This is a genomic window from Alphaproteobacteria bacterium (assembly GCA_041396705.1).
In the GTDB taxonomy this organism is placed as follows: Bacteria; Pseudomonadota; Alphaproteobacteria; order CALKHQ01; family CALKHQ01; genus CALKHQ01.
On sequence record JAWKYB010000007.1, the window covers coordinates 166,147 to 222,686 of the forward strand.

Annotated in this window: 52 protein-coding genes and 1 tRNA gene (1 of these 53 running past the window's edge); 30 read left to right on the forward strand and 23 right to left on the reverse strand. The window is 70.3% G+C overall.

The window, feature by feature from the left end; genetic code table 11:
* Positions 1-16: 16 nt before the first annotated feature.
* A complete protein-coding gene (locus R3F55_11915) occupies positions 17-307 on the forward strand; it encodes a hypothetical protein (protein MEZ5668118.1) in 291 nt (96 codons plus the stop codon).
* On the opposite strand, the gene moeB is transcribed toward R3F55_11915, so the two are convergent.
* The 7 genes from moeB to R3F55_11950 all read right to left on the reverse strand — a co-directional run bounded on the left by moeB (position 288) and on the right by R3F55_11950 (position 6,879).
* The gene (moeB, locus tag R3F55_11920; protein MEZ5668119.1) at positions 288-1,082 is read right to left on the reverse strand and encodes a molybdopterin-synthase adenylyltransferase MoeB; all 795 of its coding nucleotides are present in this window, start codon (positions 1,080-1,082) and stop codon (positions 288-290) included. The two genes, R3F55_11915 and moeB, sit on opposite strands and share 20 nt — an antisense overlap.
* A 19-nt stretch (positions 1,083-1,101) precedes the next feature.
* Positions 1,102-2,085: a cysteine synthase A gene (cysK, locus tag R3F55_11925; protein MEZ5668120.1), complete on the reverse strand. Its 984-nt coding sequence runs from the start codon at positions 2,083-2,085 to the stop codon at positions 1,102-1,104.
* Between the two features lie 111 nt (positions 2,086-2,196).
* Positions 2,197-2,649, reverse strand: a complete 453-nt coding sequence (locus R3F55_11930; GenBank protein ID MEZ5668121.1) for an Rrf2 family transcriptional regulator — start codon at positions 2,647-2,649, stop codon at positions 2,197-2,199.
* Between the two features lie 39 nt (positions 2,650-2,688).
* Positions 2,689-3,147 carry a dUTP diphosphatase gene (gene dut / locus R3F55_11935; protein MEZ5668122.1) on the reverse strand — a complete coding sequence of 153 codons (459 nt, stop codon included), beginning with the start codon at positions 3,145-3,147 and terminating at the stop codon, positions 2,689-2,691.
* On the reverse strand, positions 3,144-4,391 hold the full coding sequence (gene coaBC, locus R3F55_11940) for a bifunctional phosphopantothenoylcysteine decarboxylase/phosphopantothenate--cysteine ligase CoaBC (GenBank protein ID MEZ5668123.1): 1,248 nt from the start codon (positions 4,389-4,391) through the stop codon (positions 3,144-3,146). The genes dut and coaBC overlap by 4 nt, the downstream gene beginning before the upstream one ends.
* A 249-nt stretch (positions 4,392-4,640) precedes the next feature.
* A complete protein-coding gene (locus R3F55_11945) occupies positions 4,641-6,074 on the reverse strand; it encodes an AarF/UbiB family protein (GenBank protein MEZ5668124.1) in 1,434 nt (477 codons plus the stop codon).
* A gap of 28 nt (positions 6,075-6,102) precedes the next feature.
* On the reverse strand, positions 6,103-6,879 hold the full coding sequence (locus R3F55_11950) for a class I SAM-dependent methyltransferase (protein ID MEZ5668125.1): 777 nt from the start codon (positions 6,877-6,879) through the stop codon (positions 6,103-6,105).
* A 94-nt stretch (positions 6,880-6,973) separates the two neighbouring features.
* Here R3F55_11950 and mutM point away from each other — a divergent pair, with 94 nt between their 5' ends.
* The 7 genes from mutM (at position 6,974) to gyrB (ending at position 16,407) form a co-directional block, all read left to right on the forward strand.
* Entirely contained in the window at positions 6,974-7,813 is an 840-nt protein-coding gene (gene mutM / locus R3F55_11955; protein MEZ5668126.1) for a bifunctional DNA-formamidopyrimidine glycosylase/DNA-(apurinic or apyrimidinic site) lyase, read from the forward strand.
* Between the two features lie 127 nt (positions 7,814-7,940).
* Positions 7,941-8,717 carry an enoyl-CoA hydratase gene (locus R3F55_11960; protein ID MEZ5668127.1) on the forward strand — a complete coding sequence of 259 codons (777 nt, stop codon included), beginning with the start codon at positions 7,941-7,943 and terminating at the stop codon, positions 8,715-8,717.
* A gap of 107 nt (positions 8,718-8,824) precedes the next feature.
* Positions 8,825-9,091 carry a 30S ribosomal protein S20 gene (rpsT, locus tag R3F55_11965; GenBank protein ID MEZ5668128.1) on the forward strand — a complete coding sequence of 89 codons (267 nt, stop codon included), beginning with the start codon at positions 8,825-8,827 and terminating at the stop codon, positions 9,089-9,091.
* 566 nt (positions 9,092-9,657) lie between these two features.
* Entirely contained in the window at positions 9,658-11,100 is a 1,443-nt protein-coding gene (dnaA, locus tag R3F55_11970) for a chromosomal replication initiator protein DnaA (protein MEZ5668129.1), read from the forward strand.
* A gap of 398 nt (positions 11,101-11,498) precedes the next feature.
* Positions 11,499-12,620 (forward strand): DNA polymerase III subunit beta, encoded by a 1,122-nt coding sequence (gene dnaN, locus R3F55_11975; protein MEZ5668130.1) that lies wholly within the window; start codon positions 11,499-11,501, stop codon positions 12,618-12,620.
* A 59-nt stretch (positions 12,621-12,679) separates the two neighbouring features.
* Positions 12,680-13,885, forward strand: coding sequence for a DNA replication/repair protein RecF (recF, locus tag R3F55_11980; GenBank protein MEZ5668131.1), 1,206 nt, complete (start codon positions 12,680-12,682; stop codon positions 13,883-13,885).
* 38 nt (positions 13,886-13,923) lie between these two features.
* Positions 13,924-16,407 (forward strand): DNA topoisomerase (ATP-hydrolyzing) subunit B, encoded by a 2,484-nt coding sequence (gene gyrB, locus R3F55_11985; GenBank protein ID MEZ5668132.1) that lies wholly within the window; start codon positions 13,924-13,926, stop codon positions 16,405-16,407.
* Between the two features lie 49 nt (positions 16,408-16,456).
* Here the strand turns inward: gyrB and R3F55_11990 are convergent, their stop codons facing one another.
* The 3 genes from R3F55_11990 to R3F55_12000 form a co-directional block, all read right to left on the reverse strand.
* A complete protein-coding gene (locus tag R3F55_11990; GenBank protein MEZ5668133.1) occupies positions 16,457-16,864 on the reverse strand; it encodes an MAPEG family protein in 408 nt (135 codons plus the stop codon).
* Between the two features lie 145 nt (positions 16,865-17,009).
* On the reverse strand, positions 17,010-17,957 hold the full coding sequence (locus tag R3F55_11995) for a class I SAM-dependent methyltransferase (protein ID MEZ5668134.1): 948 nt from the start codon (positions 17,955-17,957) through the stop codon (positions 17,010-17,012).
* Positions 17,954-18,805 (reverse strand): glycosyltransferase family 2 protein, encoded by an 852-nt coding sequence (locus R3F55_12000; protein ID MEZ5668135.1) that lies wholly within the window; start codon positions 18,803-18,805, stop codon positions 17,954-17,956. The genes R3F55_11995 and R3F55_12000 overlap by 4 nt, the downstream gene beginning before the upstream one ends.
* Positions 18,806-18,993: 188 nt before the next feature.
* On the opposite strand from R3F55_12000, the gene R3F55_12005 reads away from it, so the two are divergent.
* Positions 18,994-20,430 carry a deoxyribodipyrimidine photo-lyase gene (locus R3F55_12005; GenBank protein ID MEZ5668136.1) on the forward strand — a complete coding sequence of 479 codons (1,437 nt, stop codon included), beginning with the start codon at positions 18,994-18,996 and terminating at the stop codon, positions 20,428-20,430.
* Positions 20,431-20,439: 9 nt separating this feature from the next.
* Here the strand turns inward: R3F55_12005 and R3F55_12010 are convergent, their stop codons facing one another.
* Positions 20,440-21,480, reverse strand: coding sequence for a diguanylate cyclase (locus R3F55_12010; GenBank protein MEZ5668137.1), 1,041 nt, complete (start codon positions 21,478-21,480; stop codon positions 20,440-20,442).
* A 244-nt stretch (positions 21,481-21,724) separates the two neighbouring features.
* A tRNA-Gly gene (locus R3F55_12015) sits at positions 21,725-21,799 on the reverse strand.
* A gap of 516 nt (positions 21,800-22,315) precedes the next feature.
* On the opposite strand from R3F55_12015, the gene R3F55_12020 reads away from it, so the two are divergent.
* The 6 genes from R3F55_12020 to R3F55_12045 all read left to right on the forward strand — a co-directional run bounded on the left by R3F55_12020 (position 22,316) and on the right by R3F55_12045 (position 28,403).
* Complete coding sequence (locus R3F55_12020; protein ID MEZ5668138.1) at positions 22,316-23,137, forward strand: OmpA family protein; 822 nt, start codon at positions 22,316-22,318, stop codon at positions 23,135-23,137.
* Between the two features lie 216 nt (positions 23,138-23,353).
* Positions 23,354-23,773 (forward strand): Co2+/Mg2+ efflux protein ApaG, encoded by a 420-nt coding sequence (gene apaG, locus R3F55_12025; GenBank protein ID MEZ5668139.1) that lies wholly within the window; start codon positions 23,354-23,356, stop codon positions 23,771-23,773.
* A 151-nt stretch (positions 23,774-23,924) separates the two neighbouring features.
* Positions 23,925-25,373, forward strand: a complete 1,449-nt coding sequence (locus tag R3F55_12030) for a TrkH family potassium uptake protein (protein ID MEZ5668140.1) — start codon at positions 23,925-23,927, stop codon at positions 25,371-25,373.
* 9 nt (positions 25,374-25,382) lie between these two features.
* Positions 25,383-26,564, forward strand: coding sequence for an acetylornithine deacetylase (argE, locus tag R3F55_12035; GenBank protein ID MEZ5668141.1), 1,182 nt, complete (start codon positions 25,383-25,385; stop codon positions 26,562-26,564).
* A gap of 101 nt (positions 26,565-26,665) precedes the next feature.
* Positions 26,666-27,274: a hypothetical protein gene (locus R3F55_12040; protein ID MEZ5668142.1), complete on the forward strand. Its 609-nt coding sequence runs from the start codon at positions 26,666-26,668 to the stop codon at positions 27,272-27,274.
* Positions 27,275-27,341: 67 nt separating this feature from the next.
* A complete protein-coding gene (locus R3F55_12045; GenBank protein MEZ5668143.1) occupies positions 27,342-28,403 on the forward strand; it encodes an Ldh family oxidoreductase in 1,062 nt (353 codons plus the stop codon).
* Positions 28,404-28,425: 22 nt separating this feature from the next.
* Here R3F55_12045 and R3F55_12050 read toward each other — a convergent pair whose 3' ends face one another.
* The gene (locus R3F55_12050) at positions 28,426-29,175 is read right to left on the reverse strand and encodes a DUF484 family protein (GenBank protein MEZ5668144.1); all 750 of its coding nucleotides are present in this window, start codon (positions 29,173-29,175) and stop codon (positions 28,426-28,428) included.
* A gap of 70 nt (positions 29,176-29,245) precedes the next feature.
* The gene (fsa, locus tag R3F55_12055; GenBank protein MEZ5668145.1) at positions 29,246-29,929 is read right to left on the reverse strand and encodes a fructose-6-phosphate aldolase; all 684 of its coding nucleotides are present in this window, start codon (positions 29,927-29,929) and stop codon (positions 29,246-29,248) included.
* A 48-nt stretch (positions 29,930-29,977) separates the two neighbouring features.
* Here fsa and R3F55_12060 point away from each other — a divergent pair, with 48 nt between their 5' ends.
* From R3F55_12060 to R3F55_12085, 6 genes are all read left to right on the forward strand, one after another.
* A complete protein-coding gene (locus tag R3F55_12060) occupies positions 29,978-32,236 on the forward strand; it encodes a primosomal protein N' (protein MEZ5668146.1) in 2,259 nt (752 codons plus the stop codon).
* 239 nt (positions 32,237-32,475) lie between these two features.
* Positions 32,476-33,033 (forward strand): F0F1 ATP synthase subunit delta, encoded by a 558-nt coding sequence (locus R3F55_12065; GenBank protein ID MEZ5668147.1) that lies wholly within the window; start codon positions 32,476-32,478, stop codon positions 33,031-33,033.
* 2 nt (positions 33,034-33,035) lie between these two features.
* Positions 33,036-34,568: a F0F1 ATP synthase subunit alpha gene (gene atpA / locus R3F55_12070; protein MEZ5668148.1), complete on the forward strand. Its 1,533-nt coding sequence runs from the start codon at positions 33,036-33,038 to the stop codon at positions 34,566-34,568.
* Positions 34,569-34,608: 40 nt separating this feature from the next.
* The gene (locus R3F55_12075) at positions 34,609-35,505 is read left to right on the forward strand and encodes a F0F1 ATP synthase subunit gamma (protein ID MEZ5668149.1); all 897 of its coding nucleotides are present in this window, start codon (positions 34,609-34,611) and stop codon (positions 35,503-35,505) included.
* Positions 35,506-35,557: 52 nt separating this feature from the next.
* Positions 35,558-36,997 (forward strand): F0F1 ATP synthase subunit beta, encoded by a 1,440-nt coding sequence (atpD, locus tag R3F55_12080; protein MEZ5668150.1) that lies wholly within the window; start codon positions 35,558-35,560, stop codon positions 36,995-36,997.
* Positions 36,998-37,038: 41 nt separating this feature from the next.
* Complete coding sequence (locus R3F55_12085) at positions 37,039-37,443, forward strand: F0F1 ATP synthase subunit epsilon (GenBank protein MEZ5668151.1); 405 nt, start codon at positions 37,039-37,041, stop codon at positions 37,441-37,443.
* A gap of 36 nt (positions 37,444-37,479) precedes the next feature.
* Here R3F55_12085 and R3F55_12090 read toward each other — a convergent pair whose 3' ends face one another.
* The 9 genes from R3F55_12090 to R3F55_12130 all read right to left on the reverse strand — a co-directional run bounded on the left by R3F55_12090 (position 37,480) and on the right by R3F55_12130 (position 49,817).
* Positions 37,480-38,820, reverse strand: coding sequence for a metallopeptidase TldD-related protein (locus R3F55_12090; protein MEZ5668152.1), 1,341 nt, complete (start codon positions 38,818-38,820; stop codon positions 37,480-37,482).
* Positions 38,821-38,953: 133 nt separating this feature from the next.
* Positions 38,954-40,660 (reverse strand): 2-isopropylmalate synthase, encoded by a 1,707-nt coding sequence (leuA, locus tag R3F55_12095; protein ID MEZ5668153.1) that lies wholly within the window; start codon positions 40,658-40,660, stop codon positions 38,954-38,956.
* Between the two features lie 384 nt (positions 40,661-41,044).
* Positions 41,045-42,442, reverse strand: coding sequence for a cysteine--tRNA ligase (gene cysS / locus R3F55_12100; protein MEZ5668154.1), 1,398 nt, complete (start codon positions 42,440-42,442; stop codon positions 41,045-41,047).
* Between the two features lie 9 nt (positions 42,443-42,451).
* Positions 42,452-42,979 (reverse strand): GNAT family N-acetyltransferase, encoded by a 528-nt coding sequence (locus tag R3F55_12105; GenBank protein MEZ5668155.1) that lies wholly within the window; start codon positions 42,977-42,979, stop codon positions 42,452-42,454.
* A 93-nt stretch (positions 42,980-43,072) separates the two neighbouring features.
* Positions 43,073-43,912 (reverse strand): cytochrome c, encoded by an 840-nt coding sequence (locus R3F55_12110; GenBank protein MEZ5668156.1) that lies wholly within the window; start codon positions 43,910-43,912, stop codon positions 43,073-43,075.
* Between the two features lie 135 nt (positions 43,913-44,047).
* On the reverse strand, positions 44,048-45,694 hold the full coding sequence (locus R3F55_12115) for an ABC transporter ATP-binding protein (GenBank protein MEZ5668157.1): 1,647 nt from the start codon (positions 45,692-45,694) through the stop codon (positions 44,048-44,050).
* Positions 45,694-46,743, reverse strand: a complete 1,050-nt coding sequence (locus tag R3F55_12120) for an ABC transporter permease (GenBank protein MEZ5668158.1) — start codon at positions 46,741-46,743, stop codon at positions 45,694-45,696. The genes R3F55_12115 and R3F55_12120 overlap by 1 nt, the downstream gene beginning before the upstream one ends.
* A gap of 82 nt (positions 46,744-46,825) precedes the next feature.
* Entirely contained in the window at positions 46,826-47,938 is a 1,113-nt protein-coding gene (yejB, locus tag R3F55_12125; GenBank protein ID MEZ5668159.1) for a microcin C ABC transporter permease YejB, read from the reverse strand.
* A gap of 22 nt (positions 47,939-47,960) precedes the next feature.
* Entirely contained in the window at positions 47,961-49,817 is a 1,857-nt protein-coding gene (locus tag R3F55_12130) for an extracellular solute-binding protein (protein ID MEZ5668160.1), read from the reverse strand.
* A 384-nt stretch (positions 49,818-50,201) separates the two neighbouring features.
* On the opposite strand from R3F55_12130, the gene R3F55_12135 reads away from it, so the two are divergent.
* The 9 genes from R3F55_12135 to tolB all read left to right on the forward strand — a co-directional run.
* Positions 50,202-50,954, forward strand: a complete 753-nt coding sequence (locus R3F55_12135; GenBank protein MEZ5668161.1) for a YebC/PmpR family DNA-binding transcriptional regulator — start codon at positions 50,202-50,204, stop codon at positions 50,952-50,954.
* 20 nt (positions 50,955-50,974) lie between these two features.
* Entirely contained in the window at positions 50,975-51,481 is a 507-nt protein-coding gene (ruvC, locus tag R3F55_12140; GenBank protein ID MEZ5668162.1) for a crossover junction endodeoxyribonuclease RuvC, read from the forward strand.
* Entirely contained in the window at positions 51,478-52,089 is a 612-nt protein-coding gene (gene ruvA, locus R3F55_12145) for a Holliday junction branch migration protein RuvA (protein MEZ5668163.1), read from the forward strand. Before ruvC ends, ruvA begins: the two co-directional genes overlap by 4 nt.
* On the forward strand, positions 52,089-53,180 hold the full coding sequence (ruvB, locus tag R3F55_12150) for a Holliday junction branch migration DNA helicase RuvB (GenBank protein MEZ5668164.1): 1,092 nt from the start codon (positions 52,089-52,091) through the stop codon (positions 53,178-53,180). Before ruvA ends, ruvB begins: the two co-directional genes overlap by 1 nt.
* Positions 53,170-53,598: a tol-pal system-associated acyl-CoA thioesterase gene (gene ybgC, locus R3F55_12155; protein MEZ5668165.1), complete on the forward strand. Its 429-nt coding sequence runs from the start codon at positions 53,170-53,172 to the stop codon at positions 53,596-53,598. The genes ruvB and ybgC overlap by 11 nt, the downstream gene beginning before the upstream one ends.
* Before the next feature lie 81 nt (positions 53,599-53,679).
* Positions 53,680-54,402 carry a protein TolQ gene (gene tolQ / locus R3F55_12160; protein ID MEZ5668166.1) on the forward strand — a complete coding sequence of 241 codons (723 nt, stop codon included), beginning with the start codon at positions 53,680-53,682 and terminating at the stop codon, positions 54,400-54,402.
* Between the two features lie 22 nt (positions 54,403-54,424).
* The gene (locus tag R3F55_12165; GenBank protein ID MEZ5668167.1) at positions 54,425-54,850 is read left to right on the forward strand and encodes an ExbD/TolR family protein; all 426 of its coding nucleotides are present in this window, start codon (positions 54,425-54,427) and stop codon (positions 54,848-54,850) included.
* Between the two features lie 28 nt (positions 54,851-54,878).
* Positions 54,879-56,240, forward strand: a complete 1,362-nt coding sequence (locus tag R3F55_12170; GenBank protein ID MEZ5668168.1) for a hypothetical protein — start codon at positions 54,879-54,881, stop codon at positions 56,238-56,240.
* Positions 56,241-56,298: 58 nt separating this feature from the next.
* Positions 56,299-56,540, forward strand: partial view of a Tol-Pal system beta propeller repeat protein TolB gene (gene tolB, locus R3F55_12175; GenBank protein MEZ5668169.1) — the 5' end (the start) only. Its footprint extends 1,108 nt past the window's final position; 242 of the gene's 1,350 nt are visible here — the first part of the coding sequence; the start codon lies at positions 56,299-56,301; its stop codon lies beyond the right edge, outside the window.

Sequence of the window (56,540 nt, forward strand, 5' to 3'; positions counted from 1 at the left end):
ATGGGCGACGGAGCCGTTGCCGGCGGACGACTTCGCCCACCCGTTCGTCAGGGTCGCGCCGCAAGGCCAGGTGATTCTCAATCCGCACCCGGATTTCGACGCACCGTCACCGTCGCGGCTGGCGCTGGAGGCGCTTGAACCGGCGGCCGGCGCCGATCCGACGCTGGGCCTCGACGGCACGGCGGTGGCCGGGGCGAAGGACTGCCCGGTCGGCGGCGGCTGGCAGGTGGTGGTGATCCGCGGCGGGCGCAGCCCCGACGTGGTGCGCGGCCCGACCGTCGCGGCGGTCACGCCGCCGGGCTGCTGACCGGTCCCGCTCCCGCGCCGGCGCACAGGCTGCACTGCGGGTCGCGGCCGGCGCGCATGGTCGTGAATGTCGGGCCGAGCGCGTCGTAGAGCAGTAGCCGGCCCGACAGATCGTCGCCCAGGCCGAGCAGCAGCTTCAGCGTCTCGACCGCCATGATGGTGCCGGCGACGCCGGCGACCGCGCCGAGGATGCCGGCCTGGTCGCAGCGCGGCACCAGGTCCGCCGGCGGCGGCGCCGGGAACAGGCAGCGATAGCACGGATGCGGCGGGCCGAGATGGGCCTGGAACAGGCCGACCTGGGCCTCGAACCGCAGCAACGCACCGGACACCAGCGGAATGCCAAGCCGGAAACAGGCGTCGTTGGCGGCATAGCGCGTCGCGAAATTGTCGCTGCCGTCCAGCACGACGTCGTGGCCCGCGAGCAGGTCGGCGGCGTTGTCCGCGGTCAGCCGGCGGCGGTCCTGGGCGACCGCGATGTCGGGGTTCACCGCCGCCAGGGTGGCGGCCGCGCTCTCGGTCTTCGGCCGGCCGACCATCGCCGTGGCGTGGATCACCTGCCGCTGCAGGTTCGACAATTCGACCGCATCGTCGTCGATCAGCGTCAGCCGGCCGATGCCGGCCGCAGCAAGATAGAGCGCCGCCGGCGCGCCGAGCCCGCCGGCGCCGATCAGGGCGACGCGCGCGCCGAGCAGGCGCGCCTGTCCCGCTTCGCCGACCTCGTCGAGAATCAGGTGGCGGGCGTAGCGCTCGAACTGGGCGTCGGTCAGCTCGACCATGCGCCGGACCGGCCGCGGCTCAGAAGCCGAGCCCCTCGAACAGGGCGGTGGAGAGATAGCGCTCGGCGAACGACGGGATCACCACTACGATCTGCTTGCCTGCCATGTCCGGCCGCTTGGCGACTTCCAGCCCGGCGACCAGCGCCGCGCCCGACGAGATGCCGACCGGCAGGCCTTCCAGCCTGGCGATGCGCCGGGCCATGGCAAAGGCGGATTCATTGGCGACCTGGACGATCTCGTCATAGACCGAGGTGTTGAGGATCTTCGGCACGAAGCCGGCGCCGATGCCCTGGATCTTGTGCGGTCCCGGCGCCCCGCCGGACAGCACCGGGCTGTCCTCCGGCTCCACCGCGACCACGCGCACCGAGGGCTTGCGGGCCTTCAGCACCTCGCCGACGCCGGTGATGGTGCCGCCGGTGCCGATGCCGCTGACCACGACGTCGACCTTGCCATCGGTGTCGGCCCAGATCTCCTCGGCGGTGGTGTGGCGGTGCACCTCCGGGTTGGCCGGGTTCTCGAACTGCTGCGGGATGACGGCGTCGGCCGTCGCGGCCAGCATCTCGTTCGCCTTGTCGATGGCGCCGCGCATGCCCTTGGCGCCCTCGGTCAGCACCAGCTCGGCGCCGAGCAGCGCCAGCATCTTGCGCCGCTCGATCGACATCGTCTCGGGCATTACCAGGATCAGTTTGTAGCCGCGCGCGGCGGCGACGAAGGCCAGAGCGATGCCGGTGTTGCCGCTGGTCGGCTCGATCAGGGTGGTCCTGCCCGGCGCGATCCGGCCCGCCTTCTCCATGGCGTCGATCATCGCCAGGCCGATGCGGTCCTTGACCGAGGCCAGCGGGTTGAAGAACTCCAGCTTGGCGAGCAGGTCGGACTTCAGCGATTCGGCCGCGGCCAGCCGCGGCAGGCGCACCAGCGGCGTGCCGCCGATCGTTGCCAGGAAACTGTCGTAGATCCGGCCGCGCGGCGCGGCGAAATGGCTGGCAATATCGGCTGGTGCCATCGTCGTCTCCTCCTGCGAATATGCGCGACACACCATAGCAAATGTTTGCCGGGGGTCGAGCAGGCAAGCAGGCGGTCGCCGACGGCGCGGCCGGGCCGCGCCGTCGGCGGCTCAGATGGCGTAGTCGGCGACCTGCGCGTTGCTGGCGACGCCGCTGGTGCGGGCCTGGGCGCAGAGGTCCTCGATCGTGATCTCGTCGAGCTCGCCCAGCAGCGCGTCCTGCATCTTTTCCCAAAGCGGGATGATGACGTTCTGCGACATCGGCGAATGCTCGCCCTGGCCGAACCCGACATCGCCGTCGTCGATGTCGGCGAGGACGCGCGTGATCTCGCCGAGCGTGATGCGGCGACGCTCGCGCGCGAGGCGATAGCCGCCGCGCGGACCGCGCACGCCGACCAGGATCTTGGCACGGACCAGGCGCTGCAGCACCTGTTCCAGATAGCGGCGCGGGATGCCCTGCCGCTCGGTCAGTTCGGCGCTCTGGACCGGATTGGGGCCGGCGCGCAGGGCGATGTCGACCACGGCTTCATAGGCACAGAGCAGCTTGCGGGGAGTCTTCAACATGGCTGGGTTAACCGGTTCACCAAATGGTACACAAAAAGGTCATATACGGTCGCCAGTGGATCCGAATCCGCCGGTGCTGCGACCGCTGGCGGGCAGCGCTTCGACGCGCTGCCACTGCAGCCGGCTGACCGGGGCCACCACCATCTGAGCGATGCGCATGCCCCGGGAGACGACGAACGGCTCGGTTCCCGCATTGAACAGGATCACCGCGACCTCGCCGCGATAGTCGGCGTCGATCGTGCCGGGGCTGTTCAACACGGTGATGCCGTGCTTGAGGGCCAGGCCCGAGCGGGGCCTGACCTGGGCCTCGTGGTCGGCGGGCAGCGCGATGGTCAGCCCGGTGGGCACCAGCGCGCGCGCGCCGGGCGCCAGAGTGACCGGCTCGGCGACCGCCGCCGTCAGGTCGACGCCAGCGCTGCCGTCGGTCGCATAGGCGGGCAACGGCAGGTCGCGGGCATGGTCGAGCTGGACCACCGCGATGGCCGCGGGCGCGCTCATGCGCCGCTCCCCGCCGCGAAGTGCCTGGCGATCCGATGGGCCAGCGCGGCCGCAACGGCGGCCTTGTCCATCTCCGGCCACACCTCCGGCGTGCCGCCGTCGATGACGGTGACCCGGTTGCGGCGTCCGCCGAAGGTGCCGCTCGCCGGCGACACGTCGTTGGCCAGAATCCAGTCGCACCCCTTCGAGGCCCATTTACGGTTGGCGTTTGTGCTTAGGTCTACGGTCTCGGCCGCGAATCCGATCACCAGGTCGGGACGTTTTTTTTTCAAGCGGCTGATCTCGGCCAGAATATCGGGATTCGTCGTTAGCTGGATCGTCGGTGTCGTGCCGTCGTTCTTCTTTATCTTTTGTTCAGCTATTGCATCCGGCCGCCAGTCGGCGACGGCGGCCGCCATCACGGCGACATCGCAGGGCAGGGCCCTGCGGCTGGCATCGCGCATCTCCACCGCGGTCTCGACGGCCACGGTGTGCACGCCGAGCGGCGGCGACAGCGCGGTCGGGCCGCTGACCAGCGTGACCTCGGCACCCAGCCCCGCCAGCGCGGCGGCGATTGCGTGGCCCTGCCGTCCGGACGAGCGGTTGGCGAGATAGCGCACCGGATCGAGCGGCTCATGGGTCGGACCGCTGGTCACCAGCGCCCGGCGCCCGCGCAGCGTGTCGCGCGCGACCGACCACGGGTCGCCGGTCTTCGCCGGGAACAGGTGCAGGAACATGGCTACCGCATCGGCGATGTCGCTCGGCTCGGCCATCCGGCCGGGACCGAACTCGCCGCACGCCATCTCGCCGTCGACCGGCCCGGCGAAGCGCACCCCGCGCCCCTTCAGCGCGGCCACGTTGGCCTGGGTGGCGGGATGCTGCCACATCCGCACGTTCATGGCCGGCGCCGCCATCACCGGGGCGTCGGTGGCCAGCAGCAGGGTGGAGGCGAGGTCGTCGGCCAGGCCGGCGGCCATCTTGGCGAGCAGGTCGGCGGTGGCCGGCACCACCAGGATCAGGTCGGCCGCGCGGGAGAGCTCGATATGGCCCATCTCCGCCTCGTCGCCGAGGTCGAACAGGGGCAGGAACGCCTTCTCGCCGCTCAGCGCCGAAGCCGACAGCGGCGTCACGAACTCGCAGGCCGCCTGCGTCAGCACGACGCGGACCCCGATGTCCGCCCGGCGCAGCAGCCTGATCGTCTCCAGCGCCTTGTAGGCGGCGACACCTCCGCCAATAATCACTAGCACGCGGCGATCCGCAGCCATGCCCGCTCCGTCAGCGTCGCGCCCGGCCATCGATGGACGCCGCGTGTCGAAATACCACAGTATGCACCAATAATAGGTGAATCATGGCAAACGCGCCATGTGAAACGCTGTGGAATTCGCGCTTATTGCATGGAAATCAGCGCAACGACAACCGCAATGACACTAAGCGCGGTGGCCGCGCCGAGCAGGAAGGGAACCAGCCAGCGCATCCGCTGTCCGGCCGAGGCGGACGCCAGCGCCCGCACGGTCTCAGGGTGGAGCCGCAGGCCGCTGGCGGCGGTGTCGTCGACCAGCGAGGCGGCGCTGCCGATCAGCCGCGGCACCGCGCGGGCCGCATCCAGCGCATCGCGCAGGGCCTCGGCGGCCCGCGCCTCGGGCCCGAAAGCGTCGCGCATCCAGCCCTCGATCAGCGGTCTGGCCATCTCCCAGATGTTGACCTGGCGGTTCAGCGCCAGACCCATGCCCTCGGCCATCAGCATGGTCTTCTGCAGCAGCAGCAGCTGCGGCTGCACCTCCATGCGGAAGGTGCGGGCGACCTGGAACAGCTGGCCGAGCACGCGGGCGAGCGAGATCTCGGGTCGGCTTGCCGAAGATCGGCGCGCCGATCGAGCGGCAGGCCTGGGCGAACAGCTCGACGTCGGCGTCGGGCGGCACGTAGCCGGCCCGCCATTGCACCTCCGCGACGCCGTAGTAGTCGGCCCGCAGGAAGGCGACCAGCAGCTCGGCGAGGTAGACCCGGTCCTTGCGGGCCAGCCGGCCCATGATGCCGAAGTCGATCGGCACGACGGTGCCGTCGGCGGTGACGAAGGCGTTGCCGCCGTGCATGTCGGCATGGAAGAAGCCGTCGCGGAACACCTGGAAGAAGAAGCTCTCGGCGGATTTCTGCAGCACCGCGCTGGGGTCGTGGCCGGCGGCGATCAGCGCCTCGCGATCGTCGATGCGCACGCCCATCACCCGCTCCATGGTCAGCACCCGGCGCGCGGTCCGGTCCCAGTCGACCCGCGGCGTGCGATAGCCAGGGTCGTCCTTGAAGTTCATGCCCAGCTCATCGGCGGCGGCGGCCTCCATCCGCAGGTCCATCTCGATCTTGACCGTGGCCTCGAAGGTGCGCGCGACCTCCAGCGGTTTCAGCCGCCGCAGTCGCGGCTGGGTCCGTTCCACCAGCTCGGCGATCCAGAACATCAGGTCGAGGTCCCGCGCGATCTCGCGCTCCACCGTCGGCCGCAGCACCTTGACCGCGACCGGCTCGCCGTCAGTGGTCTCGGCGAAGTGGACCTGGGCGATCGATGCGGCGGCGACCGGTACGTCGTCGAAGCGGCGGAACACCTCGTCCACCGGCCGGCCGAGCTCGCGGGCGACGATGGCCCGCGCGACCGTGCCCGGAAAGGCGGGCAGCCGGTCCTGCAGCTGGATCAGGTCGGCGGCGATGTCCTCGCCGATCAGGTCGGAGCGCACCGACAGCGCCTGGCCCAGCTTGATGAACGAGGGTCCCAGCGTCTGGCAGGCCAGCGCCAGCCGCTCGCCGGGCCGGCCGCGGACGCTGCGGCTGGCGAACAGCTTGCGGGCGACCCAGACCAGGCCGGGCGCGATGCCCAGCTGCTCCAGCGGGAACAGCGCGTCGTGCCGGGCCAGCGTGCCGGCGATGCGCAGAAGGCGGAAGACGTTGCGGGTCGTCCGGAACATCAGCGGCCGTCGCGCAAGCCCTGCCGGCTCACAGCCGCCATGCGCTGTGGATCGCCGCGATCCCGCCCGACAGGTTGCGGCAGCGGCCGCGGCCGAGCCCCGCCTCGGCCATCAGCCCGAGCAGCGTCTCCTGGTCGGGGAAGCGGCGGATGCTCTCGGCGAGGTAGCGGTAGGACTCGGTGTCGCGCGCGACCAGCGCGCCCAGCCGCGGCAGCACGCCGAAGGAATAGGCGTCATAGGCGCGGCGCAGCGGGGCCAGCCGCACATGGCTGAATTCCAGGCAGAAGAAGCGCCCGCCGGGACGGAGCACGCGCCGCGCCTCGGCCAGCGCCGCGGCGATGTCGGTCACGTTGCGCAGGCCGAACGCGATCGTATAGAGGTCGACCGAGCGGTCGGCCAAAGGCAGGGCCTCGGCGGCGCCGCAGACCCAGGCCAGGCGACCGTCCAGGTTGACCAGCCCGCGGTCGAGCGCACGGTCGCGGCCGACCGACAGCATGCTGGCGTTGATGTCGCAGACGACGACGTCGGCGCCGCCGCGGGCGACGCGGAAGGCGATGTCGCCGGTGCCGCCGGCGACGTCCAGGCACAGCTGGCCGGGCCGCGGCGCGACCTGGGCGACGAAGGCGTTCTTCCACAGCCGATGCACGCCGCCGCTCATCAGGTCGTTCATCAGGTCGTAGCGCGGCGCCACCGAATCGAACACCGCCCGCACCAGCCGCGTCTTCTCGGCCGGCGCCACGTCGCGATAGCCGAAGGGGCGGGTCGCGCCGGCATCGCCGGTCGTATCGGCCTGGCTGTCGTCCATCGGTTCCCTTAGCCTCGATGTGGCGCCCCGGGGCGGGGGCGGCAGGGCGCGGCGACCATAGCGTACCGTCCTGCGGGCTGCTACAACCGCGGCCATGCCGGAGCTGCCCGAGGTGGAAACCGTGTGCCGCGGCCTGCGGGCCGCGATCGGCGGCCGGCGGCTGGAGGACGTGACCGTGCGCCGGCGCGACCTGCGCTTCCCGTTGCCGGCGCGCTTCGCCGCCCGGCTGCGCGGCCGCCGGATCGCGGCGATCGACCGGCGCGCCAAATACATGCTGTGGCACATGGACGACGGCGCGGTCGTCGTCGGCCATCTCGGCATGTCGGGCCGGATGGTGGTGTCGACGCCGCCGCATCCGGCCGCGGCGACCCACGACCACCTGATCTTCCGCGCCGAGGGCGGGGTGGAGGTGCGGTTCAACGACCCGCGCCGATTCGGCTATTTCTCGCTGTCCGACGGCGACGGGCTGGCGCAGCACCCGCACCTGGCCGCGTTGGGGCCGGAGCCGCTCGGCAACGGATTCAGCGCCGGCCACCTGGCCGAGCGGCTGGCCGGCCGCGCCACCGCGATCAAGGCGGCGTTGCTCGACCAGCGCAATGTTGCCGGCCTCGGCAACATCTATGTCTGCGAGGCGCTGTACCGGGCCGGCATCTCGCCGTTGCGCCCGGCCGGGTCGCTCGGCGGCGGCGAGCTGGTGCGGCTGGTCGACGCGATCCGCATGGTGCTCGACGAGGCGATCGCCGCCGGCGGGTCGTCGCTGCGCGACTATGTCCAGACCAGCGGCGAGCTCGGCTATTTCCAGCACCGCTTCGCCGTCTACGACCGCGAGGGCGCGGCGTGCCCCGCCTGCGCGGCGGCGCGCAAGCGCTGCGCGGTGCAGCGCGTCGTGCAGCAGGGCCGGTCGACTTTCTTCTGTTCGACCCGGCAGAGATGATGTAGTCACGCCACCGCTCGCGCGGACCCGCCGGCCGGCAGGGGCCGGCGCGCGGAGCGACCGGGATGGCGGCCCCTGCCGCCGCGCCCGCCGACAGGTACCCACAGCACCGACCGGGAGAGCCGCCATGGCCTATGAGTTCATCGAACTGGAACTGCGCGACCGCGTCGGCATCATCCGGCTGAACCGGCCCAAGGCCCTGAATGCGCTGTGCGCCGGCCTGGTGCGCGAGCTGGGCAGCGCCCTGGATGCGCTGGAGGCGAACCCGGACATCGGCGCCGTCGTGCTGACCGGCAGCGAGAAGGCATTCTGCGCCGGCGCCGACATCAAGGAGATGGCCGAGAAGACCTTCGTCGAGGCCTATTGCGAGGATTTCGTCACCGCCGACTGGGAGCGCATCGTGACCTGCCGCAAGCCGGTCATCGCCGCGGTGGCCGGCTATGCGCTGGGCGGGGGCTGCGAGATCGCGATGATGTGCGATTTCATCCTTGCCGCAGACAACGCCAAGTTCGGCCAGCCGGAGATCACCATCGGCATCTTGCCGGGTGCCGGCGGCTCGCAGCGGCTGACGCGTTTCGTCGGCAAGTCGAAGGCGATGGAAATGATCCTGACCGGCCGGATGATGGACGCCGAGGAGGCCGAGCGGGCCGGCCTGGTCAGCCGGATCCTGCCGCTGGACCAGCTGGTCGACGAAGCGGTGAAGACCGCGACGCGGATCGCCGAGATGTCGCTGCCGTCGGCGATGATGGCGAAGGAAGCTGTCAACCGGGCCTATGAGACGACCCTGGCCGAGGGCGTGCGGTTCGAGCGGCGGCTGTTCCATGCTGCGTTCTCGACCGAGGACCAGAAGGAAGGCATGGCCGCCTTTGTCGAGAAGCGCCAGCCCCACTTCAAGCACCGCTGATTGCCGGCCGCGCCATGCGGCCGTGGCATTGATGGCTTGACTCGCGCCGGGGTCGGCGCTAGGAACCGCCCTCTTCAAGACGGAAGCCCTTCGATCAGGACCTGGGAATGGCGCACCACAAATCCGCGCGCAAACGCATTCGCCGCGCCGAGCGGCGCACGACCATCAACCGCAATCGCGTCAGCCGTATTCGCACCTTCATCCGCAAGGTCGAGGCCGCGATCGCGTCCGGCGACGCCGCCGCCGCGCGCGCCGCGTTCGACATCGTCGAGCCGGAGGTGCAGCGCGGGGTGATCAAAGGCGTCTTGCACCGCAATACCGCCGCGCGTAGGATTTCGGGACTGGCCCGCCGCATCAACGCGATGGGCGCCTGAGTTGCGGCCGCCCGCCCCGGGCGTGCCGCGATCGACCGAAAACCGGATGTGACGAGCGCAGGTTAGCGGACGACTTTGTGACAGTCACCGAAGCCTAGCGACAATGTTCAATGACGCCGTCTAAGTGATTGGCGTCATTGTTGTTGATGCGAATGCTCGCATCCCCCATTTCCCGCACTGCAATCATTTTGCAACGCAGCCGTCTTTTTTTCGCGACCCCGAGCAGGCGGCTATTGCGAGCGCGATTGGCATGGGCTACATTGGTCGTGCTCAGCCGAGGCACAAAAAAAGAAGCAGTTCGAGGGGGTGCGATTAAGACAATGTTCTTTGTTCGGATCGTCCCAACAGAAATCGCCTCAGGTACAGGTCCCGAATATTCGGATTTTTTCGGCATTTGACTTAACGGATGCCGAAAGGCGGTCGCGCCGGCGCGCGGCCGTTGACGCTATTGCTTTGCCCGGGTGGGGGCACGGCAATCAATAACCCGGCCGGTCGCAGGCGGCAGGATGCTCGCGACGGGCTTGGCGGCAACCCCCAGCGCCGCCAGAAGAAGGTTGGTAACGGCGATGGCAGATGGCGGCTTGTCCCTTGAAATGGTGTGGGCGCGCGTTCGCGGCCGGATGCGCACCGAATGCGGCGAGAGCGAGTTCCGCAGCTGGCTGAAGCCGCTGGAGCTGATCGAAACCCATCCCCGCGGCATGGTGCTGGCCGTACCGTCGCGGTTCATGCGCGACTGGGTGGCGACGCATTTCCTGGATCGGATCGGGCAGCACTGCCGCGACGAGGCCGGCTACCCGGTCAGCGTCGAGGTAGTGGCGCGGCCGACGCCGCGCCCGTCGGTGAAGACGGAGGACGCGGGCGAAGCCGCGGAGCATGACGCCATTTCCGGCGCCGCGACCGATGCCGCGCCGAATGGGACCGCGAACGGGGCCGTCGCTGCCGTCCGGCGCCCGGCCGCGCGCGAGGCCGTCAACGGCGAGCCGATGGGCGCGTCGCTCGATCCGGGTTGCCGCTTCGAGACCTTCGTGGTCGGCAAGCCGAACGAATTCGCCTATGCCGCCGCCCGGCGGGTCGCCGAGGCCGAGCAGGTGCCGTTCAACCCGCTGTTCCTGTATGGCGGCGTCGGCCTGGGCAAGACCCACCTGATGCACGCGATCGCTTGGGAGATGCGCGCGCGCTTCCCGCAGCGCAAGGTGCTGTACATGTCGGCGGAGTACTTCATGTACCGCTTCATCGCCGCGCTGCGCCATCGCGACACCGTCGAGTTCAAGCAGCAGCTGCGCACTGCAGACGTGCTGATGATCGACGACGTCCAGTTCATCAGCGGCAAGGATTCCACCCAGGAGGAGTTCTTCCACACCTTCAACGCGCTCGCCGACGAGAACCGGCAGATCGTGCTGTCGGCCGACAAGTCGCCGGCCGACCTCGACGGCATGGAGGTGCGGCTGAAGTCGCGGCTGGGCTGGGGCGTGGTGGCCGACATCCACCCCACCGACTACGAGCTCAGGCTCGGCATCCTGCAGGCCCGGGCCGAGCGGCTGAACTTCTCGGTGTCGGAGAAGGTGCTGGAATTCATCGCCCACCGCATCACCGGCAACGTGCGCGAGCTCGAGGGCGCGCTCAACCGGCTGGACGCCCATGCCTCGCTGATCGGGCGCGAGATCACGCTGGACGTGGTGCCGGAGCTGCTGCGCGACCTGCTGCGGGCCAACGACCGCAAGGTCTCGATCGAGGAGATCCAGCGCAAGGTGGCCGAGCACTACAACGTCAAATATGCCGACATGATGTCGGCCCGCCGTGCGCGGCAGGTGGCGCGGCCGCGGCAGGTGGCGATGTACCTGGCCAAGCAGCTGACCCAGCGCTCGCTGCCGGAAATCGGCCGGAAATTCGGCGGACGCGACCATACCACGGTCATGCACGCCGTTCGCCGGGTCGAGGAGCTATGCCTGGTCGATGCCTCGTTCGCCGACGATGTGGAGCGGCTGCGCCGCATCCTCGAAGGCAGCTGAACGGCCCGTCGCCGCACCCATCCGCGCCCAACCTCCGCGTCTGGCCGCCGTCGCGCCGGCGGCCGCGGAATCCCGGCCATTTCGTTTGGGATTCCAGCGGCTTATGATATAGATATTCGACTGTGCGGCACAAGCGCGGCGCGGCCCTGCGGTTCGCGCCGCGCTTGTGCTACGCATCGCCCATGTCTGGGGGCGCGGGGCCGGCGTCCGTCCGCCCAGTCGCGCATGCGAGCGATCCCTCAGGACACCGCGCCGCAACGCGGCGATCGTCGGGCCGCCCGGCCCGCGTCGCCGGCCCGGCGCGCACGGTGGGCTGGTGCCGTCACGGTGACGCAATTAAGGTGGGGACGGCCCGTCCACGCCACCGCGGGATGGAAGAGAGGCGAAGCGGAATCACAATGAAGCTGGTTATCGAACGCGCCGCGCTGTTGAGATCGCTGGCCCACATCCAGAGCGTGGTGGAACGCCGCAACACCATCCCGATCCTGTCGAACGTGCTGATCGAGGCGCGCGACGACCTGTTGAAGATGACCGCGACCGACATGGACCTGTCCATCGTCGAGTCCGTCCCGGCCAGCATCGGCGCAGCCGGCGCCACCACGGTGCCGGCCCACACGTTCTACGAGATCGTGCGCAAGCTGCCCGACGGCGCGCAGGTGGAGCTCGACCAGTCCGGCGACGCCAACCGGATCACGCTGGCCGCCGGCCGCTCGCGATTCACGCTCGCCTGCCTGCCGACCGAGGATTTTCCGATGCTGTCCAGCGGCGACCTGCCGCACGGCTTTGCGGTCGGCGCCGCCGACCTGCGCGGGCTGATCGACCGGACCCGCTTCGCGATCTCGACCGAGGAGACGCGTTACTACCTGAACGGCATCTATCTCCACGCCGCCAAGTCCGGCGATCTCGACGTGCTGCGGGCGGTGGCGACCGACGGCCACCGGCTGGCCCGGGTGGAGATGCCGCTGCCGTCGGGCGCGGCCGGCATGCCCGGCGTGATCATCCCGCGCAAGACGGTCAACGAGTTGCGCAAGCTGATCGACGACGTGGCCGACGAGATCCGCGTCGCGCTGTCGGAGACGCGCATCCGCTTCACCGTGGACTCGCTGGAGGTGACCTCGAAGCTGATCGACGGCACCTTCCCCGACTACCAGCGCGTGATCCCGGCCAACAACGACAAGACGATGGAGGTCGACTGCACCGCCTTCGCGCAGGCGGTCGACCGGGTCTCGACCATCTCGTCGGAGAAGTCGCGCGGCGTGAAGCTCAGCATGTCCAATTCCGCGTTGGTGCTGTCGGCGTCGAGCCCGGACAACGGCACGGCGACCGAGGAGCTGGAGGTCACCTTCGGCCGCAACGACGTGCTGGAGATCGGCTTCAATTCGCGCTACCTGCTCGATATCGCCCAGCAGATCGAGGGCTCCGAGGCCCGGTTCACGATGGCCGACGCCGCCTCGCCCACGATCGTGCAGGACTCGGCGGATGCGAGCGCGCTCTACGTGCTGATGCCGATGCGCGTCTGACCGGGCGCCGTAGGCACGCGCGGCGACGCGAGCAGCAGGATCGGCTGACCAGGGTGAGCATGGCGCAAGCGGCACCGGCCGGACACGACAGCCAGCAGCGCATGCCGGCCGCGGTTGCGGCCACTGCATGCCGGCCCGCCGTGCTGCGGCTCGACCTGTCGGCCTTCCGCAACCATGCCGACACCCATATCCGCGTCGATGCTGCGCCGGTGGTGCTGAGCGGGCCGAACGGTGCCGGCAAGACCAACGTGATCGAGGCGCTGTCGTTCCTGGCACCGGGCCGCGGCCTGCGCCGCTGCCGGCTGTCGGAGGCGGACGGGCGCGACGGCGGCCGGGCCTGGGCGGTTTCCGCCGAGCTGGACGGCAGCCAGGGCCGGGTGCGGATCGGGACCGGCCGCGATCCGGAGCGGGAGGGTGCCGGCGAGGGCCAGGGCGAGCGCCGGCTGATCCGCCTCGACGGCGTGCCGGCGCGCAGCCAGCAGGCGCTGGCCGACCATTTGGCCGTGGTCTGGCTGACGCCCGAGCACGACCGCCTGTTCGCCGACGCAGCGTCGACCCGTCGCCGGTTTCTCGACCGGCTGGTCGGGGCCTACGACCCGGAGCATGTCGGGCGCGTCTCCGCCTACGAGCACGCGCTGCGCGAACGGGCCCGCCTGCTGGCGGCGCCGCGGCCCGATCCGCGCTGGCTCGACGTGCTGGAGGAGCGGCTTGCCGCCGCCGGCATTGCCATCTGCCATGCCCGGCACCACCTGATCGCGCGCCTGTCCGCGGTGCTGGCGGACGCCGCCGGTCCGTTCCTGGCGCCGCGGCTGGCGCTGAGCGGCACCCTGGAAGCCTGGCTCGAGGACGCGCCGGCGCTGGTCGTCGAGGATCGGCTGCGCGGTGCGCTCGCGGCGGGGCGGCCCGAGGACGCGGCCCATGGCGGTGCCGGCGTCGGCCCGCACCGCAGCGACCTCGTCGCCCATCATCCGCGCTCGGGCGAGGAGGCGAAGGCCTGCTCCACCGGCGAGCAGAAGGCGATGGTGATCGCGACCGTGCTGGCCCATGCCCGGCTGATCGCCGCCGACCACGGCCTGCCGCCGCTGTTGCTGCTGGACGAGGTCGCCGCGCACCTGGATGCTCGGCGGCGCGCCGCGCTGTTCGACGAGCTGACCGGGCTGGGTGCCCAGGCCTGGCTGACCGGCGCCGACCGCGACCTTTTCACCGCCCTGGCCGGGCGGGCCACATTTCTTTCCGTTCGCGACGGACGGGTGAGCGCCGCCTGACCGGGCGGCAGCGGACGAATCAGACGGGACGACAGGCGATGACGCAGCAGGAACCCGCGCCGCAGCAGGCGCCGGACCAGGACGAGTCGGCAGGCTACGGCGCCGATTCCATCAAGGTGCTGCGCGGGCTGGACGCCGTGCGCAAGCGGCCGGGCATGTACATCGGCGACACCGACGACGGCTCCGGTCTGCACCACATGGTCTACGAGGTGGTCGACAACGCCATCGACGAATCGCTCGCCGGCTACTGCGACGTCACCGAGGTGACGCTGAACGCCGACGGGTCGGTCACCGTGCGCGACAACGGCCGCGGCATTCCCACCGAGATCCACAAGGAGGAGGGGATTTCGGCGGCCGAGGTGATCATGACCCAGCTGCACGCCGGCGGGAAGTTCGACCAGAACTCCTACAAGGTCTCCGGCGGTCTGCACGGGGTCGGCGTCTCCGTCGTCAACGCGCTGGCCGAGTGGCTGCACCTGCGCATCTGGCGCGGCGGCAGGGCCCACGAGATGCGCTTCCGCCACGGCGACCCGGAGGGCCCGCTGCAGGAGGTCGGCGAGGCGCCGATCGACGAGCGGCGCGGCAAGCGGCGCACCGGCACCGAGATCACGTTCATGCCGTCGCGGCTGACGTTCACCAACACGGATTTCGACTTCGAGACGCTGGAGCACCGGCTGCGCGAGCTGGCGTTCCTCAATTCCGGCGTCCGCCTGGTGCTGACCGACGCGCGCGAGGCGCAGGCGCGCACCGTCGAGCTGCTGTACGAAGGCGGGCTCGCCGCCTATGTGCGCTACCTCGACCGCAACCGCGTCGCGCTGCACGACACGCCGATCCTGATCGCCGCGGAGCGCGACGGGGTCACGGTCGAGGCGGCGATGGAGTGGAACGACGGCTATCACGAGACCGTGCTCTGCTTCACCAACAACATCCCGCAGCGCGACGGCGGCACCCACCTGGCCGGGTTCCGCGCCGCGCTGACGCGCCAGATCAACGGCTACGCCACCGCCTCCGGCGTACTGAAGAAGGAGAAGGTGACGCTGACCGGCGACGACGCGCGCGAGGGCCTGACCTGCGTGCTGTCGGTCAAGGTGCCCGACCCGAAGTTTTCGTCGCAGACCAAGGACAAGCTGGTCTCGTCCGAGGTGCGGCCGGTGGTCGAGTCCGTGGTCAACGACAAGCTGAACCAGTGGTTCGAGGAACACCCGGCCGACGCCCGCAAGATCGTGACCAAGGTGGCGGAGGCCGCGGCGGCGCGCGAGGCCGCGCGCAAGGCGCGCGAGCTGACCCGGCGCAAGACCGCGCTCGACGTTGCCTCGCTGCCCGGCAAGCTGGCCGACTGCCAGGAACGCGACCCGGCCAAGTCCGAGCTGTTCCTGGTCGAGGGCGATTCCGCCGGCGGTTCGGCCAAGCAGGGCCGCGACCGCGCCTTCCAGGCGATCCTGCCGCTGCGCGGCAAGATCCTGAACGTGGAGCGGGCCCGGCTCGACAAGATGCTGTCGTCGGCGGAGATCGGCACGCTGATCACCGCGCTCGGCACCTCGATCCGCGACGACTTCGACCTGGCGAAGCTGCGCTACCACAAGATCGTCATCATGACCGACGCGGACGTCGACGGCAGCCACATCCGCACGCTGCTGCTGACGTTCTTCTATCGCCAGATGCCGGACCTGATCCGCGCCGGCCACATCTTCATCGCCCAGCCGCCGCTTTACCGCGCCCAGCGCGGCGAGCGCGGCAGCGCGCGCTATCTGAAGAACGACCGCGAGCTGGAGCGCTTCCTGGTCGACAACGTGCTGGCCGGGGCGGTGTTGACCGGCGCCGACGGCGCGCAACGGGCCGGCGAGGACCTGCGCGCGCTGGTCGAGCAGGCCCGGCGCGCCCATGGCTGGATCCGCGGGCTGGCCGGCCGTACCGGATATCCCGCGGTGGTCGAGCAGGCGGCGATCGGCGGGCTGTTCCATCCCGAGACCGTCGACGACGCCGACCGGGCGGCCGAAGCGGCCGTGCAGGTCGCCGGGCGGCTCGACCGGCTGGAGGCGGCCGAACACGACCGCGGCTGGCAGGGGCGGTTCGACCTGCGCGAGGGCTATGTCTTCACGCGGCGGTTCCGCGGCGAGGACCAGCGCTGCGCGCTGCCGCCGGAACTGTTCGGCAGCGGCGAGGCCCGCCGCCTGAACGAGATCGCGGCCGAGCTGCAGGCGCTGTTCGGCGCGCGGCCGGCGGTGCTGGCGATCAAGGAGGACGAGACCGCCGTCAGCGGCCCGACCGCGCTGTTCGAGACGGTAATGGCGGCGGGACGCAAGGGGCTGAAGATCCAGCGCTTCAAGGGCCTGGGCGAGATGAACGCCGACCAGCTGTGGGAAACCACGCTGGATCCGGAGGCGCGCACCCTGCTGCGGGTCGAGGTGAAGCACGCCGACGACGCCGACGCGGTGTTCACCACGCTGATGGGCGACCTGGTCGAGCCGCGCCGCGACTTCATCCGCGACAATGCACTGAAGGTCGCGAACCTGGACGTGTGAGGCCGTTCCTCTTCCACGCCGGGCGCGGAAGAGGAACGGCGCCGGCGGCTCAGCCGGCCGCGGCGGGTGCGCCGATGACGGCGACGAAGATCAGCAGCAGGCCGACCCACGACACCACGAAGGCGAGCGTGCGCAGCACCGGGATGCCGGCGACGAACACGATCGCGTGGGCGACCCGGGCCCAGAAGAACAGCAGCGCGCCGAGGCCGACCATGTCGTCGGTCACGCCGGCCAGCTTTGCGACCAGCACCAGCGCCGCAAACACGGCCAGGTTCTCGACCATGTTCATGTGGGCGCGATAGCTGCGCTGCGCCCAGTCCGGCAGCGCCGGCGGATCCTTCGGATAGCCCATGGCGGGCATCAGCCCCCATGCGAACACGCGCGCCAGCACATAGGGCACCCACAGGATCGCGCAGAGGCCGGCGCTCAGCGCCAGGTAGGTCAGTTCGGCATCCATCTCGCACCTCCTCACTGCGGGCCGGCCGTCGGACGCGGGGACGTGCGTGCGATGCGGCAAGCCTCGCCTGTGAACATCTCAGTGCGGCATCGCCATCCGGGAAGGGCGAGAATGTCGCAGGGGCGCGCCGACCGGGCCGCAGCCGTCAGCCGCGGCGGGCGCGCAGCACCAGGCAATCGCCGCGGCCGAGGGCGTTGGCGAGCATCGGCAGGGGAAACAGCAAGCCGCGGGCAAGCCCCATCAGTCCGATCACCAGCAGCGGGTTGCGGAAGGCGCGCGTCGGCCGCGGCGGCCGCGCGAACAGTGCGGCGATGACCGACTGCGCGACCCACAGGGCCGGCGTCTCGGTCCGTACCGTTTCGACCACGAAACCGTTTCGCTCCAGCACGGCGCTCAGGTCCCGGCCGCGCAGATGGGTGATGTGGAACGGCACGTGCCAGTTGATCCAGCGCCGGCCGAACAGCGCGCGAAACCAGCTGCGGGCGTTCGGGCAGCTCAGCCACAGCGCGCCGCCCGGCCGCAGCAGCCGGCGGCAGTGGCCGAGCGCCGCGTCGAGGTCGAGCACGTGCTCGATCACCTGGCTCATCACCAGGACGTCGAACCCCTGCGGGTCGACCAGGTCGGCGATGTCGCCCTCGTGCACCGTGAAGCCCAGCCGGCGCGCCGCGGCCGCAGCGACCGCGTTGACCTCCAGCCCCTCGGCGGCAAAGCCGTTGCGGCGGTAGAGCAGCAGCTTGCGGCCCTCGTTGCAGCCGACGTCGAGCAGCCTGGTGCGGTCCGGCGCCGGCGGTTTCGCCGCTTCGAAGGCGATGTCGCCGTCGATCGCCAGGAACAGCCGGTACAGGCCGGAGGTCAGGAAGCGGCGCCGCAGCCGGCTGTAGGCGCCTTCGTCCGATCCGCCGAAATTGTAGTACTGTGCGTAAAGCGCACCGAGCTGCGGCCCGGTCGGGCGCGGCGCGGTGTGGTCCAGGCCGCAGGCGCCGCAGCGCACGATGTCCCACGCGCCGGGCACGCCGAAGCGGGCATCAGGGACGCCGTCGAGCACGCGCGCGGCCGCGGTGTGGCCGCAGCGCAGGCAGCGGAAATCGCTCACCGGTCCAGCCAATGCCGGTACCTGGCCCACATCGCCGAGGTCGGATCGCGCAGCTCGAGCAGCTTGACGCTGATCTGGTATTCGTGGAAGGCGCGGATCAGGCAGTAGCGGAAGCCGATGCGGCCGTCGAGGAAGCCCGCCTTGGCGACATACATGTACAGGAAGACGCAGACCGAGCGCATCGGCAGGTGCCGGTAGGCGAAGTTCTTCAGCGCGCGCCGGCGCGGCGGCCCCTTCTTCCAGAAGTTCGGCTTGATGGTGTCGGCCGCCTTGCCGGTCAGCATGCGGTGGATCTCCACCGCCTCCAGGCTGGTGTAGACGTTGTGGCGGTCGAAGTACCGCTCGATGCCCTTGTAGTCGTGGTGGACGAAGTGGTTGGCAAGGGTGCCGGTGGCGCCGTCGACCTGCATGTGCTCGTGCACGATGCGGTCCTCGTAGCGGGCGCGGCCGCGCCGGAACAGGCGCAGCTGGTAGTCGGGATACATGCCGGCGTGGCGGATCCACTTGCCGGCGAACAGGTTCTGGCGCGCGATATAGTAACCCGCCGGGCCGTTCGGATCGTCGGCTTCGACGATGGCGCGGATCTCCGCGGCCAGTTCCGGGGTCACCCGCTCGTCGGCATCGACCAGCAGGATCCAGCCATGGGCGAAGTCGATGTGGTCCAGAGCCCAGTTCTTGTGGGTCGAGAACACGTCGAAGCGGCGCTGCACCACCCGCGCGCCCTTGGCGGCGGCGATCGCCAGCGTGGCATCGTCGCTGTAGGAATCGAACACGATCCGCTCGGCGGCGAAGGCCAGGCACTCCAGGCAGTCCGCCAGGTTGCGCTCTTCGTTGCGGGTCGGCACCATCGCAGACAGCGGCGCCTGCGCCGCCTGTCGCGCGCGATCGCCAACGCGCTCTTGCGATTCACCGTCCATGACCGGCGAGTCTATCGCACGGCCCCGGCTAAGGCAGTGCTAATTCCGGCCCGCTGATCCACCCGCCGCGGCCGGCCGTAGCATCCACAGCGACCCCTCCTTCCCGGGGCTACCGATCCATGACCGAGAAGCCCGTCCTCCTCTGGTTCCGCCAGGACCTCCGCCTGGCCGACAATCCGGCGCTGGCCGCCGCGGCGGCCGCGGGTGCGCCGGTCGCGGCGCTGTTCGTGCTGGACGACGACACGCCCGGCCGCTGGCGCTGGGGTGGCGCGAGCCGCTGGTGGCTGCACCGCGGCCTGGCGGCGCTGCAGCGGGCGCTGGGCGATCGCGGCGTGCCGCTGATCCTGCGCCGTGGCCGGGCGGACGCGGTGGTGCCGCAGGTGGCAGCGGCACTGCATGCCGGCGCCGTCCACTGGAACCGCTGCTACGAACCGTTCGCGATTGCCCGCGACACGACGGTGAAGGCGACGCTGCGCGCGGCCGGCATCGCCGCCGATAGCCATAATGCCGGCCTGCTGGCGGAACCGTGGACGGTGACGACCGGGGCGGGCGCCCCCTATGCCGTGTTCACGCCGGTCTGGCGCGCGCTGCGCGCCGGCGCCACGGTGCCGGTGCCGACCGCGGCGCCGAAATGCGTCCGCGGCCTGGCCGATGCGCCGGCGGGCGACACGCTCGCCGACTGGCGCCTGCTGCCGACCTCGCCGGACTGGGCAGGCGGCTTCGCGGTCTGGCGGCCGGGCGAGGCCGGGGCCCGGGCGCAGCTGGACGCGTTTCTCGATGGCCTCGACAACTACGGCGGCGGGCGCGACCGGCCGGATCGGGCCGACACGTCGCGGCTGTCGCCGCATCTGCACTGGGGCGAGATCGGTCCGCGGCAGGTCTGGCATGCGGCGCTGGCCCGCGCCGAGGCAGAACGCGCCCCCGATGCGGCGGAACCGTTCCTGCGCGAGCTGGGCTGGCGGGAGTTCGCCCACCACCTGCTGTACCATCGCCCGGAGATGACGGAGCGGCCGCTGCGGTCCGAATTCGTCCGGTTCCCGTGGCAGGACGATGCCGCGCAGCGCGCGGCCTGGCAGCGCGGGCGGACCGGCTATCCGCTGGTCGATGCCGGCCTGCGCCAGCTGTGGGCCACCGGCTGGATGCATAATCGCGTGCGCATGGTCGCCGCGTCGTTCCTGGTCAAGCACCTGCTGCAGCCCTGGCAGCATGGCGCGGCCTGGTTCTGGGACACGCTGGTCGACGCCGACCTTGCCAACAACAGCCTGGGCTGGCAGTGGGTGGCCGGCTGCGGCGCCGACGCCGCGCCGTTCTTCCGCATCTTCAACCCGGTGGCGCAAGGCGAGCGGTTCGACCCGGACGGCGCCTATGTGCGGCGGTGGCTGCCCGAACTGGCGCGGCTGCCCGCGCCACTGATCCATCGGCCCTGGACTGCGTCCGCGCTGGAGCTGGGCGACGCCGGCATCCGGCTGGGCGCGGACTATCCGCGGCCGATGGTCGACCATGGCGCTGCGCGCGCGGCGGCGCTGGCGGCATTTGCCGAAATCAAGCGGGCCTGACGGGCCGGGTCAGTCGCGCGTCGCGGGGACCGGCACACCGTCCGCCCCGCCGCCTTCGCCCTCGCCCTCGCCTTCGAACGCGCCGGCCTTGATCACGCGGTTGCGGCCGGCGCTCTTGGCGCGATAGAGCGCGCGGTCGGCGCGGCGCAGGATCGCCTCGGCATTGTCCAGATCGGGGTAGGCCTGGGTGACGCCGATGCTGACGGTGATCGACAGATCGCCGGCAACGGTCTTGATCGGATGGACCGCGAGCTCGGCGCGCACGCGCTCGGAGACCACCGCTCCGACCTGCTCGTCCGACTCGGGCATCAGGATGGCGAACTCCTCGCCGCCCAGCCGGCCGACAAGGTCGTTGGACCGCAGCAGCCCGACCGTGAAGTCCGACAGCGCCTTCAGCACCTCGTCGCCGGCCTGGTGGCCGTTCTGATCGTTGACCTGCTTGAAATGGTCGACGTCGAGCAGCGCCAGCGCCAGCGGGCTGTGATAGCGGCGGCCGCGCTCCAGCTCCTCCTCCATCCGTTCGAGGAAGTAGCGGCGGTTGGCCACGCCGGTCAGGCCGTCGGTGTTGGCCAGCAGCGCGAGCTGCTGGTTGGCGCGCTCCAGCTCCAGCTGGCGGGCGCGCAGGCGCAGCATGTTGCGGGTGCGCGCAGCCAGCTCGATCGGGTCGACGGGCTTCTTCAGGAAGTCGTTGGCGCCGGCGTTCAGCGCCTCGTACAGCGTCTCGGACTTCTCCTCGGCGGTGATCATGACCGCCGGCACGTCGGCCAGCGACGGGTTGCGGCGCATGCGCTTCAGGAAGCTGATCCCGTCCAGTGCCGGCATCAGATAGTCGAGCAGCAGCACGTCGAAGGTGTGGCACTCGCACCATTCCAGCGCCTCGATCGGGTCGATGAAGGTGCGCGTGTGCACGCCGCCGATCGACTGCACCAGCTTTTCCATCAGCATGGCGTTGGCCAGGATGTCGTCGACGATGACAATGGTCATCGGCTGCTCGCGCGGGACCTCTGCCTGTTCGCTGGCAAGCGTCGGTTCGGCTGCTTCGATCAGCATGACGGGGTCGGGTGCCTGTCCTGGTCGTTCCGGCGGGTTTCCCGATCCTAAGGCGCAGAAAGTTTGCGTCGCGTTAACCCGCGGGTCTTCGCGCGCGCGGCAGTCCTACGATAGTAGTCCGGCGGGAGGCCGGCGCTGCCGTTCGGCCATGGCCGCAGGCGGGGTCGCACAGCGACAGGCGGATCGCTTCGGATTCGCGGGACATGCCGGCGGTGCGGTCCGGCGCGTCAGGCGCCGGCCGGGCTGGAGCGGGTGATGGGGATCGAACCCACGACATACAGCTTGGGAAGCTGTCGTTCTACCACTGAACTACACCCGCGCGGCCAGCCGCCGACAGCCGCGGATCATAGGGGGCGCCGGCGCCGCGCGCAACGCCGCGTGCGGATGCGACCGGCCGGACGCCGGATCGCGACTGGCGACCCGTATGCGGGCGGCCGCTGGCCGGTCTGTGATGAATTTGCCGCACACTGTTGCAATTTGAGCGCAGTCATTCAGAAATCGGCATAAACAACTCAAACCAAATGAATTTCGCGTGGTTTCCACGGTGCGAAGGCGTGGCGTCGGTGCCGGTGGTGGGGTATAACCCACACGATCAGGCGTGAGGCTTGCCCGTGGGTTGCTTGCAACCTTGTCTGATTCGGCTAAACATAGTCGGGACGATCGCGAACCATGGCGGTCTAACTGTGTTCCGGCTGGACGTGGCCGTGTTCGGAGACGCGGTGTTTAACGATGCGATCACCTAGGCGGGCATATCGTCGGCGTGTGAGAGCTTAACGAACGAGGGTGAGATCCTCACGATGAAGGAGGCGTTTGTTTCATGAGGAGTGTAACGGAAATGACACGTGGCTTTAAGGCCTGCGTCGCCGTTGGTGCCCTGGCGCTCGTCTCGGGTTGTGCCACCGGATGGAATCTCGATGCGTTGCAGTCTGCGGAGCGTGTCGGTTCGCCGTTCACGGTCGCCCTTGCCAACGAGTATCAGTCCCTCGCCGAGTACGAGGCGCTGAAGATGAACGACTGGGTCGACGCCGACTACTTCGCGGTCAAGGGCCTTGCCGCGGCCGGTGGCGAGGTCGTGCTGCCGGAAGACGTCAGCAACTGGTGGGAGCCTGAGGATCAGATTCCCGTGCTGAACGACGCCCGTGCGCGTCTGCTGGCCGCGCTCGACGGCGGCGCCCGCGACGCGCAGCCGGAGACGGCGGCCCGTTGCCAGGTTCTGTTCGACTGCTGGGTTGAGCAGCAGGAAGAGAACCACCAGCCGACCCACATCGCGGCCTGCCGCGACAACTTCGAGACCTGCCTCGCCTCGCTCGGCGCGGTGGTCACCCCGGCAAGCAGCTACGTCATCCTGTTCGACTTCGACCGCTCCAACCTGACCCAGGCGGGCCAGGTGGTGGTGCAGGAAGTGCTGGGCGCGGCCCTTGCCGACCCGGCGCTGCATGTCGACCTGGTCGGCCACACCGACACGGTCGGCTCGGCCAATTACAACATGCGCCTGTCGCAGGCCCGCGTCGACACGGTGAAGAACGCGCTGGTGTCCGGCGGTGTCGATGCCGGCCGGATCTCGACCGAGGCACGTGGCGAGAGCGACCTGGCCGTGCCGACGGGTGACGGCGTCCGCAACCAGGCCAACCGCCGCGTCGTCGTCAACGCGATGTAAGGCGGGCCCGGTTCCGACCGCATGGAACGGCGCTGCCATGGCAGCGCCGTTCTGCTGTGCGGGTGCGTTCGGGCCGCCGCGGCAGCAACGCGCACGGCGGCCGCGACGCCCTGGCTCAGGCCGAAAAACCCCCGCAATTCGTTACAAATCGCATATTGCCGGCGGCCCCGGCCTGGGCGATAAATATGATGTTATCGCGAACCACCGGGCATAAGCGTGGGTAGGGCAGTGGTACAGGACGAGACCTATCGGGCGTGTACGCGCGCGATCACGGTGACCGTCGAGCCGGTCTATCTCGAGCATGAATCCTCGCCGGACGAGCACCACTTCGTCTGGGCCTATCACGTCCGCATCGAGAACCGCGGCGAGGTGACCGTGCAGCTGCGCAACCGCTACTGGCGCATCACCGATGCGCTGGGCCGGGTGCACGAGGTGCGCGGCGCCGGCGTCGTCGGCGAGCAGCCCGTGCTGCAGCCCGGCGAGACCTACGAATATTCCAGCGGCACCCCGCTGGAGACGCCGTCCGGCTTCATGGTCGGCACCTACGAGATGCAGGCCACGTCGGGCGAGGTATTCGACGTGGCGGTGCCCGCCTTCTCGCTCGACCTGCCGGACGCGCGCGCCCACATGCACTGAGCCGGGCGGCCGCAGCCGCTCGCCCGCCGCCGCCATCGTCGCATCCGTACCGGACATGCCGGCCGCATGGGTTCGGCCGCCGCCGGCGGTGCATCCGGGCGCCGCGACGCCGGGCGTGGCGGGTGCGGTCAATCCGGGCTAGCATCCGCCGGTGCTGGATTTTCGCCCCATCCTGTTCGTCGTCGGTGCCCTGCTGGCCACGCTGGCTCTGGCCATGTGCCTGCCTGCCGCGACCGACCTGGTCGCCGGCCACGAGGACTGGAAGACCTTCGCGGTGGCGGCCATGGTGACTCTGTTCGTCGCCGTCTCGCTGATGCTGACCAACCGCACGCGGGCGATGCGCATCAACCTGCGCCAGGCGTTCGTGATGACCGGCCTGAGCTGGCTGGTGCTGACGCTGTTCGCTGCGCTGCCGCTGACCTTCGCCGAGCTCGGCCTGTCGTTCACCGACGCCTTCTTCGAGGCGATGTCGGGCATCACCACCACCGGCGCGACGGTGATCCCCAACCTCAGCCAGGCGCCGCCCGGGGTGCTGCTGTGGCGCGCGCTGCTGCAATGGATGGGCGGCATCGGCATCATCGTCATGGCGATGGCGGTGCTGCCGGTGCTGCAGGTTGGCGGCATGCAGCTGTTCCGGCTGGAATCGTCCGACAAATCGGACAAGGCGCTGCCCCGCGCCACCCAGCTCGCCGGCGCCATCGGCAGCATCTATCTGGTGCTGACCCTGGGCTGCGCCTGGCTGTACTGGGGCTTCGGCATGACCGGCTTCGAGGCGATCGCCCATGCGATGACCACGATCGCGACCGGCGGTTTCTCGACCCTGGACCATTCGATCGGCGGCTTCGACAACACCATGATCGACGTCACCGCCACCGTGTTCATGCTGCTCGGCAGCCTGCCCTTCGTGCTCTACCTCAAGTTCGTCAACGGCGACGTGCTGGCGCTGTTCCGCGATTCCCAGGTGCAGTGGTTCCTGGGCGTGGTGTTCATCGCGATCCTGGCCATGTTCCTGTGGCTGTGGCTGCGCAACGGCATCGAGCCGCACGTGGCGATGCGCTACGCCAGCTTCAACGTGGTCTCGGTCATCACCGGCACCGGCTATGCCACGGCCGACTACTGGCTGTGGGGCACCTTCGCGGTGACCGTGTTCTTCCTGCTGATGTTCACCGGCGGCTGCGCCGGGTCCACCACCTGCGGCATCAAGATCTTCCGTTATCAGGTGCTGTACCAGACCGCCCGGGCGCAGATGGGACGGCTGCTGCAGCCGCACGGCGTGTTCATCGCCTATTACAACGGCCGGCCGATCTCCGAGCAGGTGCAGGTCTCGGTGATGGCGTTCTTCTTCGTCTACGTGCTGTGCTTCGCGCTGCTGTCGATGGCGCTGGGCCTGCTCGGCCTCGATTTCCTGACCTGCGTGTCCGGCGCCGCCTCGGCCATCGCCAATGTCGGCCCGGGCCTGGGCGAGCAGATCGGGCCGCACGGCAACTACGCCGATTTGCCGGACGCCGCCAAGTGGCTGTTGTCGGCGGGCATGCTGATCGGCAGGCTGGAGCTGTTCACCGTGCTGATCCTGCTGGTCCCGTCCTTCTGGCGCGATTGAGGAGACCCGATGCCGCCCGCCACGCCCGTCCCGCTCGACGCCGTCGTCCGCACGATCGGCGATCTCGTCGCCTTCGACACCGTCTCCGACCGCTCCAACCTGGCGCTGATCGACTGGATGCGGCAGGTGCTGGAACGGCAGGGCGTGCCGACCCGGCTGTTCCCCGGGGCCGGCGGCGACAAGGCCAACCTGCTCGCCCGCTTCGGGCCGGACCGGCCCGGCGGCGTCGTGCTGTCCGGCCATACCGACGTGGTCCCGGTCGAGGGCCAGCCCTGGACCGCCGACCCGTTCGGGCTGGTCGCGCGCGACAACCGGCTGTACGGCCGCGGCACCGCCGACATGAAAAGCTTCATCGGCATCGTGCTGGCGCTGGGGCCGGAATTCCTGGCCCGGTCGCTGCGCCGGCCGATCTGGCTGCTCGCCTCCTACGACGAGGAGGTCGGCTGCATCGGCGTCCGCGACGCGCTGCCGGCGCTGAAGGCGCCCGAGGTCGACCCGCTGGCGATCATCGTCGGCGAGCCGACCGGCATGCGGGTGTGCAACGCGCACAAGGGGGTCCATGCCTTCCGCACCACGGTGACCGGGCTGGAGGCGCATTCGAGCCGGATCCATCGCGGCGTCAACGCGATCGTCTATGCCGCGCGCATCGTCGACTTCATCGCCGGCCTGGCTGCGGCGCGGCAGGCGGCGGCGGACCGGGACAACGGGTTCGATCCGCCGTTCACCTCGCTGCATGTCGGGCGCATCCGCGGCGGCACCGCGTTGAACATCGTCCCGCGCATCTGCAGCTTCGACTGGGAGATCCGCAACCTGCCCAGCGACGACCCGCAGCCGCTGGTCGACCGGGTGGCGGCGTTCGTCGCTTCCGACATCCTGCCGGCGATGCACGCCGTCGACCCGCAGACCGGTGTGACGACCGAGCCGCTGACCTGGATCCCCGCGCTGCGGCCGGAGCCGGGCAATGCGGCCGAGACGCTGGCGATGCATCTTGCCGGCACCAACCGCACCCATGTGGTCGCCTACGGCGCCGAGGCCGGCCTGTTCCAGGAAAACGGCACCCCGACCGTGATCTGCGGTCCGGGCGAGATTGCCCAGGCGCACCAGCCCGACGAATACATCGAGCTGGCCCAGGTGGAGGCGTGCATGGCCTTCATGCGCCGGCTGATGGATTGGGCCGAGACGGAAGGATGAGCCGCCGGCCGGCTTCAATTCCGCACTGGCCGGCCGCAGGCCGGCCCGTGTATGAAGGTTGAGCAAGGAATCGCAACAGACCCCCGGAAGCGACCCGGCAAATGTGGAACCCGCGGCTCATCCTCATCGGCGTCTGCACGGCCGCGGCGCTGGGCGGGTCGGCGATGGCCATGGCGGACGCCTTCGTCAAGGCCGACGGCAGCTATCGCACGGTCGAGGAGGCGCTGGCGAGCGAGCGAATCCAGCGGGTGCGCGAGCTGTTCGCCGCCTGGAACGACCGCAGCCTGGCCTTTCCCTCGAAGCAGTCACTGGAGCCCTATGTGCTGGCGTTCCGCGAGCCGCTGACCTGTCCCGGCCAGCAGCCGCGCTACGAGATGCGCAACGTCTCGCTGGAATCCTGGGCCGAGCTGCCGGAGACGCTGACGCCCGAGCTGCCGATCGACACCGGTACCCAGCTGTTCCTGCTGGGCCTGGTCGAAGGCAACCTGCCGGCGCTGGAGGAGCTGGACGACGCCCAGTTCGGCGACCAGTTGCTGCGCGGCGCCTACATGGTGCTGGGCACCGCCCAGATCCTGGCCGCCGAGGCCGGCGCCACCCAGATCCGGACCGGCTTCGTGTGGGGCGCGATGCAGGCCTATCCGTTCATGATCGACCCGTTCAACCCGGCGATCTGCCCGCGCGACCCCAGCCCACCGCCCGAGCCGGAATGAGCCGACCCCGGTGACCGGCCGGGCCGCTCCTGCCCGGGCGCCAACCCAAGCCAGCCGAGAGAGACCGATGACCGCAGACCCACGCTTCCAGCCCGGCGTGCTGTCCGAATTCGCAGCCGCGCTGTTCGCGGCGGCCGGCATGGACGCCGACAAGGCCGACATCGTCGCGCGCTACCTGGTCGAGGCCGACCTGATGGGCCACACCACCCACGGGCTGGCCCTGGCGCCCGGCTATCTGGATCAGATCGCCAGCGGGCGCATGGCGCTGACCGGCGAGCCGCACGTGGTCGCCGACGGCGGTGCCGTGGTCACCTGGGACGGCCGCACGCTGCCCGGCGTCTGGCTGACCGTGAAGGCGATCGAACTGGCCAGTCACCGTGCCAGCCACCACGGCGTCGGCATCGTCGCGATCCGCTGCAGCCACCACATCGCCTGCCTGGCCGCCTTCCTGCCGCTGGCCACCGACGACGACAAGATGATCATCCTGGCGACGTCCGACCCCGCCGGCCGCTCGGTGGCCCCGTTCGGCGGGCGCAAGCCGGTGTTCACCCCCGACCCGATCGCGATCGGCATCCCGACGCCGGGCGACCCGATGCTGATCGACATCAGCGCCTCGATCACCACCAACGGGATGAGCGCGCGGCTGAAGGCGGAGGGCAAGCGCATGCCGCACCCGTGGCTGCTGACGCCGGGCGGCGAGCCGACCGACGATCCGGCCGTGGTCTTTGCCGATCCGCCGGGCAGCATCCTGCCGACCGGCGGGCTCGATCACGGCCACAATGGCTTCGGGTTGGCGCTGATGATCGAGGCACTGACCCAGGCGCTGTCCGGCCACGGCCGGGCCGACGCACCGGAAGGCTGGGGCGCCTCGGTGTTCGTGCAGGTGATGGACCCGGCCGCGTTCGGCGGCGTGGATGCCTATCTGCGCCAGACCGGCTGGCTGGCCGACGCCTGCCGGTCGAACCCGCCGCGGCCGGGCGTCGAGAAGGTGCGCCTGCCCGGCGACAGCGCGATGGCCCGCCGACGCGACGGCAACGCCAACGGCGTGGCGCTGTACAGGGGCATCCTCGATGGGCTGAAGGCACGCGCCGCGACGCTGGGCGTGCCGGTGCCGGCCGCCCTGGCCTGAGGTGCCGAGGTGGCGCGGGCGGTCAGTCGGCCGGCCGGTCGCACAGCCAGGTGCGCAGGCACAGCTCGAAGCTGCGGGCCAGGAACAGCAGCAGCTCCGCGCCCTGCTCGGGGTGGAACTTGTCCGGCTCGCGCGAGCCGAGCGCCAGGATGCCGGTCGGCATCGTCGGGTGCGGCTGGATGCGCATCAGCGCGTCGGAATCGATCAGCCCGGCCCCGGCCCCGAACACCAGCTCGCGGTCGGGCGCCGGCGTCACGTTGTCGCGCAGCAGGCAGTCGGTCGACGGCCCCATGATCTCGTCGACGATGCCCTCGTCCATCACGATGACGCCCTGGCGCAGGGCGCCTTCGGGCAGCTTGCGGTCGGATTCGACGCAGATCGAGACGACGTCGATGTCGAGCTGGATCGCCATGTCGGTGGTCACCGCCTCGATCAGCTGCTCGAAATTCGGCGCGGCCAGCATCGACAGCACCGCCTCGTGAATGCGGCGCTGGCCGACCAGGTTTTCGCGGCTGGTGTCGATCAGCCGGGCAGTACGCAGCTGCGCCTGGTTGACGTCGCTGCGCAGCCGCTCGACCATGTAGCGCTGCAGGTCGACCACGCCGGTACCGGAGTCCTCCTCGACCTCGGCGAAGCGGTCCGGCGCGTGCAGGATGGCCGCGACGTCGGGATACTGGACCAGGAATCCGGGGTTGCGGCGCAGATAGCCGGCGACCTCGTCGCCGCTGATCGCGCGCACGCTGCGTTCCGCCGAATCGTCGGCCTTGGCCACGAAGCGATCTCCCGTTCGGTTGCGTCGTGCCGCACGCGTCCGGGCGATCGGCCCGACTCGCGGCTTGCGGCTATTCGGCGGCCTTGTGCACGCCGTCGTCAAGGATCGATTGGCCGGTCTTGGCCCAGTCCGCGACGAAGGCCGCGAGCCCCTTGTCGGTCAGCGGGTGCTCGAACATCTTCTTCAGCACCGCGGGCGGCATGGTCGCCACGTCCGCGCCCAGCCGGGCCGCCGCGGTCAGATGGTGGACGTTGCGCACCGAGGCCACCAGCACCTGGGTGTCGAAATCGGGAAACGCCTCGTAGATCGTCACGATATCGGCGATCAGGTCCATGCCGTCGATGCCGATGTCGTCCAGCCGTCCGACGAACGGCGAGATGAAGGTGGCACCGGCCTTGGCGGCGAGGATGGCCTGGGCCGGCGTGAAGCACAGCGTGACGTTGACCATGGTGCCTTCCGACCGCAGCGCCTTGCAGGTCTTCAGGCCGTCCGGGGTCAGCGGCACCTTGACGGCGACGTTGCCGGCGATCTTGGCCAGGCGGCGGCCCTCGGCCAGCATGGTCGGATAGTCGGTTGCCGCCACCTCCGCGCTGACCGGGCCCGGGATCATCTCGCAGATCTCGGCGATGGTCGGGATGAAGGCGCGGCCGGCCTTGGCGATCAGCGACGGGTTGGTGGTGACGCCGTCGACCAGGCCGGAATCGGCCAGCTCGCGGATCTCGGCCAGCTCGGCCGTGTCGAGAAAGAATTTCATGGCGACGATCCTTGCACTGCCCCGGCTGAATTGATCACCTCTGGCCCCATGTCTAGCGCAAACGATGCGGCATCGCACCCGCCATCTGGGCCGCCCGCCGGCGCGGCCGACGCCGAATCGCGCGGCCGGATCGCGGTGCTGCTGCCGCTGCCGCTGCCCGGCGCCTACGACTATGCCGTCCCGGAAGACCTGGTGATCGAGCCGGGCGACCATGTGGTGGTGCCGCTGGGCGGCCGCACGGTGCTCGGCGTGGCCTGGGGTGCCGCAGAGGGGTCGGTGGAGGCCGCGCGGCTGAAACCGGTCGAGGCGCGGCTGCCGGTGCCGCCGATGGGCGACGTCGCCCGCCGCTTCGTCGACTGGATCGCCGCCTATTACTGCCAGCCGCCCGGCGCGGTGCTGCGCATGGCGCTCGGCCCCGCCGACGCCTGGGCGCCCGCCCGGCCGCGTCAGGCGGTGGTCGCCGGCGACCGCCAGCTCGGCGAGCCCGGCATCCGCGTGACCGGGGCCCGCAGCCGCCTGCTGGCGGCGCTTGCCGACCTGCCGGCCCTGCCGCCGGCGGAGCTGGCGATGGCGGCCGGGGTCGGCAGCGGCGTGGTCAAGGGCCTGGTCGAGGCCGGCGTGCTGCGGCTGGCCGACCTGCCGCCGCGGCCGCCCTTCGCGGCGCCGGACATCGAACGGCCCGGCGCGGCGCTGTCGCCGCCGCAGGAGCGGGCGGCGTCGGCCCTGCGCGACGCCGTCGCCGCCGGCGCCTTCAGCGTCCATCTGCTCGACGGCGTCACCGGCAGCGGCAAGACCGAAGTCTATTTCGAGGCGATCGCCGCCTGCCTGGCGAAGGGGCGGCAGGCGCTGGTGCTGTTGCCGGAGATCGCGCTGTCCGATGCCTGGCTCGCCCGCTTCGCCGACCGCTTCGGCTGCGCGCCGGCGGTCTGGCACAGCGAGGTCAACGCCCTGCGCCGGCGGGTGACGTGGCGGGCGGTGGCGGAAGGCGCGGCGCGCGTCATGGTCGGCGCGCGTTCCGCCCTGTTCCTGCCGTTCGACGACCTCGGCCTGATCGTGGTCGACGAAGAGCACGAGGCGGCGTTCAAGCAGGAGGACGGCGTGCCGTACCACGCCCGCGACATGGCGGTGGCACGCGGCCGGCTGGCCGGCCACCCGGTCGTGCTGGCCTCGGCCACCCCGGCGCTGGAGACGCTCTACAACGTGCAACGCGGCCGCTACGGCGTGCTGGCGCTGCCCGACCGCCACGGCGACGCGGCGCTGCCCGCGGTCGATGCCGTCGACATGCGCGCCGACCCGCCGCCGCCGGGCGGCTGGCTGGCGCCGACGCTGCGCCGGACCCTGGCCGATACGGTGGCGGCAGGCGGACAGGCGCTGCTGTTCCTCAACCGGCGCGGCTATGCGCCGCTGACCCTGTGCCGCGCCTGCGGCCACCGCTACCAGTGCCCGAACTGCACCGCCTGGCTGGTCGAACACCGCAGGCTGGGCCGCCTGCAGTGCCATCACTGCGGTCACGCGATCCCGGTGCCGCGGCAGTGCGCCGCCTGCGGCGCCGACGATGCGCTGGTCGCCTGCGGGCCCGGCATCGAACGGGTCTGCGAGGAGGTGGCGGCGCTGCTGCCGCAGGCGCGCATCCTGGCGGTCTCGAGCGACAGCCTGCGCGGCCCGGCGGCGGCCGAGGCGCTGCGGCGGGCGATGCTGGCGCACGAGATCGACGTGCTGGTCGGCACCCAGGTCCTGGCCAAGGGCCACCATTTTCCCGGCCTGACCCTGGTCGGGGTGGTCGATGCCGACCTCGGCCTCGACGGCGGCGACCTGCGGGCGGCGGAGCGCACCTACCAGCTGATCGTGCAGGTCGCCGGCCGGGCCGGCCGCGAGGACCGGCCCGGACGCGTGCTGGTGCAGAGCTATCGGCCCGACCATCCGGTCATCGCCGCGGTCTGCGCCGGCGACCGCGACGGCTTCGTCGCGGCCGAACTGGCCGCGCGCGAGGCCCATGCCATGCCGCCCTTCGGAAGGCTGGTCGCGGTGATCGTATCCGGCCGCGATGCGACGGTGGTGGAAGACACGGCGCGCGCGCTGGGACGCGCCGCGCCCAGGCTGGATGGCGACGGCGAGCGCTTCGTTCACGTGTTCGGCCCGGCACCGGCGCCGCTGGCCATGGTGCGCGGCCGGCACCGTCGTCGGCTGCTGCTGCACGCCGGTCGCGCGGTGCGCGCCCAGCCGCTGCTGCGGCAGTGGCTGGCCGGGGTCAAGGTGCCCGCGGCGGTGCGCGTGGCGGTCGACGTCGACCCCTACAGCTTCCTCTAGCGTCGGGCTGCTGCGCTGACGCGGGCGCCGGCCGTTGCGCTAGGAAAACCGCCGCTTCCCGGGCCGCGCCGCTGTGACGATGCGGCGCGTCGGGACGGCGGCCGCATCGCCTTGCGTCACCCGGATAGCTGTGATACCAACCGCCCGCGCTCCGGCGTCAGGCGCCAGCGGGTGGGCCGGCGCGCGTCGACACACACGCATTCGCGACTGGCCTTTCCGGCAAAAAACAAGGGGCTCAGGTGGCAGCCGAGGGATTGGGCGTTTCGCAACTCGCAAGCCGTTACGCCACGGCATTGTTCGAGCTAGCGGACGAGAAACAGGATTTGGACGCCGTCGCCGGCGACCTGCAAAAAGTGAGGGATCTTCTGGACGCCAGCGCCGACCTGCGCGCGGCGATCCGCAGCCCGCTGATCGCCCGCGACGCACAGGGCCGGGCCTTGGCCGATGTCCTCGACAAGGCCGGCGTCGGCCAGACCGTGCGCAACTTCGTCGGCGTCGTCGCCAACCATCGCCGGCTGGCCGCGCTGCCGGACATGATCCGCGCCTTCCTGGCCGAGCTGGCCCGGCGCCGCGGCGATCTGACCGCGCGGGTGGTGTCGGCCCGTCCGCTGGACGACGGCCAGGCGCAGGCGGTGACGGACAGCCTGAAGAAATCCATGGGCGCCAAGGTGTCGGTCGACTTTCAGGTCGACCCGGACATCCTGGGCGGTCTCGTCGTTCATGTCGGTTCGCGCATGATCGACAGTTCGGTACGCACCCGGCTGCAGAAGATGCAGCTGGCAATGAAAGGGGCATGAGCATGGAGATTCGCGCCGCGGAAATCTCCGCGATTCTCAAGAAGCAGATTGCGGATTTCGGCTCCGACACCGATGTGGCCGAGGTCGGCCAGGTGCTGTCGGTCGGCGACGGCGTCGCCCGCGTCTACGGGCTCGACAACGTCCAGGCCGGCGAGATGGTCGAGTTCGCCGACGGCGTGCGCGGCATGGCGCTGAACCTGGAGAGCGACAATGTCGGCGTCGTGATCTTCGGCGACGACCGCAACATCAAGGAAGGCGACCTGGTCAAGCGGACCGGCGCCATCGTCGAGGTGCCGGTCGGCAAGGGCCTGCTCGGCCGCGTGGTCGACGCGCTGGGCAATGCGATCGACGGCAAGGGCCCGATCGAGGCCGCCGAGCGGCGCCAGGTCGACGTCAAGGCGCCCGGCATCATCCCCCGCAAATCGGTGCACGAGCCGATGCAGACCGGCCTGAAGGCGCTGGATGCGCTGGTGCCGATCGGCCGCGGCCAGCGCGAGCTGATCATCGGCGACCGCCAGACCGGCAAGACCGCGGTGGCGGTCGACACCTTCATCAACCAGCGCAAGGTCAACCAGTCCGACGACGAGTCGAAGAAGCTGTATTGCATCTACGTCGTCGTCGGCCAGAAGCGCTCGACCGTCGCCCAGCTGGTCAAGACGCTGCAGGACGCCGGCGCGATGGACTACTCCATCGTCGTCGCGGCGACCGCGTCGGAATCGGCGCCGCTGCAGTTCCTCGCCCCCTATTCGGGCTGCACCATGGGCGAGTATTTCCGCGACAACGGCATGCACGCGCTGATCGTTTACGACGACCTGACCAAGCAGGCCGTCGCCTATCGCCAGATGTCGCTGCTGCTGCGCCGCCCGCCGGGCCGCGAAGCGTTCCCCGGCGACGTGTTCTACCTGCACTCGCGCCTGCTGGAGCGGGCGGCCAAGATGAACGAGGCCAACGGCTCCGGCTCGCTGACCGCGCTGCCGGTCATCGAGACCCAGGCCAACGACGTGTCGGCCTACATCCCGACCAACGTCATCTCGATCACCGACGGCCAGATCTTCCTGGAGTCGAGCCTGTTCTACAAGGGCATCCGCCCGGCCATCAACGTCGGCCTGTCGGTCAGCCGCGTCGGCTCCGCCGCCCAGATCAAGGCGATGAAGCAGGTCGCCGGCTCGATCAAGCTGGAGCTGGCCCAGTTTCGCGAGATGGAGGCGTTCTCGCAGTTCGCCTCCGACCTCGACGCGGCGACCCAGCGCCTGCTCGCCCGCGGCGCCCGCCTGACCGAGCTGCTGAAGCAGCCGCAATATGCGCCGATGCCGGTCGAGGAGCAGGTGGTCTCCATCTTCGCCGGCGTGCGCGGCTATCTCGACCGGGTGCCGGTGGCGCAGATCAACGAGTTCGAGCGCCAGCTGCTCGCCGCGATGCGCGAGAAGCATGGCGGCGTTCTGGAGGACATCCGCACCAAGCAGGCGCTGGACGACGAGCTGCAGGGCAAGCTCGCCGACATCATCGGCGCGTTCGCCAAGTCCTTCGTCGCCTGACCGGCGCGTCTGAGCGGGGAAGGGAGCACGGCGCAGCGCCATGCCGAGCCTGAAAGACCTCAAGAACCGGATCGCCACCACCAAGGCGACCCAGCGCATCACCCAGGCGATGAAGATGGTCGCGGCCGCCAAGCTGCGCCGCGCCCAGGAGCAGGCCGAGGCGGCCCGCCCCTATGCGGAGCGGATGGAGCGCATGCTCGGCTCGCTGGCCGGCGGCATGGGCGCGAAGAAGGGCGGGCCGAAGCTGCTGGTCGGGACCGGCAGCGCCGACACGCACCTGATCGTGCTGATCTCGTCCGATCGCGGCCTGTGCGGCGGTTTCAACGCCAACCTGATCCGCCACACCCGCCGCCGCATCCTGGCCCTGACCAACGAGGGCAGGAAGGCCAGGCTGGTGGTGGTCGGGCGCAAGGCGGTGGCCGTGCTGAAACGCGACATGGGCGGCTATTTCGCCCAGACCTACGAGGACCTGGCCAAGCCGGCGCCGGCCTTCGAGCACGCCGCCCAGGTGGCGACCAAGGTGCTGGAGATGTACGACGCCGGCGAGTTCGACACCTGCTCGGTGGTCTACAACAAGTTCCAGTCGGCGCTGACCCAGATCGTCACCGACCAGCAGCTGATTCCGTTCGAGGCGCCGAAGCCCGCCGCAGGGGCGGAGCCGCAGGGGCGCAGCTACGGCGGCGCGGTCTACGAGTACGAGCCGTCGGAAGAACAGATCCTGGCCGACCTGCTGCCGCGCAACCTGTCGGTGCAGATCTTCCGCGCCATGCTGGAATCCTTTGCGTCCGAGCAGGGCGCGCGGATGACGGCGATGGACAGCGCGTCGCGCAACGCGGGCGACATGATCAACAGCCTGACGCTGACCTACAACCGGACGCGGCAGGCGTTCATCACCAAGGAACTGATCGAAATCATCTCGGGCGCCGAGGCGCTGTAGAACGGCGCCGCGCCGGCACGGCGCGCGGCGGGCCCGACAGGAGGAAGACGACATGGCGAAAGCGGCAACCAAAGCGAAGAACACCACCGGCTCGATCGCCCAGGTCATGGGCGCGGTGGTCGACGTGACCTTCGAGGGCGAGCTGCCCGCGATTCTGAACGCGCTGTCGGTCGACAACCACGGCAACCGGCTGGTGCTCGAGGTCGCCCAGCATCTGGGCGAGAACACCGTGCGCTGCATCGCGATGGACACCACCGAGGGCCTGGTCCGCGGCCAGGAGGTGACCGACACCGGCGACGCCATCACCGTTCCGGTCGGTCCGGAGACGCTGGGCCGGATCATGAACGTGATCGGCGAGCCGATCGACGAGCGCGGGCCGGTGAAGACCAGCAAGCGCGCGCCGATCCACCGCTCCGCGCCGACCTTCGCCGAGCAGGCGACCGAGGCGTCGCAGCTGGTCACCGGCATCAAGGTCGTCGACCTGCTGACCCCCTATCCGCGCGGCGGCAAGATCGGCCTGTTCGGCGGTGCCGGCGTCGGCAAGACCGTGCTGATCCAGGAGCTGATCAACAACATCGCCAAGGGCCACGGCGGCTATTCGGTGTTCGCCGGCGTCGGCGAGCGCACCCGCGAGGGCAACGACCTCTATCACGAGATGATGGAATCCGGCGTCATCCAGCCCGACGGCGAGAGCAAGGCGGCGCTGGTCTACGGCCAGATGAACGAGCCGCCGGGCGCGCGCGCCCGCGTCGCGCTGACCGGCCTGACCCAGGCGGAATATTTCCGCGACGAGGAAGGCCAGGACGTGCTGTTCTTCATCGACAACATCTTCCGCTTCACCCAGGCCGGCTCCGAAGTGTCGGCGCTGCTGGGCCGCATCCCCTCCGCGGTGGGCTACCAGCCGACGCTGGGCACCGACATGGGCGCGATGCAGGAGCGCATCACCTCGACCAACAAGGGCTCGATCACCTCGGTGCAGGCGGTGTACGTGCCGGCCGACGACCTGACCGACCCGGCGCCGGCGACGACCTTCTCCCACCTCGACGCGACGACGGTGCTGAACCGCTCGATCGCCGAGCTCGGCATCTATCCGGCGGTGGATCCGCTCGACTCGACCAGCCGCATCCTCGACCCGCGCATCGTCGGCGAGCAGCACTACCGGACGGCGCGCGACGTGCAGCGCATCCTGCAGAGCTACAAGGCGCTGCAGGAGATCATCGCCATCCTGGGCATGGACGAGCTGTCGGAAGAGGACAAGCTGACCGTGGCCCGCGCCCGCAAGCTGCAGCGCTTCCTGTCGCAACCGTTCCACGTCGCCGAGGTGTTCACCGGCTCGCCGGGCAAGTTCGTCCAGATCGAGGACACGGTGAAGGGCTTCGCCGGCATCTGCGCGGGCGAGTACGACGACCTGCCGGAGAGCGCCTTCTACATGGTCGGCTCGATCGAGGAAGCGGTCGACAAGGCCAAGCGGATGGCGGCCGAGGCGGCCTGACCGGCCGGACCTGCCAGCCCGAGCAACGGGGACGATAGCTGATGGCCGAGGACAAGGTCGCCTTCGAACTGGTCTCGCCGGAGCGCCTGCTGGTGTCGAAGGACGTCGACATGGTGGTGGTGCCCGGCGCTGAAGGCAATTTCGGCGTGTTGCCGCGCCATTCGCCGATGATCTCGACCATCCGGCCCGGCACCATCGACATCTTCGAGGGCCGCACGGTGGTGGAGCGCATCTTCGTCGCCGGCGGTATCGCCGAGGTGACGCCGGAGCGCTGCACGGTGCTGGCCGAGCAGGCGATGCCGGTGTCGGAGATGGACCGCGGCACGCTGGAGAAAAAGCTGGCCGACCTGCGCGAGGACATCGCCGACGCCAAGGACGACGCCACCCGCAAGGCGGCCGAGGCGGAGGCGGAACTGACCCGCGCGATGCTGCGGGCGGTTTCCTAGAGCATCGGCCCGCGCCGGTCGCACGGCCGGCGCGGCTCAGTTGCCGGCGATGGTCATCCCGTCGATGCGTACGGTCGGGGCGTTGATGGTGCGCCGGAACTCGAGGTCGTCGGCCGGCGTCAGCTGACGGAACATCGTCTTCAGGTTGCCGGCGACGGTGACCTCGCTGACCGGGTGGGTCAGCTCGCCATTCTCGATCCAGAAGCCGGCGGCGCCGCGGCTGTAGTCGCCGGTCACCCCGTTCACGCCCATGCCGATCAGTTCGGTGACATAGAGACCCTGGCCGATCGCGCCGATCATGGCGTCGCGGCCGGTCGGCCCCGCCTCCATCCACAGGTTCGATGCCGACGGCGACGGCGGCGACGAGGCGCCGCGCGCGGCGTTGCCGGTCGACTTCAGCCCGAGCTGGCGGGCGGAACGCAGGTCCAGCAGCCATGTGGTCAGCGTGCCGCCGTCGATCACCGTCTTGCGCCGGGTCGGCAGGCCCTCGCCGTCGAACGGCTTGGTCGCCAGGCCGCGCGGCCGCAGAGGATCCTCGACCACCGAGACGCCGTCGGCGAACAGCGGCTTGCCCAGCATGTCCTTCAGGAAGCTGGTGCCGCGGGCGATGGCGGCGCCGGAGATGGCGCCGGCCAGATGGCCGAGCAGCCCGCCGGAAATGCGCGGATCGTAGACCACCGGCACCTGGCACGACTTGATTTTGCGCGGGTCGAGCCGGCGGACGGCGCGCTCGCCGGCATTCCGGCCCAGTGCCACCGGGTCGTCGAGGTCCTCGGCGTGGACCGCGACGCTGTGGTCGTAGTCGCGTTCCATCGCCGTACCGGTGCCGGCCAGCACCGAGACGCTGAGCGCATGATAGGTGCGGCCGTAGTGGCCGGCGAAGCCGTTGCTGGCGACGATGGCGATGTCGCTGCGGCTCCAGCTCGCCTCCGCGCCTTCGGAGTTGGTGACGCCCGCGACCGCCAGCGCCGCCTCTTCCGCGGCCTGCGCGCGGGCGATCAGCGTTTCGGGCGCGGGTTCGACCGGGTCGGCCATGTCCGGCTGCGGAATCGCGCGGGCGATCTGGTCGGGGTCGGCCAACCCGGCATGCGGGTCCTCCGGCACCGCCCGCGCCATCGCCACCGCGCGGTCGGCCAGATCGCGCAGCGCGCGCGGGCTGCGGTCGGTGGTCGAGGCGATGGCCTGGCGTCGGCCGACGAACACCCGCAGGCCGAGATCCGCCTCCTCCGACCGCTCCAGCCGCTCGGTCTTGCCCAGCCGCCAGCCGTGGCTGACCGACGCGCCGTCGGCCGCGACGGCGTCGGCGGCGTCGGCGCCCGCCGCCCTGGCGGCATCGACCAGGTCCTGCAGCAGGTTGAGGATATCAGGCTGCGTCATCGTTCAGTCCCGGGTGCGCCGCGGGCCGGCGTCCATGCTGTGCAGGTGGGCCGTGCCTGGGCCGGCCCGGCGGTTGGTCGGCACGCCACCGCCGGCCGGCTCCCGCGACGGGAACCGGCCGGCGGCGCATCGTTCAGGCGGCCGATAGCTTGGCCGCGCTGTATTTGATAGCGCGATTCGCCGCGCTGACAACCGCACGCAGCGTCGCGGCGACGATGCTCTTGTCGCGGCCGACGCCGAACAGGCTGTCCTCGCGGCCCAGGTTCAGCTCGACATAGGCCACCGCCTCGGCGTCGGAGCCGGCGCCGACGGCGTGCTCGCGATAGTCGGCGACCCTGAGATTCAGGCCGAACGACCGGTTGAGCGCGTCGACGAAGGCGTCGACGGGGCCGGTGCCGTGGCCTTCGATCGGCCGGATCTCGCCGTCGATGCGCACGGTGGCGTCGAGCCGGCGCTTGTCGCCGCCGGAGCCTTCCGGAACCGTCCGGTACTCGACGAACTCGAGCGGCCCGTTCTGCTGCAGATACTCGTCGCAGAACGCCTGGTAGATCGCCTCCGACGGCTGCTCCTCCTCGGTCTCGTCGGCGATCCGCTGGATCACCTTCGAGAATTCGATCTGCAGGCGGCGGGGCAGCGCCAGGCCGTAGTCCGTCTCCATGATGTAGGCGATGCCGCCCTTGCCCGACTGGCTGTTGATGCGGATCACCGCCTCGTAGGACCGGCCGATGTCCTGCGGATCGATCGGGAGGTAGGGCACCTCCCAGATGCCGGTGTTGGATTTCTCCTGCGCCGCGAAGCCCTTCTTGATCGCATCCTGGTGCGAGCCGGAGAAGGCGGTGAACACCAGTTCGCCGCCATAGGGGTGGCGCGGGTGCACCGGCAGGCGGTTGCAATGCTCGGCGGTGCGGACCAGGGCGTTGATGTCGGACATGTCGAGGCCGGGGTCGACGCCCTGGGTCAACATGTTCAGCGCCAGCGTGACCACGTCGACATTGCCGGTGCGTTCGCCGTTGCCGAACAAGGTCGCTTCCACCCGGTCGGCACCGGCCATCAGCGCCAGCTCGCAGGCGGCGACGCCGGTGCCGCGGTCGTTGTGCGGGTGCAGGCTGAGGATGATGCGCTCGCGGTCGCGGAAGCGGCGCAGGAACCACTCGATCTGGTCGGCATAGATGTTCGGCGTCGCCATCTCCACCGTCGCCGGCAGGTTGATGATGGTCGGGTTCGCCGCGGTCGGCTGCCAGACGTCGCAGACCGCCTCGCAGATCTCCACCGCATAGGGCAATTCGGTGCCGGTGAAGCTCTCCGGCGAATACTGGAAACGCCAGCGCGTCTCCGGCGCCGCCTTGGCGCCGGCCAGCACCCATTCGGCACCCTTGACCGCGATGTCGGTGATGCCGGCCTCGTCCAGCCCGAACACCACGCGCCGCTGCACGGTCGATGTCGAGTTGTACAGGTGCACGATGGCCTGCCTGGCGCCCTTCAGCGCCTCGTAGCTGCGCTGGATCAACGGCTCGCGCGCCTGGGTCAACACCTGGATGGTGACATCGTCCGGGATCATGTCCTGCTCGATCAGTTCCCGGCAGAAGTCGAAGTCGGTCTGCGAAGCGGCCGGGAAGCCGATTTCGATCTCCTTGAAGCCCATCGCGACAAGGGTCTTGAACATGCGTCGCTTGCGCTCGGGGCCCATCGGCTCGATCAGGGCCTGGTTGCCGTCGCGCAGGTCGACGGAGCACCAGATCGGCGCCTTGGTGATGGTGGCGTTGGGCCAGGTGCGGTCGGGCAGGTCGATCTGCGCGAACGGCCGATATTTCCGCACGGTGTCCTGGAACGCGTTGGTCATCGTCTTCATCCTTCGCCGGCGCGGCGGGGGCGATACCGTCTCGGGCTGCCGAAAGCCGCGCGCTTTATACACAAAATTCGGTTAACGGGCCGCGAAATACGGCCGGCGGCGCGCCCGGTCAGCGCCGCCGGCCGCCGGGCAGTCGGGCGAAGGACGACGTCGGCAGCGGCGGACATGACGGCACGGGAACCCCGGATCGCATGCGGACGGTCACGGAACGGCTGGTCACGGCTGGGCTCGACAGGGAAATGGAGCGGTCTGGGCGAGGGGCGGTTCGCGCATGCGAACCTGGTCCGGCGGGGTCAGGCCACCGGGCGGGTAAGTCGCAGGAGCAGGTCCAGACGCAGGCTCATGCTCGCTAGATAGCCATCCGCGCCGGCCGGGTCAACCGTCGCGGCGCCAGGTCGTGCCCTGCGGCCCGTCCTCCAGCACGACTCCGGCGGCCGCCAGCGCGTCGCGAATGCGGTCGGCCTCGGCGAAGTTCCGCGCCTTGCGCGCGGCTGTACGGGCGGCGATCTGCGCTTCGATCGCCGCCTCGTCGGGCCCGGTCGCCGCCGGCGGCTGCCAGCGGAACCAGTCGTGCGGCGCCATCGCGAACAGGCCGAGCAGACCCCCGCTCGCCTTCAGCGCCCCCGCCAGTGCCGCCTGTGCCTGTGCATCGGCCTCGGCCGCCGCCCGGTCGGCGAGCTCGTTCAGACGCACCAGCGCGGCCGGCGTGTTGAGATCGTCGCCGAGCGCGGCGAGCACGCCGTCGTCGACCGCGCTGCCGTCGCCTGAGCCGTCCGCGGCCGGCCCCGCCGCCTGCAGCACCCTTTGGAACCGGTCGAGGATCGCCCTGCTCTCGCGTACGCCCGCCTTGGTGAAATCCAGCGGCTGGCGATAGTGGCTGCGCAGCAGCGTCAGCCGAAGCGCCTCGCCGGGGAACTCCTGCAGCAGCTCGTGCACCGTGTAGAAGTTGCCCAGCGACTTCGACATCTTCTCGCCCTCGGCCAGCAGGAAGCCGTTGTGCAGCCAGACCCGGGCGAAGCGGCCGTCCGGGTGGGCGCACCGGCTCTGGGCGATCTCGTTCTCGTGGTGGGGGAAGATCAGGTCCTGGCCGCCGCCGTGGATGTCGAAGGTCTCGCCGAGATAGCGCCCGCTCATCGCGGAGCATTCCAGGTGCCAGCCGGGCCGGCCGCGGCCCCAGGGGCTGTCCCAGCCCGGCTGCTCCGCCGTCGACGGCTTCCACAGCACGAAGTCGGCCGGGTCGCGCTTGTACGGCGCGACCTCGACGCGGGCGCCGGCGATCATCTCGTCGCGGTTGCGGCCGGACAGCCGGCCGTAGTCCGGCATGGTGCCGACCGCGAACAATACGTGCCCGTCGGCCGCATAGGCGTGGCCGCGGGCGACCAACGTCTCGATCATCGCCAGCATCTCGGGCAGGTGCTGCGTCGCGCGCGGGGTCGCGTCGGGCCGGCGCACGTTGAGCGCGGCCATGTCCTCGAAATACTGCCGTTCGGTGCGCGCGGTCAGCGATGCGATCGGCTCGCCCGATTCTGCCGCCCGCTCGATGATCTTGTCGTCGATGTCGGTGATGTTGCTGACATAGGTGACGTGGCCGTCGCCATAGACGTGCCGCAGCAGCCGGCTGAGCACGTCGAACACCACCGCCGGCCTGGCGTTACCGATATGGGCGTAGTCGTAGACCGTCGGGCCGCAGACATACATCCGCACATTGTGCGGATCGAGCGGGACGAAGGGCTCCTTGGCGCGCGCCAGCGTGTTGTAAAGCTGCAGGGTCATGGCCGGGTTCTATCGCCGCGGCGCCGGCGCGTCACCTGCGGAATCGGGGCGGCCGCAGCGCGCGGCCAGATCCGACAGCGCTGCGCCCCCGACCCTGTAATAGACCTTGGTTTCCATTCGGGTGCCGCCGATCCGGTCGTAGAAGCGCAGCGCGCCGGCGTTGCCGGCCTCGGTCGACCAGTCCAGCCGCACGCAGCCGCGGCGCAGCGCCTCGTGCGCGATGAACGCCATCAGCGCGGCGCCGATGCCGTCGGAGCGCGCCGGCTGTGCGACGAACAGCTCCTTCATGAACAGCGCCCCGCCGAGGTCCGGCGCCGGATAGAGCAGGGCGAAGCAGGCATAGCCGACGACGGCGCGGTCCCGCTCGGCAACGGCGACCTGGCAACCCGGCTCGGCCAGGACGCGGTCGCGCACATGGGCGTCGAACGCCGCCCGCGGCGGCGCGTCGTCGCCCCAGTAGTGCAGGTCTGTCGCATGCATCAGCCCGGCGAGCGCGCCACAGTCGGACGCCGTCGCCAGCCGGCAGGTGACTGCCATCGGCCTTCCGCTCCCCGCACCGGCGCCGGTGCGGCGCGATGCGGGGGCAGACTACAGGCTCGGCGCGCGGCTGTCGCCCGCGGCGCCGCGGCGTCAGTGCGCCGGCAGCGAGCGCAGATAGGCGACGATCGCCGCGACGTCCTCGTCGGACATGCCGGCGTAGTAGCCGACCGGCATCGGCGGCAGCAGGTGCGAGCCGTCCGGGCGGACGCCGGTCCGGATGATGGTGGCGACCTCGTCGTCGCTGTAGTGGCCGATGCCGGTGGGCGTGATGTCGGCGCCGACGCTGACGCCCCACGGGCCGTGCAAGGTCAGCCCGCCCCGGCCCAACATGTTGGCGAGATCGGGCACGCCGTTGGCGTCCGGCGTCGAGTGGCAGACGACGCAGTGCGCGATCGGCCCGGCCAGATAGGCGCCGTAGGCGACCGGATCGCTGCGGTCGACGTCCGGCACCGAACCCACCGCGGGGCCATAGGCGGGCGGCAGCGGGAACGGATAGTCGTTGGCCGGCGTCTCGTTGCTGACGGCCGGAACGCTGCGCAGGTAGGCTATGACGGCGTCGACGTCGCTGTCCGACAGGCCGTGATAGACCTCGAACGGCATCGGCGGGCCGATCAGCGAGCCGTCGGGGCGGATGCCCTCGCGGATCGCCGTGCGGATCTGATCGTCGGTCCAGCCGCCGATGCCGGTCTCGACGTCAGGGGTGATGTTGGGCGCGACCACCGCGAAGGCGTCTTCCTCGATCGGCAGGCCGCCGGCCAGCTCCATGCCGGGGATCGGCCCGTTCTGGTCCTGCGGCGTGTGGCAGTTGCCGCAGGCGACGATCGACTGCATCAGGTAGGTGCCGCGTTCCAGCGGCGTCTCGGCGCCGGCCGACGCGGCCAGGGCACACAGGCTCGTCGCGGCGGCGGCCGCGATGGCAACGGATCGCATTTCGAAACCTCCCACGAAACCCGGCGCGCTCTCGCCTCGGCGCACTGGCCGCCTGCCCGCCGCGCTCGGAATCGGCAGGACTCATACTCCCGCGCCGCGATTGTGGAAAGAGTGTCGCAGGACGATCGGTCGCGCTCAGCTGGCGACGACGCCCTCGATCGCCTCCAGGTTGAAGGCCGCCGCCATCAGCGCCCTGGTATAGGGCTCGCGCGGGTCGTCGAAGATGCGGTCGGCGGGGCCCTGCTCGACAACGACGCCGTCCTTCATCACAACCACGTGGTCGGCCAGCGCGCGCACCACCCGCAGGTCGTGGCTGATGAACATGTAGGCCAGCCGGTGGCGGGTCTGCAGGTCGCGCAGCAGGTCGACGATCTGCGCCTGCACCGACATGTCGAGCGCCGAGGTCGGCTCGTCGAGCACGACGAAGCGGGGTTTCAGCACCATGGCCCGCGCGATGGCGATGCGCTGGCGCTGGCCGCCCGAGAACTCGTGCGGATAGCGGAACCGGCTCTCGGGGTCGAGGCTGACCTCGTTCAGCGCTTCGACGATCAGCGCCTCGCGGGCGCGCCGGTCGGCGCCGATGTTGTGGACCTTCAGCCCCTCCTCGATGATCTGGGCGATCGACATGCGCGGGCTGAGCGAGCCGAACGGGTCCTGGAACACGATCTGCATCTCGCGCCGCAGCGGGCGCAGATCGCGCGAATGCCAACCCTGGATCTCCTGCTGCTGGAACTGGATCGGCCCGGCGCTGGCGATCAGGCGCAGCAGGGCGAGCCCGAGCGTCGTCTTGCCGGAGCCGGATTCGCCGACGATGCCGACGGTCTGGCCCTCGCGGATATCCACCGAGACGCCGTCGACCGCCTTGATGTGGTCGACCGTATGCCGGAACACGCCGGCCTTGATCGGGAAATACACCTTCAGGTCGGCGGTATGCATCACCACCGGCGCATCGGCTTCGGGCCTGGCCGGCCGGCCCTTCGGCTCGGCCGCGAGCAGGTGGCGGGTATAGGGATGCTGCGGAGCGGCGAACACGTCGGCCACCGGTCCGGCTTCGACGATCTCGCCGCCCTGCATCACGCAGACCCGGTCCGCCATTCGGCGCACGATCGTCAGGTCGTGGGTGATGAACAGGATCGCCATGCCGAAGCGCTGCTGCAGCTCCTTCATCAGCTTCAGGATCTGCGCCTGGATGGTGACGTCCAGCGCGGTGGTCGGCTCGTCGGCGATCAGCAGGTCGGGCTCGTTGGCCAGCGCCATCGCGATCATCACCCGCTGGCGCTGGCCGCCGCTCAGCTCGTGCGGCAGCGCACCCAGCCGAGTCTCGGCCTTGGGCAGGCCGACCAGGCGCAGCAGCTCCAGGGTGCGCTGGCGCGCCTGGCCCTTGCTCATCTTCTTGTGCAGGATCAGCGTCTCGCTGACCTGCCGCTCGATCGAATGCAGCGGGTTCAGCGACGTCATCGGCTCCTGGAACACCATCGCGATGTCGTCGCCGCGGATGCGGCGCATCTTGGCGTCGGGCGCGCCGACCAGTTCCTCGCCCTTGAAGGTGATGCTGGAGCCGGCGGGATGGCTGGCGGTCGGATAGGGCAGCAGCTGCAGGATCGACAGGGCGGAGACCGACTTGCCGGAGCCGCTCTCGCCGACCAGCGCCAGCGTCTCGCCCTTGCCGATGTCGAAGCTGACATTCTTGACCGCGGCCGAGCTGCCGCCGGCAACGCGGAAGTCGACACCGAGGTTGCGGACGCTGAGCAGGCTCGAGCGCGGGCCGACGGGCTCGTTCATCAGGCGATCACCTTGCGCGGATCGAAAGCATCGCGGATCGCCTCGCCGATGAAGATCAACAGGCTCAGCATGATCGCGAGGGTGAAGAAGGCGGTCAGCGCCAGCCAGGGCGCCTGCAGGTTGGCCTTGCCCTGGTTCAACAGCTCGCCCAGTGACGGCGAGCCAGGCGGCAGGCCGTAGCCGAGGAAGTCGAGCGAGGTCAGCGAAGTGATGCCGGCGGTCAGGATGAAGGGCAGGAATGTCAGCGTCGCCACCATCGCATTCGGCAGCACGTGGCGGAACATGATGGTGCCGTGGCCGACGCCCAGCGCCCGCGCGGCGCGGACATAGTCGAAATTGCGCCCGCGCAGGAACTCGGCGCGGACCAGGCCCTGCAGGCCGACCCAGCTGAACAGCAGCAGCAGCACCAGCACGGTGTAGAAGCTGGGGGTGACGATCGACGACAGGATCAGCAGCAGGAAGAACACCGGCATGCCGCCCCAGATGTCGATGATGCGCTGGCCGATCAGGTCGGTCATGCCGCCGAAATAGCCCTGGATCGCGCCGATCACGATGCCGAGGATGACGGTGCCGACGGTCAGCAGCAGGCCGAACAGCACCGAGATGCGGAAGCCGTAGATCATGCGGGCGACCACGTCGCGGCTGGAATCGTCGGTGCCGAGCCAGTGCGCGCCGTCGGGCGGCGACGGCGCCGGGCTGCTCAGTTCCTTGTCGAAGGTGTCGTAGCTGAATGGGATCAGCGGCCACAGCATCCAGCCCTTCTCCTCGATCAGCTCCTGCACCTCGGGCTCGCGATATTCCGCTTCGGTCTCGAAGAAGCCGCCATACTCGGTCTCCGGCACGGTCTCCAGCACCGGGAAGTACCAGCCGCCGTCGTAGTTGACGACCAGCGGCTTGTCGTTGGCGACCAGCTCGGCGAACAGCGACACCACGAACATCGCCAGGAAGATCCACAGCGACCAGTAGCCGCGGCTGTTGCGCCGGAAGTTGCGCAGCCGGCGCGCGGTGAACGGTGTGATCCGCCGCCCGAGGAAGCGATGCTCGCGCATCGGCGGCAGCGGGCGCTCGTCGGCCGGGATCGCCGCATCGGGTGCGCCGCGCAGGGTCGGTGCCGCCGGGACGTCCGCCACCTCAGACCTCACGGCTGGCGAAGTCGATCCTCGGATCGACGAAGTGATAGGTCAGGTCGGAGATCACGTTGACCACCAGACCGATCAGCGTGAAGAAGTACAGCGTGGCGAAGATGACCGGATAGTCGCGGTTGATCACCGATTCGTAGCCGAGCAGGCCGATGCCATCGAGCGAGAAGATGATCTCGATGAACAGCGAGCCGGCGAACAGCACGCCCAGGATTGCGCCGGGCACGCCGGCGATGATCAGGATCATCGCGTTGCGGAAGACGTGGCCGTAGAGCACCTGCCGGCTGGTCAGGCCCTTCGCGCGCGCGGTCAGCACATATTGCTTGTTCAGCTCTTCCAGGAACGAGTTCTTGGTCAGCATGGTCAGCACGGCGAAGCTGCCGATGACCAGCGCGACGATCGGCAGCGTCATGTGCCAGAAATAGTCGACGATCAGCTCCAGCGTGCTCATCTCGCGCCAGTTGTCGGAAACCAGGTGGCCGAGCGGGAACCAGTCGAAATAGCGCCCGCCGGCGAACAGCACGACCAGCAGGATGGCGAACAGGAAGGACGGGATGGCGTAGAGCCCGATGATCACGCCGCTGGTCCAGACGTCGAAGCGCGTGCCGTCGCGCCGTGCCTTGGAGACGCCCAGCGGGATGCAGACGGCATAGGAGATCAGCGCCGCCCACAGGCCGATCGAGATCGAGACCGGCAGCCGTTCGATGATCAGGTCGGCGATCGGCCGGCCGCGGAAATAGCTCTCGCCGAAGTCGAAGGTGATGTAGTTGCCGATCATCAGCACGAAGCGCTCGTACCAGGGCTTGTCGAAGCCGAACTGGCGCTCGAGCTGGGCGATGAACTCGGGCGGCAGGCCCTGCGCGCCGCGATACTGGCTCTCGGCCGCGCCGGCCGCGGTGCCGCTCTGCGCGCCGGTCTGGCCGGTCTCCGACCCGGTCGCGCCGGAGATGCGGCCGGTCGCGTCCACGCCGGTGCCGGTGACCTCCGCGATGATCTGCTGGATCGGCCCGCCGGGCGCCACCTGGATGATGGCGAAGTTGACGATCATGATCCCCAGCAGCGTGGGGATGATCAGCAGCAGTCGGCGGATGACATAGGCGAACATGATGGTGCCGGGCGGCGCGTCCTCAGCGGATGTCGTTCCAGCGCTGCTGCAAGGTCGCCGCCTTGTCCGCGTCGTACCACCAGGCGGTGAACGGCACGCCCTGCATCGGCTCCTCGGCCGGGCGCGGATGGTCGAACTTGTCCCAGAAGGCGACCCAGTTCACCGGATTGTGCCATTCGGGCATGGCGAACATCTGCCAGATCAGCGCCCGGTCCAGCGCATGGGTGCGGGTGACCAGCGATTCGCGGTCGGGTGCGGAGATGACCAGCTGGATCAGCGCGTCGATCGCCGGGTTCTTCAGTCCCATGACGTTTGAGCTGCCGGGCTGGTCGGCCGCGGCCGAGCCCCAATAGGCACGCTGCTCGTTGCCGGGCGACAGCGACTGGGCGATCACGTCGGTGGTGGCGTCGAAATTGAAGTTCTCGATGCGCTCCTGGTATTGCGAGGTGTCGACCGTGCGCACGCTGGCGCGCACGCCCAGCCGTTCCAGGTTGGCGGCATAGGGCAGCATGATCCGCTCGAACGCCGGCGAGACCAGCAGGATCTCCATCTCCAGCTTGACCCCGGTCTGCTCGTTGGTGCGCACGCCGTCGACCATCGTGTAGCCGGCCTCCTCCAGCAAGCCGACCGCGCGGCGCAGGTTGGCGCGCAGCCCGCCGTCGGCAGTGGTCGGCGCCTCGTAGTCGGCCTCGAACACCTCCGCCGGCAACTGGTCGCGATAGGGCTCGAGGATCGCGAGTTCCTCCGCGCTCGGCAGGCCGGTCGCCTCCAGCTCCGACGATTCGAAGAAGCTGTCGGTGCGGGCGTACAGCCCGTAGAACAGGTTCTCGTTGGTCCACTCGAAGTCGAACGCCAGGATCAGCGCCTCGCGCACCCGGCGGTCCTGGAACTGCGGCCGGCGCATGTTGAAGAACAGGCCCTGATAGGGCTCGGCCAGGCCGTCGGTCGGCTCTTCGCGGACGATGACGCCGCCGGTGACCTCGACGATGTTGTAGCCGGTCGCCCAGTTCTTCGAGCTGTTCTCGACCCGATAGTCGAGCTCGCCGCCCTTGAACGCCTCGAACATCACGTCCTCGTCGCCATAGTACTCGAGGATGATCTGGTCGAAGTTGTACTGGCCGACGTTGACCGGGTGGTTCGCCGCCCAGTAGTCGGGGTTGCGCTGCAGCACGGCGCGCCGGCCGGGGTCGATCTGGCCGAAGACATAGGCGCCGCTGCCGACCCAGGGCTGCAGCGTGACCCGCGAGATGTCGCGACCCTCGGCGGTCCAGTAGGCCTTTGGCATGATCGGCAGCTGGCCCAGGATCAGCGGCAGCTCCTTGTTCTCGTTGGTCGAGAAGTCGAAGCGCACGGTGCGCTCGCCGACCTGGGAGACCGAGGCGACGTCGGCGTAGTAGAACTGCTGCTGCGGGTTGTAGGTGGTCCAGGCCTCGAACGACCAGATCACGTCGTCGACCGTGATCGGCGAGCCGTCGCTGAACCGGGCCGCCGGGTTGAGGTCGAACTCGACCCAGCCGCGGTCGGCCGGCACGCGGATGGTCTCGCAGATCAGGCAGTATTCGGTGAACGGCTCGTCGGCGCTGGACGTCATCAGGCCGTCGAGCAGATAGGCGGTGCCGGCGACCGGCGAGCCGGCGATCGGCACCGGGTTCAGGCTGTCGAAGGTGCCGCGCGCGCCGATCTTGATCGATCCGCCCTTCGGTGCGTCCGGGTTGACATAGTCGAAGTGTGCGAAATCGGGGGCGTATTTGACGTCGCCGTGCATGGCGAAGGCGTGGCCTTCGTAGACGTCCTGGCCAAGGGCCGGTGCGGTGGCGGGCAGAGCCAGCAGGATGGCGGTGACGATCGTGGCCGGGACGGGCGCGCGACGGTGCGTCATGGCGGGCTCTGTTCCTTTCCGCGTGCGGCGATGCGCTGTTCGTTGGCGTTGCGTGGCCGGCCGACGCGACGCGCCGGCGGACACTTTGTTACAATGCTTCAACGGTCGGCGAAACTAAACAATCGGCTTCCGCCCACCGGTTGTCGGCGGCGAATCGGGCGAAATTGTGCGCATTCGGCTGTCGCGCGGGCCGGCGCTTTGCGCTAGACAGGCGCCATCGACGGAACAGCAGCGCGCCGCCGCCCCGCCCGCTGGGCAGGGCCCGGGCGGGCGCGCGGGCGCCGGCGTTGGCGTGGTGACCGGGCGCAAGATGTGGTATGCCATCCGGCGGCCCATACCAGGCGCCAGACCGCCGGCCGGCGTATTGGAAAAGGTTGCGAGACGATGGCGGGTCATTCCCAGTTCAAGAACATCATGCACCGCAAGGGTGCGCAGGACGCCAAGCGGGCGAAGCAGTTCGCCAAGCTGGCGCGCGAGGTGCTGGTCGCGGCGAAGTCGGGCATGCCCGACCCGAGCATGAACCCGCGCCTGCGCACTGCGATCGCCGCGGCGCGCGCGGCCAACATGCCGAAGGACCGGATCGACCGGGCGATCAAGCAGGCCGCGGGCGGCGACGACACCGCCAACTACGAGGAAATCCGCTATGAGGGCTATGGCCCCGGCGGCGTCGCGCTGATCGTCGAGGCGCTGACCGACAACCGCAACCGCACCGCCTCGGAGGTGCGCTCGGCGTTCAACAAATATGGCGGCACGCTGGGCGAGACCGGGTCGGTCGGCTTCATGTTCAACCGGGTCGGCGAGATCGTCTATCCCGCCGACGCCGCCGGCGACGAGGCGATGTTCGAGGCGGCGCTGGAGGCCGGCGCGTCCGACGTCGACAGCGGCGGCGGCGGCCACGCGGTGACCTGCGAGCCGAACGACTTCAACGAGGTCCGCGACGCGCTGGAGCAGAAGTTCGGCGAGCCGGAGTCGGCCGGGCTGGTCTGGAAGCCGGCGACCACCGCGCCGGTCGACGAGGATGCCGCGCGCACGCTGTTGAAGCTGATCGACGTGCTGGAGGACAGCGACGACGTGCAGACGGTCTCGGCCAATTTCGAGATCGACGAGGCGGTGATGGAACGGCTCAGCGCCGCCTGAGCCGGCGCGGGGAGGGGCTCTTGCGGCTGCTCGGCATCGACCCGGGACTGCAGCGCACCGGCTGGGGTGTGGTCGATGCGGTCGGCACCCGGCTGCGCCACGTCGCCAACGGCGTGGTGACCTCGACCGCCACGCTGTCGCTGGCCGAGCGGCTGGCGGAGCTCTACGACGGGCTGGCCGCGGTGATCGAGGCGCACCGGCCGGTGGCGGCGGCGGTGGAGGAGACCTTCGTCAACAAGAACCCGACCACCACGCTGAAGCTGGGCCTGGCGCGCGGCGCGGCCCTGCTGGCGCCGGCGCGGGCCGGGCTGCCGGTGGCCGAATATCCGGCCAACCTGGTCAAGAAGACCGTGGTCGGCGCCGGCCATGCGGAAAAGCGGCAGGTCGACGCCATGGTTCGGGTGCTGCTGCCGGGCTGTGCCATCGCCGGGCCGGACGCGGCCGACGCGCTGGCGGTGGCGATCTGCCATGCCCACCACGGCACCGCGCGCGACTGGTCGGCGCTGGCGGCGGGGGCGCCGGCATGATCGCCAGCCTGCGCGGCCGGGTCGCCGGCACCGGTGACGACTGGGCGGTGATCGACGTCGGCGGCGTCGGCTATCTGGTGCACTGCCCGAAACGGACGCTGGGCGAACTGGAGCGCGCCACCGGCGAGGTCTCGGTGCATGTCGAGACCCATGTGCGCGAGGACCGCATCCAGCTGTTCGGCTTCGTGACGGAAGCGGAACGGCGCTGGTTCCGCCTGCTCAACAGCGTGCAGGGCGTCGGCGCCAAGGTCGCACTCGGCATCCTCGGCACGCTGCGGGTCGACGAGGTCGTCCAGGCGATCGCGCTGCAGGACAAGGCACCGTTGACCCGCGCGCCAAGCGTCGGCCCCAAGCTCGCCCAGCGCATCCTGGCCGAGCTGAAGGACAAGGCGGCCGGCATCGCGCTGCCGCAGGGCCTGGCGGCAGCGGCGGCGCCGGCGGCCGACGCCGGCGAGACCACGCTCGGCGATGCGGTCTCCGCGCTGGTCAACCTCGGCTTCGCCCAGGCCCAGGCGATGAGCGCGGTGGCGCGGGCAAGCCGGGCGGCCGGCGCCGGGGCCGACGTCGCCACGCTGATCCGCCACGGCCTGCGTGAGCTGAGCGCCTGATGGCGGCGGGCGGCATCGGCGACGCCGCGGCGCGGCTGGTTGACCCCGGCGCCACGGCCGGCGACGGCGCCGACCGGGCGCTGCGGCCGCAGGCGCTGGACGATTTCGTCGGCCAGGCGCAGCTGCGCGCCACCCTGTCGGTCTATGTCAGCGCGGCACGGTCGCGGGCGGAGGCGATGGACCATGTGCTGCTGGCCGGCCCGCCGGGGTTGGGCAAGACCACGCTCGCCCAGATCATCGCCCGCGAACTGGGGGTCAATTTCCGCGCCACCTCCGGGCCGGTGATCGCGCGCGCGGGCGACCTCGCCGCGGTGCTGACCAATCTCGAGCCGCGCGACGTGCTGTTCATCGACGAGATCCACCGGCTGAACCCGGCGGTCGAGGAGATCCTCTATCCGGCGATGGAGGATCTGCAGCTCGACCTGATGATCGGCGAGGGGCCGGCCGCGCGCTCCGTGCGCATCGACCTCGCCCCGTTCACGCTGATCGGCGCCACCACCCGCGCCGGCCTGATCACCACGCCGCTGCGCGACCGCTTCGGCATTCCGCTGCAGCTGAATTTCTACACGCCGGAGGAGCTGCTGGTGATCGTGCGCCGGGCCGGCGGCCTGATGGGGATGATGCTGACCGACGACGGCGCGCAGGAGATCGCCAAGCGCTCGCGCGGCACCCCGCGCATCGCCGGCCGTCTGCTGCGGCGCGTGCGCGATTTCGCGGCGGTCGAGGGCGACAGCGCGGTCGACGCGGCGGTGGCCGACCGCGCGCTGACCCGCATGGAGGTGGACGCCCGCGGGCTCGATGCGCTCGACCGGCGCTACCTTGCCTGCCTGGTCACCAACTACGACGGCGGTCCGGTCGGGGTGGAGACCCTGTCGGCGGCGCTGTCGGAGCAGCGCGACGTGCTGGAGGACGTGATCGAGCCGTTCCTGATCCAGCAGGGCTTCATCCAGCGCACGCCGCGCGGCCGCATGGTCTCCGCGCTGGGCTGGAGCCACCTCGGGCTGGCGCCGCCCGCCGCCCACGCGCGCGCGGCGGAACGCGCCCAGTTCGACCTGCTGTCCGCGGCGCAAGATTCGGACGATGACGACTGAGGCCGGGCACCGGTTCCGGCTGCGGGTCTATTACGAGGACACCGACGCCGCCGGCATCGTCTACTACGCCAACTACCTGCGCTTCGCCGAGCGGGCCCGGACCGAGTATCTGCGCGCCGCCGGGGTGCAGCAAAGCGCATTAAAGGATGGCGAAGGGGTCTTGTTCGCGGTGCGGCGATGTGAAATCGACTATCTTCGGCCGGCGCGACTCGACGACGAGCTGGAGGTGTGCAGCCGCATCACGGCGCTGGGCGGCGCGTCGGTGACAATGCGGCAAGAGATCATGCGGTCTGCCGAGATTTTGGCACAATTGTCGGTTCGGGTGGCCTGCGTCGACCTTGCGGGGCGGCCGGCCCGGATGCCGGCGCGGGTGCGGGCGCTGTTCGGCGCCGGACGGCACGGGGTGCCGGCAGGCTGAAGCGATTCGCGGCCCGGGCGGCCGCCGCGCCGGATGCGTTGGCGGCATCGGCGTCGGGAAGGGGGAAGTGGACGAAACCTGATGGATAACGATGTCGCGGTAACCGCGGTCGACGTGGCCACGCTGGCCAGCGATGACCTGACCCTGATCGGCCTGTTCCTCAAGGCCGACATCGTCGTCAAGCTGGTGATGGTGCTGCTGGTGCTGGCTTCGATCTGGAGCTGGACGGTGATCATCGAGAAGGCGTTGCGCTTCACGCGGCTGAAGCGGCAGGCGGACAAGTTCGAGGACAGCTTCTGGTCCGGCGGGTCGCTGGACGACCTGTACGAGCGCGTCGGCGGCAGCCCGACCGACCCGATGGCCGCGGTGTTCGCCGCCGCGATGCGGGAATGGCGCCGGTCGGCCAGCCAGCTGACCGGCAGCGTGTACCACAGCCTGCAGGACCGGATCGAGCGGGTGATGGCGGTGACCATCAGCCGCGAGCTCGACCGCGTCGGCCGGCGCACCACATTCCTGGCCACCGCCGGCAGCGCGGCGCCGTTCGTCGGGCTGTTCGGCACGGTGTGGGGCATCATGAACACCTTCACCGCCATCGCCGACATGAACAACACCACCCTGACCACGGTGGCGCCGGGCATCGCCGAGGCGCTGTTCGCCACCGCGATGGGCCTGTTCGTCGCGATCCCGGCGGTGATCGGCTACAACCGGCTCAGCGAGGCGATGCGCCGCTATGCCGCCCGTCTGAACAATTTCTCAGCCGAGTTCGCCGCCATCATTTCGCGCCAATTGGACGCGAAGGGTTGAGGCACGGGTCCGGGAGCAGGCCATGGCGATCAAGCTGAACGATGGCGGCGGCGACCCCTATGCGCCGATGTCGGAGATCAACGTCACGCCGTTCGTCGACGTGATGCTGGTGCTGCTGATCGTGTTCATTGTCACCGCGCCGCTGCTGGCGGTCGGCGTCGATGTCGACCTGCCGCAGGCCGAGGCGCCGGCGCTGCCCAGCCAGGACGTGCCGCTGGTGATCAGCGTCGACCGCGACGCCAACGTCTATATCGGCGACGAGCAGGTGGCCCCTGCCGACCTGATCGACCGGCTGTCCGGCATCGTCGGCGAGGACGAGAACCGGCGCATCTTCGTGCGCGGCGACCAGACCGTCACCTATGGGCGGATCATGGAGGTGATGGGACTGATCATCCAGTCCGGCTTCACCCACGTGTCGCTGGTCGCCGAGCTGCCGCAGGACCGCTAGGGACGGGGTGGTGGAGAGGAGCCGATCGATGCCCGAGCGCCGCGAGACCGATCGCAGGGAGCCGTTCCTGCCGACCTCGACCCTGGCGTCGGTGGCGCTGCATGCGCTGATCGCAGTGCCGGTGATCTTCGACCTGGACCTGTTCGGTTCGCGTCTCGACGACGTCGAGGTCGCATTCGCCGTCGGCATGGTGCCGCTGAGCGAGGTGACCGCCGCGCCGGACATCGGCGAGATCACGCCGCCGCGCCCGCTGGAGCGGCTGGAGGAGCCGGCCGGCAACGAAGCGCGCGAGGTCGAGACCGTCGACGCCGAGGCGCCGGAGCAGGCCCCGACCGCCGAGGCCGCGCCGGAGGCGGCCGCGGCGCCGCCGGTGTCGGACGAGCCGCTGCCGGAGGACTTGCAGCCGGCCGAGGTCCAGCCGGAGACGCCGCCGCAGCTTGCCGCCGCCGAGGCGCCGCCGCCGCCCGCCCTGACCCAGGCGCCCGAGCTGCCGCCGGAGCCGACCGCCGAGCCCGCGCCGGCCCCGCCGCCGGCTTTGGCCGAGCCGGACCTGCCCGAGCAGCCGACCACGCCGGCCGAGGAGGCGCCACAGGTGGCGGCCTTGGAGTCGCCGAACCTGCCGAGCGAGCCGCAGCCGGAAGATCGCCCGTCGGCGCCGGCGGTGCCCGCGCCGCCGCTGCCGCCGGAGCGCACCCAGGCGCGCGTGCGCACCGAGCCCGAGCCGGCGGTCGACGAGGAGGACGACGAGGAGCCGCCGGTGGAGGCCGACCGTCCGCCGGCGCCCGCGGCGCTGCCCGAGCAGCCGGAGGAGACCCAGGTGGCGGTGCTGGAGCCGCCGCCGGTGCCGTCGTTCACGCCGCAGCGCGAGCGCGCGCCGGAGCCGCCGCGCCCGCAGACGCCGGTGGTCGACAACACCGCCGAGCCGCCGGACCAGCCCTCGCCGGTCGACACCCTGCTGGCCAGCCTGAACCAGGACACCAGTGCCGCCAACAGTGCCCAGGGCACCGGCAGCGACGTCGGATCCGGCGGCAGTTCCGGCAGCGGCAACGCCCAGTCGGGCGCCCGCCTGACCGGAGCGACCCTGACCCTGAGCGAGGAAGAGGCGCTGCGCGGGCAATTGGCGCGGTGCTGGCTGCTGCCGGCCGGCGCGTCCGGCGTCGAGACCATGTCGGTGACGATCCGCGCGGTGATGCGGCCCGACCGCACGGTCGAGGGCCGGGCCCAGATCGTCGATCCGCAGAATCGCATGGCCAGCGACCCGGCGTTCCAGGCGTTCGCGGAGTCGGCCTACCGCGCGGTGATGACCTGCCAGCCGCTGCTGCTGCCGCCGGATCGCTATGCGGACTGGAGCGTGCTGAACCTGAATTTCGACCCGCGCAACATGTTCTAGGCATGGGCCGGCGGGCTGTGGGCGAACGCCGAACGGCGGGGATGCGAGGAGGAATGGCATGAAGGCATTTGGCTCGGGACGCGCAGCCGCGGCTGCGCTGGCCTTGGGTGCGGCGCGGGTCGGCGCGCCCCTGCTGGTGCCGGCGGCCCGCGCGGAGGTCACGGTCGACATCAACAGCGGCACGGTCGCGCCGCTGCCGATCGCCGTTTCCAACCTGCACGGCGCGTCGCTGGAGGGCAACGAGCTGGGCCGCCAGATCAGCGAGGTGATCAGCAACGACCTGCGTTCGTCCGGCCTGTT

What these genes read in the sequence shown, in the direction of transcription:
- R3F55_12085 (MEZ5668151.1), top strand. Translation starts at nt 37,039, where the DNA reads ATGGCCGAGGACAAGGTCGCCTTCGAACTGGTCTCGCCGGAGCGCCTG.
- cysS (MEZ5668154.1), bottom strand. Translation starts at nt 42,442, where the DNA reads ATGACCCTGCAGCTTTACAACACGCTGGCGCGCGCCAAGGAGCCCTTC.
- coaBC (MEZ5668123.1), bottom strand. Translation starts at nt 4,391, where the DNA reads ATGGCTGCGGATCGCCGCGTGCTAGTGATTATTGGCGGAGGTGTCGCC.
- R3F55_12130 (MEZ5668160.1), bottom strand. Translation starts at nt 49,817, where the DNA reads ATGACGCACCGTCGCGCGCCCGTCCCGGCCACGATCGTCACCGCCATC.
- atpD (MEZ5668150.1), top strand. Translation starts at nt 35,558, where the DNA reads ATGGCGAAAGCGGCAACCAAAGCGAAGAACACCACCGGCTCGATCGCC.
- rpsT (MEZ5668128.1), top strand. Translation starts at nt 8,825, where the DNA reads ATGGCGCACCACAAATCCGCGCGCAAACGCATTCGCCGCGCCGAGCGG.
- R3F55_12105 (MEZ5668155.1), bottom strand. Translation starts at nt 42,979, where the DNA reads ATGGCAGTCACCTGCCGGCTGGCGACGGCGTCCGACTGTGGCGCGCTC.
- R3F55_11950 (MEZ5668125.1), bottom strand. Translation starts at nt 6,879, where the DNA reads ATGGACGACAGCCAGGCCGATACGACCGGCGATGCCGGCGCGACCCGC.
- R3F55_12000 (MEZ5668135.1), bottom strand. Translation starts at nt 18,805, where the DNA reads ATGGTGCCGACCCGCAACGAAGAGCGCAACCTGGCGGACTGCCTGGAG.
- R3F55_12135 (MEZ5668161.1), top strand. Translation starts at nt 50,202, where the DNA reads ATGGCGGGTCATTCCCAGTTCAAGAACATCATGCACCGCAAGGGTGCG.
- argE (MEZ5668141.1), top strand. Translation starts at nt 25,383, where the DNA reads ATGCCGCCCGCCACGCCCGTCCCGCTCGACGCCGTCGTCCGCACGATC.
- moeB (MEZ5668119.1), bottom strand. Translation starts at nt 1,082, where the DNA reads ATGGTCGAGCTGACCGACGCCCAGTTCGAGCGCTACGCCCGCCACCTG.
- fsa (MEZ5668145.1), bottom strand. Translation starts at nt 29,929, where the DNA reads ATGAAATTCTTTCTCGACACGGCCGAGCTGGCCGAGATCCGCGAGCTG.
- tolQ (MEZ5668166.1), top strand. Translation starts at nt 53,680, where the DNA reads ATGGATAACGATGTCGCGGTAACCGCGGTCGACGTGGCCACGCTGGCC.
- R3F55_12060 (MEZ5668146.1), top strand. Translation starts at nt 29,978, where the DNA reads ATGTCTAGCGCAAACGATGCGGCATCGCACCCGCCATCTGGGCCGCCC.
- atpA (MEZ5668148.1), top strand. Translation starts at nt 33,036, where the DNA reads ATGGAGATTCGCGCCGCGGAAATCTCCGCGATTCTCAAGAAGCAGATT.
- R3F55_11960 (MEZ5668127.1), top strand. Translation starts at nt 7,941, where the DNA reads ATGGCCTATGAGTTCATCGAACTGGAACTGCGCGACCGCGTCGGCATC.
- ruvB (MEZ5668164.1), top strand. Translation starts at nt 52,089, where the DNA reads ATGGCGGCGGGCGGCATCGGCGACGCCGCGGCGCGGCTGGTTGACCCC.
- R3F55_12120 (MEZ5668158.1), bottom strand. Translation starts at nt 46,743, where the DNA reads ATGCGCGAGCATCGCTTCCTCGGGCGGCGGATCACACCGTTCACCGCG.
- cysK (MEZ5668120.1), bottom strand. Translation starts at nt 2,085, where the DNA reads ATGGCACCAGCCGATATTGCCAGCCATTTCGCCGCGCCGCGCGGCCGG.
- gyrB (MEZ5668132.1), top strand. Translation starts at nt 13,924, where the DNA reads ATGACGCAGCAGGAACCCGCGCCGCAGCAGGCGCCGGACCAGGACGAG.
- ruvA (MEZ5668163.1), top strand. Translation starts at nt 51,478, where the DNA reads ATGATCGCCAGCCTGCGCGGCCGGGTCGCCGGCACCGGTGACGACTGG.
- R3F55_12075 (MEZ5668149.1), top strand. Translation starts at nt 34,609, where the DNA reads ATGCCGAGCCTGAAAGACCTCAAGAACCGGATCGCCACCACCAAGGCG.
- mutM (MEZ5668126.1), top strand. Translation starts at nt 6,974, where the DNA reads ATGCCGGAGCTGCCCGAGGTGGAAACCGTGTGCCGCGGCCTGCGGGCC.
- R3F55_12045 (MEZ5668143.1), top strand. Translation starts at nt 27,342, where the DNA reads ATGACCGCAGACCCACGCTTCCAGCCCGGCGTGCTGTCCGAATTCGCA.
- R3F55_12005 (MEZ5668136.1), top strand. Translation starts at nt 18,994, where the DNA reads ATGACCGAGAAGCCCGTCCTCCTCTGGTTCCGCCAGGACCTCCGCCTG.
- dnaA (MEZ5668129.1), top strand. Translation starts at nt 9,658, where the DNA reads ATGGCAGATGGCGGCTTGTCCCTTGAAATGGTGTGGGCGCGCGTTCGC.
- ybgC (MEZ5668165.1), top strand. Translation starts at nt 53,170, where the DNA reads ATGACGACTGAGGCCGGGCACCGGTTCCGGCTGCGGGTCTATTACGAG.
- R3F55_12010 (MEZ5668137.1), bottom strand. Translation starts at nt 21,480, where the DNA reads ATGCTGATCGAAGCAGCCGAACCGACGCTTGCCAGCGAACAGGCAGAG.
- leuA (MEZ5668153.1), bottom strand. Translation starts at nt 40,660, where the DNA reads ATGACCAACGCGTTCCAGGACACCGTGCGGAAATATCGGCCGTTCGCG.
- dnaN (MEZ5668130.1), top strand. Translation starts at nt 11,499, where the DNA reads ATGAAGCTGGTTATCGAACGCGCCGCGCTGTTGAGATCGCTGGCCCAC.
- yejB (MEZ5668159.1), bottom strand. Translation starts at nt 47,938, where the DNA reads ATGTTCGCCTATGTCATCCGCCGACTGCTGCTGATCATCCCCACGCTG.
- R3F55_12110 (MEZ5668156.1), bottom strand. Translation starts at nt 43,912, where the DNA reads ATGCGATCCGTTGCCATCGCGGCCGCCGCCGCGACGAGCCTGTGTGCC.
- R3F55_12115 (MEZ5668157.1), bottom strand. Translation starts at nt 45,694, where the DNA reads ATGAACGAGCCCGTCGGCCCGCGCTCGAGCCTGCTCAGCGTCCGCAAC.
- R3F55_11945 (MEZ5668124.1), bottom strand. Translation starts at nt 6,074, where the DNA reads ATGTTCCGGACGACCCGCAACGTCTTCCGCCTTCTGCGCATCGCCGGC.
- R3F55_12090 (MEZ5668152.1), bottom strand. Translation starts at nt 38,820, where the DNA reads ATGACGCAGCCTGATATCCTCAACCTGCTGCAGGACCTGGTCGATGCC.
- R3F55_12170 (MEZ5668168.1), top strand. Translation starts at nt 54,879, where the DNA reads ATGCCCGAGCGCCGCGAGACCGATCGCAGGGAGCCGTTCCTGCCGACC.
- R3F55_12165 (MEZ5668167.1), top strand. Translation starts at nt 54,425, where the DNA reads ATGGCGATCAAGCTGAACGATGGCGGCGGCGACCCCTATGCGCCGATG.
- R3F55_12040 (MEZ5668142.1), top strand. Translation starts at nt 26,666, where the DNA reads ATGTGGAACCCGCGGCTCATCCTCATCGGCGTCTGCACGGCCGCGGCG.
- recF (MEZ5668131.1), top strand. Translation starts at nt 12,680, where the DNA reads ATGGCGCAAGCGGCACCGGCCGGACACGACAGCCAGCAGCGCATGCCG.
- R3F55_11930 (MEZ5668121.1), bottom strand. Translation starts at nt 2,649, where the DNA reads ATGTTGAAGACTCCCCGCAAGCTGCTCTGTGCCTATGAAGCCGTGGTC.
- R3F55_12020 (MEZ5668138.1), top strand. Translation starts at nt 22,316, where the DNA reads ATGACACGTGGCTTTAAGGCCTGCGTCGCCGTTGGTGCCCTGGCGCTC.
- R3F55_11990 (MEZ5668133.1), bottom strand. Translation starts at nt 16,864, where the DNA reads ATGGATGCCGAACTGACCTACCTGGCGCTGAGCGCCGGCCTCTGCGCG.
- dut (MEZ5668122.1), bottom strand. Translation starts at nt 3,147, where the DNA reads ATGAGCGCGCCCGCGGCCATCGCGGTGGTCCAGCTCGACCATGCCCGC.